The following is a 57,671-nucleotide window of genomic DNA, read 5'->3' on the forward strand; positions in this document are numbered from 1 at the left end:
TTTTAAATATGTACGCTCTGCAATGTAATAAAACAACACAAAGAAGACAAATGAAATAACTGCAAAGATTATTACATATAAAGGTCCCTTCCAATTTGCATTTTCTACTAATGCCACTGCTCCAAAATATGTAGTTGGAAAATAATTTGTCATTTGTACTAAAAGAGAAGATTGATTATTTACAAGATATTCCGCAGCCCCGTCTCCAGAAAACGCACTTTTATTTCTCCACTGCATAAATACGTTAATTCCTACAATAAATAATATACTTACGATTCCAATAAATATATTTCCTCGATCTTTATTTTTCGCTATATTTGTATACCTCATAATAATTGTCATCAGTAACGAAGCTAATACTAACGGCACGATTGGGAAGAGTAAGTAAATAAAAATCATATATATGTAATATGTAATAAATGCGCCACTTTTTAAACCGTATGTAATGAAGATTGGTAATAAAATAAATGAACTCATTACGTATTGTGTAATTAATACCGTTAAAAATTTTGCCGAAATAATTTGCGCTGGTTTTAATGGTAACGGAAGTAACATTTCAATGTCATTGCTGTAGTAAAATACAGTTAAAATGTTCGTAATACTCATTAAAAATACCCATATACTCGCAATCGCAAGTCCCATTGCGATAATCATTCCTGGATCTTGCCCTAAATGTATCATTCCCTCATACATTGCATGCGTGATAGAACCAAACAGTAAAAAGCCGACAAATAAAATAGCTGCAAATGAAAATACATACGCCCATCGCTTCTTCTTATCTGTTATAAAATCTGCATAATTTAATTTCAATAATACTTTCGTTAACGTCCAAATTTTACTCATTGCCCGTCATCTCCAAGAACATTTTTTCAAGTGATTCATTGGATTTAAAATGATCTCTCATTTCATCTAAATTCCCTTTGAACTGCAAATTCCCCTTATTAATAATCGCGACGCGGTCACATAATTTTTCTGCCACTTCTAATACGTGTGTAGAGAAAAATACAATCTTTCCTTTATCCGCATGCTCTCTCATCATTTCTTTTAAAATATATGCAGATTTCGGATCAAGTCCTGTTAATGGTTCATCTAAAATCCATACATCTGGCTCATGCACGAGCACACCAATAATAACGATTTTTTGTCTCATACCGTGCGAATAACTTTGAATTTGATCAGATAAAGCATTATAAAGATCAAACTTCTTTGCTAAAGATTCTATTCGTTCTTGTCTTACTTCTTTCGGCACTTCATACATATCTGCCATAAAGTTTAAATATTCAATTCCCTTTAATCGTAAAAACATATCTGGACTATCTGGGACATAACCAAACGTCCTTTTCGCTTCCATCGGATTTTTCATAATATCTATACCATTAATCGTAATCGTTCCTTTGTCCACCCCATGGATACCAGTAATCATCTTAATTGTCGTTGATTTACCGGCACCATTCGGTCCTAAAAATCCAAAGATTTCTCCGCTAGACACAGATAAACTTAAATCTTTTACTGCATAGGTAGAACCATTATAACTTTTTGACACATTCGTAATTTCAATCATTCCATCCAATCCTTTCCTTAATTACCAAATAACTATATTAACATTATAGCATACTTATATTTTTAGATTTTTGTATTTTTCAGTTTTTAACCTTTAAAATAAATATACAGACCTAACCCAACGATTAAAACGACAGCTAGTATAATATAAATCATCGTAAGTCTTCTAATATTCCCCTTTGTAGATTTACTATAATTTGCATCACCCTTTCGCCCAATTAACACCGTCGCGACTACAGTAATCACTACAAGTAATACAACGATCATAATCCAATTTAGCATACCTTCCTCCCCCTCCTTACAACCATTTTACAATATTATCCTCTTTATTTCGCAGCCTATTTCCTCTTTTTACTATTATTATGAAGCAAACTGGAAAACTATTATTACCATTCCTATTCATATGTGATATATTTATAACATAACGTGATTTATTTCTAACATGATAAGGAGGAACTATCATGAAAACAACTTGGATAAAATATTTAGGATTTCTTGGTTTCTTCGGTTTTCTTGGCTTTTTTTATGGAAAAGGATTGTTTACTATGTTTTGTTTCTTCTCCTTTTTCACCTCATATAGAACGGTTCAACACGATGAACTGTTTGAACAAATCGTTAATAAATCGTGCCGCAATGCCTTTATCGTTACGTTACTAACTACCGCTATCATTATGTTCATTGAAATGTTATTTCCAAACCCGGTGCTACAAGAAATTGATATCGCTCTTATTTTCGGCACACTTATTCTTACGTTCGGATTCTCTATGTTCTTTTACGATAAACCAGTTGATGAAATGGAAGATGCACCATGGCGTTCGTAACGAAAATAAAAGAATACCGCGCCAAATTGAACATGACGCAAGAAGATTTAGCGAAACAAGTTGGTGTACGTCGTGAAACAATTAGCCATCTCGAAAAAGGAAAATATAATCCTTCCTTGCAGCTTGCTCACGATATTGCGAGGGCACTTCATAGTACGATTGATGAGGTTTTTATTTTTGAGGATAAATAAAAAATACCGGCATTCTTTTCACAAAGAATACCGGTATTTTTCATTTATACAACTATCACCCATACAAAACCGCATGAAATACGCCTAACAGTAAGTATTGATCCTTTATATATTTTTCATCATATACATTCATCTCAATGTAATACATATCTTCCTCAAGACGAATATTCCAATCTGCGATTACATAGCCTTTTCGTAATAACTTTCCCATCCCAAAAGTAGTTTTATGAACAACATATTCTTCTTTCTTATATGTAAAGGTAAATAAGAAATTTGCATCCAATAACTTTCCGTCACATACAAGTATTTCATGCTCTGCATCATGATTATCTTTATATGTTACTAAAATTCTTCTTTGACGCTGCCTACTTACATCCTTTGCAATGACGCGAATATTGTCCTTACTATCCTTTATTTCATAAATGATATTACTACCGACTTTCGGAATGAAGTCTAGCACTCTCATCAACGTATTTTTATAATAGCCCCGTACTACGCCTACTCCTTCGCTTTCATTGTAAACCTCAATAGGCACCGTATCCGCTTTACTATCACATAGTCGTTTGTAAGAAAGCTGCATCATTCGCTCTCCTCTTAAGTACTGATCAAACGTCACAGGATATTCAATCGCGCGCAGTTCTTTATTTAGCTCATACAAATAGCGTTGAACACTCTCTATTAATGTTGTAGTAGCTATACGCTCTTGCAGTTCAAATTCTTGCCAGCTGGAAGAAACATTCCATTGATTATGATCCTCTTCATAGAAGAAACTAAGAATTACCTCTTCACGGTTAGCCGTTTCATATTTCATAGGCACGTTCTGCCCATGTTGAACTTGTTCCATCCACTGACCTAAATAAATGCCCAGCTCTGCAACCTTTATACATGATTTTTGAAAAAATACGCTGTCACTCGCGCAAATCGTTACATCTCCTTCGATAAAACCCTTTGAATAAGCATCATACCGTGACTCATCCTTCTGCGGGAGATTCTTGTCTAACTCAAATAAAAACGTTAACATCCTTTATTCACCTCTAGTTGTTACACTAATCATACATGACATCGCATCACTCTGAGAAACTATTTATATACGTATATTTAATTCACGCATTATAACACGTGAATGACCTTGTATAGTAGCGTTATTTTTTGTTCTATATCTTAGTATATGAACTTATATCATCGATTTTTCAAATATATCTATCACAACTCACAATATATCAACGATTTTTTCAATATATCTATCACAACTCACAATATATCAACGATTTTTTCAATATATCGATTTTTCGACAAATATCAGCACAATTAAAATGAAGCTACCTTTTCTTCCGCCATTTCTACAATTTCTAAAATTTGTAGCAGACTCTCCACTTCATAAGTCGGATTAACACTCGTCTTATTCTCTTTCAAACTCGGATTATACCAACACGTATCAATGCCGTAATCTTCTCCGCCTTTCATATCAGAAGTTAACGAATCTCCAACTATTAGTACACTTGATTTATCAGTAATCCCAAACTTTTCAAACGCATAATCAAAAATCTCACGCGCTGGTTTTTGATGACCAACTTCTTCAGAAATAATAATGTGATCAAAGAAATTACATAAAGGTGAATTTCCGATTCTTGATTGTTGCACCTTCGTATATCCATTCGTAATAATACCTAACTTGCAATCTTGTAGATTTTCACATAATTGCACTGCACCTTCTATAAGGTGTACCTCTTTTCCTAAGTTTTCAAGATATACATCACTAAATTGCTGCGCATCTACGTCTATATTATGAAGTGCAAATAATTGTCTAAATCGCTCTACGGCTAATTCACTTAGCGTAATCATTTTATTTTCTAAATCTCTCCATAATCCATTACTAATCTCTTTATAACTTGCAAGATGATCATTATACCCTGTAGGCATACCAAACTGTACAAACGCATTATGTAGTGCGTATCTTTCCGTTTCAGGGAAATCTAATAATGTATCATCTACGTCGAATAATATAACTTTGTATTTCATGATGTTCTCCTCAACTCCTATTTTAAAAGCTTCGTTCTCATTGCTTAAAATTTATTTAATTCTTTTAACTAAAGCACACTTTAATTCAATTTTTATATAACTAAAATTACACCTCTGCGTTTAATAACTTATAATCATTATTAAAGTAGGCATGTTAAATTACACCACTTTACCGTCACTTAACATAATAACACGATAGTAATATAAGTTTATATATTTCATTATGAGGCGCTTAACCTGCTCTTTATTGAATACACCATTATCTTCTATTTTCAACTACGCTATAAGTAAAAGGAGGCTAATCTGCTCAGCCTCCCGAATTCTTATTTATCCTCTAACAATAACACTTTCATTTCCTCTAACGACTCTTTCGTAAAGCCAAGTGCTTTTTCAGCATACGCTTCAACTGAACCATATTGCTTTTTCACTTCATCAATCGCAGCTTGTAAATACTCAGCACGAGCTTCGAACATCGCACCTAATATCGCTCTACTCTCATCGTTTTGTAGTTTTGCACCTAAAAAGGCCATCATTTTCTCGTTTAACTTTTCACGGAAACCGTTACTTAGTAAATAATCTTCCATTACTGTTTTCTCTGGTACACCTAGTAAAAGTAATAATAATGCTGATCCAAATCCAGTACGGTCTTTTCCAGCTGTACAGTGGTTTACTAACGGTAAGTTTTCCGGGTTTTGCGCTAAGTTTAAGAAGCTTACGAACGCCTCGTTACCACTTACGAAATCTTGATTCATTTTTACAAGGTATTCGCCTGGTTTCCCTAACATAGAAAGGTCACCAACTTGGAAAAACTCATTTATATTCAAGTCTTTCGCTAAATCTTGCATAACTGGTAAGCACACTTGACGAGCTCCTGTAATCTCAGGGTTTGGCTTATGCTTCACTTCGAAGTCTGTACGGTAATCACAAATTAACTTTAAGCCAGACTTTTGTAAATACTCAATATCCCACTCTGTTAATCCTGCTAACTCTTCAGAACGGTACAACTTGCCCCATTTTACTTTACGGCCTTCAATCGTTTCATACCCTCCCATATCACGGAAGTTAAACGCGCCTTGTAATGGCAGTCTACGCTCAGCTACTGTCACTGCTTGTCCATTACTACCTATTAGTCTAAAATATGGACGCTCATTTTCACTTAAATTTCCAATTGTATATGATGATTCTCCATTTACCGTTGCAAGTAACTCCCCATTTTCTTCAATATGATCTGGTGAAGTACTCCAATAAATGCGAACTTCTTCTATATTATCTTCCCACTTTATATGTAACGTATTCGTTTCATTTCTTTCTACAGTTGCTTGTAGCCAATGTCTTTGCTGCTCCATTCTTTCACCAACGCTTTCTTCGTATAGTCTAATCCTTCTCTATTTTATTATAGGAATATCTACTTTGTCGTTCTCATTTTTCTTTTTATCTTACAAAGAGGCAAAAAGTTCTTTTACTTGTTCAAAATTTGTACATGGATTCCCTCGAAATACGTATGCGATTTGTTCATTACCGAGATTTTCATATACAACTGTTCCGCGATCAGGGTGCGAATAAAACTCTAACCCGTTTATAATTTGTTTTGGGCCATAGTTCATTATCCATGAAGAAACAGGATAATACGCTTTGTTTTTATGTCTACAAACCCAAAGTGCATATAGTTTATTAACTTCGTCCCAGTATACATACTGCGTTTCGTCATTTCCAAAACCGACCGATTCAAGTTTCCAACTTACCTTTTCATGAATTGACAAATTTACATAGGATACGTCATCTGGAGCATTCCACTCACGACATCTTCCTATCTCACCCATTTCACCTCTCTTAGCTTGAAAGCTTAATAAGTAAAATGGTGTATGTAATATCGTTTTCGCAAACTCTGTATGTACCGGTTGTAATCCGAGTAGAAACCTTTCCATTTCGCCTAGGTTTACATATCCATGATCAACAGAAATTTCAACTTGTGTTTTCCATGTAGATGTAACGTAACTTTCTTTTCCTTTATAATTTACACCTTTTTAATACACAAGCTTTTTATATTGAAAACAATCCCCTTTTGCTTGAGAAATACAGGTATCTGGAAATACTGGCTCCATTATATCGAGAAAAAACTCCTTTACCCGAAACATTCCAGTTGGAGTATCAATCTGAAACCAAACAGTTTCCCACTTTTCACCTTCAAAACGTTCTGAAACTTTTTCAATTTCCCATCCTTCTAACAACACATTTGGATACAGTAAAACGAATGAATGCATGGATTGTTTTAACATATATACCCCTCCCACTAAATGAGTTCGAGAGAGTACATCATTCACCCTCCTAAAACTCCCTCACATACCGCTCAGTACAACTCAGCAACTGACATCCATTCTTTTCAAAAACATCCTTCATCCACTCATTTTTCATATTTGTCTCACCAATATAATAAGATGCACCTATTTCCTTTAAGACAAACAACGCACCTGCAAATAATGCAGCTTCATATCCCTTATTACGCATATTTGGAGTAACTGCGAAGTACATAAGTTTCCCTTCTTCTAACGTACCTCTTTCAATATGCGGAATTACAATTCCTATCGGCTTTTCATCGACATTCGCTGTTAAGCAATGTTCTTTCCATTGCTCACCAATTTCTTGTAGCATCATATGCACAAATTGATCATGAACGACTGGTTCTCCCGTCGCTTCATTCCACAGTGAATAAAAAGCCTCTTCCCCTACTTCTTCAATTAACTTAAAATCAACTTCACTTTCTATATCTTCTACTTCGTATATATCTTTAAATACAATCACGCTTTCCGTAACATATTCAAATGAATACGTTTCAAAACATTTTTTATACACATCATAATTTGGGCTTTTTGAAGAAATTTCAAAATGTAATTTTTCTAATCCATCTTTTTCAGCTTCGGCAACGCAATACTGCATCATTCCCTCTAATTGCTCTTCTGTAAAAACCTCTGCATTATTTTCTTTTATCATAATAGAAGAAGCACTTCTTCTTATTTTAAAATGTTTTTCTAACTGTTCTATCGTCGTCATATTCTTCCCTCATCTATATCATACTCGAATTTCTAATCGTTCTCCTTGCATGAGCAGGATTGTCCTTGAATATATAGAATACTAGAAAAGATCGCATCTTTAAAGTGCGGAGGAGGTTCTCCAGTGGATATTACAGCATTGCAACAACAATTAGAGCTTATACAACAAAATGACTATACGCAACTACAGCATATAGATGTAAATGAGTTAACTTTGAACATGCTTCAGTATATCGGAACGACTGATAGCTACGTTCGTTACCAACTTATATATAAATGTTTTGCGCATTTCATTCATCATGAATTCCTTATGGACGATCAGCTGAAATTACTTCTGCAAACTTGTTTAAGTGATGAGTATTTATATTGTGACATTTACTCCCCACATACAGATGGGGTTTTCACACGTTCTTACACTGTTTCGTTAATTGCGTTAATACTCCAATTCGCTAATTCGCACTACTTTTGTACAGAGGAGGATATCGAAGAAATAAAAAATAAACTCATTACATACACAAACTTAGAAACGGATTTTCGGGGCTATATCGAAAATAAAGGATGGGCTCATTGTCTTGCTCATGTATCTGATGCCTTTACTGAAATTGTTCATAATACGTATACAACTTTTGAATGGTACGAAGAATTAATTCATTGTTTATTAAATAAAATCTTTATTCCATCTGACCTTTTTCATAATAACGAAGATGAACGCATTGTTACGCCATTACTAGCAATGCTGTATCATGATTTTCCTCAAAACGAGTTAATTTCTATTATTCATAAAAAAATAAAAAGGCTTCCTCAAATTAGAAAACGCCTTTCGCTTAATGAGTATTGTATTTTATGTGCCAATATTAAAACCTTTTTACGCACATTATTTTTCAGAACAAAAGATGACCATAACTTAGCCTTTACAGCACGTAAAACAGAAAGAATGTTAAAAGAACTTCCTAACTATTATTAAATACAAGGAGCAATGACATGGGTTATATTGAAGATATGAGAAATCTAGTAGGAAATCATCCACTTATTTTAATAGGATCACACGCCATTATATTAAATGAAAAAGATGAAGTATTGCTGCAACTCCGTACAGATTTTAAACGCTGGGGCATTATTGGTGGTGCCCTAGAATATAACGAAACGTTAGAAGATGCTTTAAAACGAGAAGTGTTTGAAGAAACTGGACTTATTATTAAAAATCCAGAACTATTCCGTACATACTCAGGGCCAGACTTCTTTCAAATCTATCCAAACGGCGATCAAGTACACGGTGTACTCGTTGTTTATATTTGCCGAGAATTTCATGGTGAACTTGTATGCGATCAAAGTGAATCAAAAGAACTACGCTTCTTTTCACTTGATAAATTACCTAATAATCTTCCTCCTGTTATTGAGAGGATTATTACAGATTATCTAAAAAAATAAGGGAACGCTTAACGTTCCCTCTCAAATCCAATCTGCTTTTTAATTTCCGCTAAATTTACCTTCGCAATAGCACGTGCCCGCTCAGCACCTTTTTCTAACGCTTCATATAATAAATTTGGCTCATTCATATACATTGCGTATTTCTCCCGAGGTCCAGCTAACTCACGATCTACAACGCGAAATAACTCTTTTTTAACATCGCCCCATCCGATTCCAGTCTCATATTTTTCACGTAATGACTGTACTTCGTCTTCTGTCGCAAATTCTTTATAAATTGTAAATAAGGTCTCTAGTTCTTTCGGTTCATTTGGAAGTGAAGAATCTGTTTTGATTTTAAATATTAATTTTCGTAGTTTTTCTTGCTCTGCAAATAATGGGATCACATTTCCGTAACTTTTACTCATCTTCCTTCCGTCAAGACCAGGTAAAATAGCCCTTTCTTCTTGTATGACATACTCTGGAAGTGTAAATGTCATGCCAAATGTATGATTAAAATACGTCGCAATATCACGAGCAATTTCAATATGCTGAATTTGGTCTTTTCCAACTGGTACATGAGTAGCTTGAAATAATAATATGTCAGCTGCCATTAAAATCGGGTACGTGTATAACCCCATATTCACTCCCGCATCGACCTCTAACCCTGCTTCTTTATTTTGCTCCACCTTCGCTTTATACGCATGAGCACGGTTCATAAGACCTTTCGGAGTTAGGCAAGCTAAAATCCAAGCTAATTCTAGAATCTCCGGCACTTCTGTTTGTCGATAAAAAATTACATCTTCTCCAAGTCCAAGCGATAGCCAAGTAGCTGCTACCTCTTTCGTATAACTACTAAACTGACTCGGATCATGCACAGCATTTAATGCATGATAATCAGCTATAAAGTACAATGCTTTTCCTTCATTATTCTTTGACATTTGTAATGCAGGTTTAATCGCACCAATATAATTTCCTAAATGCGGATAACCTGTCGGCTTAATTCCTGTTAACATTATTTTGTCACTCATCCTAACTCCTCCTTTCTCAAAATAAAAAGAGCCCCTCATCCTTAAAAAAGGACGAGAGACTCCCGCGGTACCACCTTAATTAGCTATCATGAATAGCTCACTTCAACTTCTTAACGTGAAGCAACCGTCTTTACTTACTCATTTCAGTTAGAAGCTCCAGAGCCCATTCCACATTCATCCCTTACTGATTCCCACCATATCATACATCAGCTCTCTGAAAAGTTTCGAATATGTACTCTTCTCTTTCATTGCTTTTTCGTTATTTTTTACAGTTTATCACATTTCACTTCCAAACAAACCCGAATTTTCTATTTTATATAGCAGGAATTTCCACTTCAATTGTCTAATGATATATAGGTTTGCAGAAATATTCGAAACAACTTTGGAGGTTTTTTCATGGTAAAATATATATCCATTTTAGGTTCCACAGGATCCATCGGCACATCTGCATTAGATGTCGTTTCAGCTCATCCTGAACATTTCAAAATCGTCGGTTTAACCGCAAATTATAATATCGATCTTCTTGAGCAACAAATCAAAACGTTTCAACCTCGTATTGTAAGCGTTGCAACAAAAGACTTAGCAGACACGCTTCGTACGCGTATTTCAGCGAATACAAAAATCACATACGGAACTGATGGCTTAATTGCGGTAGCTACTCACCCTGATTCAAATCTTGTATTAAGTTCTGTTGTCGGAGTTTCCGGACTACTTCCAACGATTGAAGCATTAAAGGCGAAGAAAGATATTGCCATCGCTAATAAAGAAACGTTAGTTGCAGCTGGTCATATCGTAACTGAACTGGCCAAGCAAAACGGATGTCGTTTAATTCCAGTCGATAGCGAACATTCAGCTATTTTCCAATGTTTAAACGGCGAAAATAATAAAGAAATTGAGAAATTAATCGTTACAGCTTCTGGCGGTGCATTCCGTGATAAAACACGTGAAGAAATGAAAACTTTACAAGCAAAAGATGCTTTAAAGCACCCAAACTGGTTAATGGGGGCAAAACTAACGATTGATTCTGCCACATTAATGAATAAAGGATTCGAAGTAATGGAAGCAAGATGGCTATTTGATATTCCTTATGAAAAAATTGATGTAATGATTCATAAAGAAAGTATTATTCATTCTTTAGTAGAGTTTATTGATGGATCAGTTATTGCGCAGCTCGGTGCTCCTGATATGAGAATGCCAATTCAATATGCGTTTCACTACCCTACTCGGCTACCTTCTTCCTATGAAAAATTAAATTTATTAGAAATTGGTAGTTTACATTTTGAAAAACCAGATTTAGAGAAGTTCCCTTGTCTACAATACGCATATGAATGTGGCAAAATTGGTGGCACTACTCCTGCTGTATTAAACGCAGCAAATGAAATTGCAAATGCACTATTCTTAAAAAATGAAATTGCCTTTTTCGATATTGAAAAAACAATTTACAAAACAGTTGAAGCTCATCATAACGTAAAAGATCCTTCACTAGATGCTATATTAGAAGCGGATCAATGGGCGCGCCAATATGCAAATGAATTGTTAATAAAAAAGAGCTAAAACAGTTCCCACTGTTTTAGCTCTTTTTTTCACGTATTCAACTTAACAAATCGATATCCGTGCGTAACTAACACTTTTAATATTGCATACCCTGGAATTGCTAAAATAATCCCCATAATTCCAAATAAATTTCCGGCAGTTAAAATAATAAAAATGATAGTAATCGGGTGAATATCTAACTTTTTACCCATGACTTGCGGAGAAATAAATTTACCTTCTGCTAATTGTACGACCATCATTACGATAATTACCTTTAAAACCATTGCTGGCGAGTCAATAAATGCGATAATTAAAGCTGGTGTAATTGCAATGATTGGGCCTACGTACGGAACGATATTTACAATCATCGCTAAAATAGCGAGTAGTACCGCATATTTAATACCGATAATAAGGTAACCAATTAATAGCATAATACCGATAAATAAGCTAACGATAATTTGTCCTCTAATATACGAGCTAATCGCATAATGCATATCGTCTAGTATTCTCATCGCTGCTGGTCGTCTTTGTTCTGAAATAAACTTTAAAAAGTGATTCGGTAATTGCTCACCATCTTTTAAAAGATAGAACAATATAAACGGAACCATTACAAACGTTAAAACAACCTCTGTAACAGTACTCAAAAATCCAGTTACATTTCCTGTTACTGATGATAAAGATTTCGTAAAATCAACTGTGTAGTCTTTTACCATATTCGCAACATTAATATTTAAATTCTCCTGAATTTTACCGAGTAAATTACTTTCCCCGAATCTACGTGCTGCTTGTTCAATCTCATGACCAAAATAAGGTAAGTTATCAATTAATGCATCAATTTGATCTTTAATAATAGGGATAACCGTTACAACTAAAAATACAAATAATCCTAGTACGATTAAATATATGGAAGCTATCGATACAATTCTTGAAACACCTTTCTTTTCTAAAAGCGAAACGAATGGATGTAAAATATAGAATAGCACGCCTGCTAATAGTACTGGGAAGAAAATTGTTTTTAAAAATACGATAAACGGTGTAAAAACAAATGATATTTTTGTTAGCAATAAAATATTAATGAACAATAACGCAAATCCAAGTAATACCGCCAAATAATTTTGTTCTCTAAAAAACTTTCTTAACTTATCTCTTTTTCTTATATTTATTTTCTCCAATGAAACCACCTCTTCGAATGATGAAAAGCCCTTATTCAGGGCTCTTCATCATAATCTATATATCTATTTCTTTGCAGCTTTCACTACAAATGATACAATAAAAATTAACACGATTGCACCTAATAATGCTGGCACGACATGAATCCCACCAAATGATGGCCCAAAGGATCCAAATAATCTACCACCTAACGAAGCACCTAATAAACCTGCGATAATATTTCCGAACATACCACCTGGGAAATTTTTACCTGTTATAGAACTAGCAATTGCACCTATAATAGCACCAACTAAAAATGTGATAATCCATCCCATTTTTAGTCCTCCATTTCTATTATAGTTTGTATGATTCAATACAAACATATGTATTTATCATTGCTAATCATATTTCACTATAGAAATATATTTACTACTATTTTACATATGGAGATACATATATTATATGCAAAAAAGAAAAATATTGTCAAACTCACTCATAAAGCAATTATATTCATATACCATATTCAAAGGAGGCTTCATTATCTATGATTCTTAAGTTAAATTCCACTTCTATTAAAGTAGCAACATCCATTTTACAGGTTCAAATTCCAGCTTATAAAGTTGAAGCAGACTACTTAAATAGTACTGCGATACCTCGTTTATATGATACTGTAAACGATATTCAAAGTTGTGGTGAAACATTCTATGGATATTTTTCTGAAAATAAACTTGTCGGTTTTATTTCTTTTGTACAAGAAGAAAAACTAATCGATATCCACAGGTTAGTTGTATCGCCCGATTTTTTTCAAAAAGGAATCGCAACGAAACTCCTAATTCATATATTTAACATGTTTCCCTCTTCAATGACATACATTGTACAAACAGGTAAAGCGAATACCCCTGCTATTACTTTATATAAAAAACACGGATTCATTACAGTATCAGATACAATACTTCCTGACGGTATGATTCTTACGCAATTTAAAAAGACAGAATACACAAAATAATTTGACTTGTTCGCTCCTTTATGTTATTTTTTACTTTATAAAACCTTTTGCTGAGTCCAAATTTTGGAGCGGGGGAACCATTTTTGTAGCTATGCTACTTGGGGCGAATCTTTTTTAAGTAGGGAAACTCTCACTTCCCGAGTCCGACAGCTAACCTCGTAAGCGTAATGGGAGAGGAAGGTGCTTTTTGCCTATGTTACACATTTTGCCTCCTTAATTATAAATATGGGATCGATATCAAATAGTCACCTATATTTATAGAAAAGGAGAATGTATTATGTTACGTTTATCTGATCACGCAATAAAAATGATGGAGCAAAGACTCCGAATTGAAAAACAACGCACATATCAAGCAAATAAAGTTGTAGATAACTTACATCACAAATACTTCTTTCAGCATATTTTCCAACCGAAAAGATGAAGAAAATGTTTATTTAATATTAAAAAACACAAGGTGTGTCTTACAAAGACATTCCTTGTGTTTTTTATATTCTTTATAAAATTCTCACTACATTTAAACTTGCTGTAATCGCACCTGCTATAGTAGTCACATGACCTACACCTAACGGGCCATTTTGTAATATTAATGTTGAATTGGCACTCGTCACATTCACAAGAAGTGTATTTGAAATGGCTGGTTCGATTACTACAGTTGATGTCGTTACGTTTTGTATAAAACTCCCTGTTAGTTGCGTTCCATTTAATAGCAACCTAACAGATACTGTCTCATTCCCACCAGTCGCGTCCCCTTGGAAATAGTAGCTTACTAAATATATTCCTGGCGTCGCTACTGTGACTGTCGTAGCACTAGTTAAAGATACACCAGTTCCATATACAGTGGATCCAGAATTAATTGGGATGTTGGCATTTGCTGCAATTGTACTTGTTGATGTAGAAAAGAAATATCCGCCACCTGTCGATATAGCAGATGATCCTGTTGCTCCTGTCAAGCCAGTTGGACCCGTAGCACCTGTTGGGCCCGTTCCCCCCGTTACCCCTGTTGCTCCAGTCATTCCTTGTATGCCTTGTATTCCGGTCGGTCCAGTTGCACCAGTCACTCCCGTCTGGCCGGTTGCACCTGTTGGACCGGTTATCCCTTGGGGACCTTGGATTCCTTGTGGGCCTTGGGGACCCGTTTCTCCAGTCGGTCCGGTTGCTCCCGCCTGACCGGTTATCCCTTGGGGACCCTGGATTCCCTGGATTCCTTGAGGACCGGTTATTCCTTGTAGACCTTGAGGGCCGGTTGGACCTGTTGGGCCTTGGGGACCTTGCACTCCTTGTATCCCCTGAATTCCTTGGGGACCCGTTGGACCAATTGGACCTTGTATTCCCTGAATTCCTTGAGGACCCGTTGCACCCGCCTCGCCGGTTGGGCCTTGGGGACCTTGCACTCCTTGGATTCCTTGAGGACCGGTTGGGCCTATACTTCCTTGTGGTCCTTGAATACCTTGTATTCCTTGAGGACCGGTTGGACCTGTTATGCCACTCGGACCTTGCACGCCTTGCACTCCTTGAGGACCAGTTGGACCACTCGGACCTTGGATTCCTTGTAGACCCTGTAAACCAGTTGGACCTGTCGCTCCCCTTACTCCTTGCTCACCTTGTATACCTTGAACCCCTTGTGGGCCGGTTGGACCGATTGGCCCCTGTGCCCCTTGCACTCCTTGGGGACCAGTCGGACCGGTTGGACCGATTGAGCCTTGTATTCCTTGTAGACCTTGCGGACCGGTTGGGCCGGTTACTCCTTGTATCCCTTGTGGACCTTGAATGCCTTGGTCACCCGTTGGACCAGTTGCCCCCATCGGTCCCTGTACCCCTTGCAAACCTGTTAAACCAGTTGCTCCTGTTGGACCCTGTATCCCTTGCACTCCTTGGATTCCAGTTGCTCCTGTTGCTCCGGTCGCCCCTGTAGCCCCTGTTGCTCCGGTCGGACCGGTTGGACCCCCTGGTGATCCTGCTGGACCGGTTGGACCGGTTGGACCTCCTGGTGGACCGGTTGGACCGGTTGCTCCGGTCGGGCCAGTTGCAGAACCTGTCGGACCAGTTATCCCAGTTGCTCCTGTGGGGCCGGTTGGACCTGGATCACCTTGTAAACCGGTTGGACCGGTCGGACCAATTACACCTTGCACTCCTTGTATCCCTTGTATTCCTGTTGGACCTACCTGCCCCATTTCTCCCTGGGGACCTTGTAAACCTTGAACACCAGTCTCCCCTTGTGGCCCCATTGGCCCTTGCTCCCCTTGAATTCCTTGAGAACCAGTTGGCCCTGTAGTCCTTGTATTCCTGTTACACCTTGTAAACCACTACCTCCTAAATTACCTTGAACACCTTGTATACCAGTATTTCCAGTTGGACCGGTTGGACCATTTTCTCCTTGCACCCCTTGTATACCTTGTATTCCTGTCGGGCCGATTGGACCGATTGGACCTTGTACGCCTTGTATCCCTTGTATTCCTGTTGGACCGGTTGGACCGATTGGACCAGGAATTCCTTGTATACCTTGAATACCAGTTGGACCAGTCGGACCTCTTTCGCCTTGTATTCCTTGAACACCTTGTATTCCCTGTGGGCCTCGTTCTCCCATAGGTCCTTGATTACCTTGAGAACCTTGTGGTCCAGTTAAACCAGTTGGGCCGGTTGGACCATTTTCTCCTTGCACCCCTTGTATTCCTTGTATTCCTTGAGGCCCGGTTGGACCGATTGGACCTTGTACGCCTTGTATTCCTTGAGGGCCAGTTGGTCCACCTAAAGAACCTGTCGGACCGGTTGGTCCAGTAGGCCCCGTAATACCTGGCGGCGGAAAAGGAATAGGTGCTTGAAACTTACTACACTTATCTTGATTCTTCACAAGCATCTCCTCCCGTTTGTAACGCATCAAACTATTTTCAATATATTTAAACTGGCTGTTATTACTCCCGCTAATGTCGTTACATGCCCAATAGCTAATGGACCATTTTGTAATGACAAAGTGGAATTTAGAGAAGTAACTTCGATTACCATCGTATTGGAAATCGCTGGTTCTAATATAAAATTACCTTTTGTAACATAAAAAATAAAACTCCCTGCGACTTGCGTTCCGTTTAACACAAGACTTACTGAAATTGTTTCATTCCCAAAAATTGCATCACCTTGAAAATAATAACTTATCAAATATATCCCTGGCGTACTTAACGTTATAGTTGTCGCATTTGTTAAACTAACTCCTGATCCAAAAATTGTAGATCCAGAATTAATTGGTATTAACGCATTCGCTGCAATTGTACTCGTTGAAGTAGAAAAGAAATAACCGCCCCCGCTAGGTAAGCCAGTCGCTCCTGTCGCTCCCGCTATTCCCAAGAAACCTATTGAACCTGCACTACCAGTTGCTCCTGTCGGTCCCACCACGCCACTCGGGCCCTGACTACCTTGTGCTCCAACTGGGCCTATACTACCACTAGCACCTATCACCCCACTTACTCCACTTGGGCCTTGCAATCCTTGAACCCCTTGTATACCTTGTATTCCTTGCGGACCCGTTGCACCTGTATTGCCGGTCGTTCCCGTTATTCCTTGTATTCCCGTAATCCCTTGAAAACCTTGCAAACCTTGTGGTCCAGTTGCCCCGGTTGCTCCAGTAGCTCCAGTTTCACCCATTGCACCAGTAATTCCAACATTCCCTTGTGGGCCTTGAGGTCCTTGACTACCTGGCGCTCCTTGGACTCCTTGAGGGCCTGTTATACCGACTTCCCCTGTATTTCCTTGGGGACCTCTAATTCCTTGCGCACCTGTTGGACCGATAATTCCTTGCTCTCCTTGTATTCCTTGCACTCCTTGCGCTCCTGTTGGACCCATTATTCCTTGTAATCCTTGAGGACCTTGCAAGCCAATAGCTCCAGTCGGTCCTATTATTCCTTGCACTCCTTGAGGACCTTGTACACCTTGTGTGCCTGTCAATCCGGTAGCCCCTTGTATCCCTTGAACACCTTGAGGACCTTGTATTCCAGCTGCTCCTGTTTCTCCTTGTATTCCTTGCACTCCTTGTATACCTTGTGCTCCAGCAGGACCGGTTGCTCCTCGGATTCCTTGTGCACCTTGAGCTCCTTCTGCTCCTGTAACACCAGCTGGACCGGCTATCCCTTGTATTCCCACCATTCCTTGTGCTCCTGTTGGGCCTATTACACCTTGAATACCTTGAATACCTTTAGAGCCTTCTGCACCTGTTGGACCAGTTACTCCACGCGTACCTTGTATTCCTTGAGAACCTTCTGCACCCGTTGGACCTGTTATTCCTTGGTTACCTTGAGGACCTTGTGCCCCTTGTACTCCAACTGCTCCAACTACACCTTGTGAACCTTGTGCTCCCCTTACACCTTGAGGACCAGTTGGACCTGTTATACCTTGCACTCCTTGCGCTCCAATTGGTCCTATCCCTCCGCTTACGCCTGTTGAACCAGTCGCACCCGTCGGACCGGTTGGACCTCCTGGTGGACCGGGTGGGCCAGCTGGTCCAGTCACCCCACTAGATGGACCAATTGGACCTGTTGTTCCCGTCGGACCGCCCGGCGGTCCTTCTGAGCCTTGAATACCAATGCTACCCGTCGCTCCAGTTATACCTCTTATTCCTTTTATCCCTTGAAAACCTGTTGCTCCCGTTATACCTTGTATTCCTTGCACACCTTGTGGTCCTTGTAAACCTATTGCACCTGTTATCCCCTTTATTCCACTTATACCTTGGGCACCTTGCATTCCAGTAGAACCAGTTGGACCCACTTCACCTTGTATTCCTTGTGCTCCTTGCGGGCCTTCCTCCCCAGTAATTCCTTGTATCCCTTGGAAGCCGTCTTCTCCTTGTATACCAGTAGCCCCTTGCTCTCCTTGTATTCCTTGAACACCTTGAGGACCTTGTGAACCAGTTACACCCGAGAGTCCAGTTATGCCTCTCTCTCCTTGCATTCCTTGTGCTCCTGTTTGTCCTCGCTCACCTATTTCCCCTTGTATTCCCTGTATGCCTTGTATACCTTGACTACCAGCAGGACCCGTAGCTCCTTGTATTCCTTCTAACCCTTGTACTCCAATATCACCAATTAGACCTTGGTTACCGATTAATCCTTGAGCACCTTGGAGACCAGTCGGGCCAGTTATACCTTGCTCTCCTGTACCACCAATAGCTCCTTGTATTCCTTGTGCTCCTGTTGTCCCTCGGGGACCTTGTATTCCCCTGATACCTTGAGGACCTTGGGGCCCAGTTGCTCCCGTCGGTCCAGTCACCCCTGTAGGACCAACAGGACCTTCATGCCCTCCAGTTGGACCGATTGGACCACTATTACCTGTCGGACCAGTTGCTCCTATAAGCGGAAGAGGCAGTGCCACTCCGAATTTTTTGCAATTTCTATGATGACGCACAACAATCCCCCTTCCCTAAAATCATTACACCTTTTATATGAAATGCATTTTTATAAGAAAAGTACACCTTTGACCTCATTTTTTTAAAATAAAGAAGCCTATCATTTCATCTTGGTATTATCCCCTATAGGTAGACAGTAAAAAAAGAGTCCATCTGATATGATGGACTCAATACTGTTTTATCTGGAGGAGATTTTTTTATGGCAAGAAAGGGACAATCATTTCAAAAATATACAGAAGAACTAAAGCGAGAAGCAGTTCGTCTTCGATTAGAAGAGAGAAAATCATTGCGAGAAATTCGTGAACAACTCGGTGTGAAGAGAGATGCTCAGATTATTGAGTGGGTAAAACGTGCGCAACAGGGGGAGTCCTTTGATGATCAACGTGGCGTCTGGAATCGAAAGAATTTTAATAGTCTAGAAGAAGAAAATGCTTATTTGGAGGCACAGGTTGAGTATTTAAAAAAGCGCAATCCAAATCTAAACGGGAAGGAATGGTCCTAAAGAAAGAACGATTTTCTCTTATCGATTCATTACGCCAAGCCTAGCCACTTCGATGGCTGTTTCAAATCGCGGAAGTTTCTAAGGCTGGCTACTATAAATGGCGGAAATATCATAACGTACAGCGTTTACGTCAGAAAAGGGATAGGTGGCATAAAGAACATATTTTATCTATTCATCGTCAGCACCCTTATTATGGGTATAAACGCATGACTCGTGCTTTAGCTCGAGAAGGAGTGGTAATGAATCATAAACTTGTTCGTCGTCTCATGAGAGAGCTGGATATTCAATCTATCATTCGAAAAAAATGTCCGTTTTATGGAAGAAAAACATCTGTGATATTTAAAAATCATTTGAAGAAACTGTTTTGATAATGCGTGTATCGAATCATTCTTCTCACATTTAAAAACAGAGAAGTTGTATTTAGTGCGCCCAAAAACATATGAAATGGTCTATCGAGCAATTCAAGAATATATTCAATTCTATAATACAGAAAGGTTCCAAGAAAAACTTCACGGCCTTTCCCCGATAGAATATTGGGAAAAGGCCGTGGCATAATACTCTTTTTATTACTGTCTACTTGACAGGGAGATGACCAACAGTCGAATCTTTTTATTTTTCATATTCAAGGTGATTATGTCTTTTACAACCAAATAAATAGCAAGCCCCTATATAATCAGTTTCAAACTCTAATCCTGGAACGTATCCAGATTTGATACGTTCTACCAATGTTTTATAACAATTATTCTCTTCTGTATATTCCTCAATTAACTCTTTCTTATCATTTTCTGTCCAGTTTTCTTCTACTTCTTCATTCTGAACATCTTCTATTTCTGCTGTTTTCGCTTCGATAGATTCCCGTATAACTTCATTTATACGGGAGAAATTATTCGTTTTATATAGAGCATACACAAATCTACCAATCCAATTAGGACTTTTCCAGCATTCTTTATATCCCTTTTCGAACCATTCAATTGCTTCTTTATAGCAATTCAACTCAACATATAAATCTGCTACCTTAATTTCCCCTAAAAAATTATCAGATTCCCTGTTAAAAGTATCTAACTTCTCTTTTGCTTCTGTCATTCGTTCTAAATCAATTAAACATTTTACATAGCTATACATGATATAGTCCGAATCCCCTGCAACTCGCAAGAAAAATTCTGAAGCTTTTTCCAGCTCTCCAAGGTTATAATGTGCTACAGCTACATTATGATATGCTTCATCTGATGGTTGAATCGAAATAGACTTTTGTAATGCTTCTTTCGCTTCTGTCCATTTTTCTTGTTTCATGTAAATGTCCCCTAAGATGTTATAAGGAAAGTATGAAGAAGGATTCAACTTAACAACTTCTCTTATTAATTCAAGAGCTTTATCATCATTCTCTTCCTCATAAAAGTACATCCAAGCCAGATTATTGAGAGATTGTACGTCTCTAGATTCATGTACTGCTTGTTGAAACAGTTCCATTGCTTCCTCATATTTATTTTGTTCAAACATTTCAATTGCCTTCTCATTAATGTTCAAATAAATACCTCCGAAGTAAATGAATTCATCTATTCCCTATCATTATAGTAAAATGTAAAAATTATAATTTCTATAAAAAAATTTCTTTCTCTCGTCTACATTTCGATTGAAATAGAAGCTAAAACACACGAATTTACAACAATCAGTAAATTTTTCAATCTCCCTTAAATTGGATATACACCCTGTTTTAATTTACATATTATGGTACAATTAAAAGGGTACTAACTAAACATTTACGCTCCACACTAGTAATCTAGCAATACCAAAATCAAAATTCACATGGAATTGAGGGATGTTATGAAACAGAAATTAGCTGTTCTTCTATTCACCGGAATCATATTATCCGGATGTTCAGCTATTCCAGGAAATTCTTTAGAAACTGGAAACGGCAGTATGGAATTATTAACACCAACCATTACAACAAAAGATAATGAATTAGAAATTAAGACCGAGGGCATTGATGAAAATAAAGTGACCTTTATTTATGTTGCTAATAAAAAAGTGTTGGAACAAAAGCTAAAGAATGGTGAATCCTACAAGCTTAACATTAAAGATATCGAACATGCTCATAGGACAGACTACAAACCAAAAGTTCAACTTTTGCAAACGAAAGATGATGATGATGGTGGAGAAATAGTAACCTTCAAACAAGTTAGATATACAGTTAAAAACTGATTTTAAAGTTGTTTCATTATAAATGTAACGAACGAAAATATACTTTTAACAGTAGATACATGTAAGGGGTGCTAACATGAAAAAACGATGGATTTCTTGGTGGATTGGTAACATATTTTGGATTATCGTTTTTGGAATATGGGCCACTATCATTTGGCTACGAGATTTTGATGGTGCTGGTGTTATTCAAACACCTGAAATTAAATCAATATCACTTATCGTTTTATTAATTACGTTTATCATACCGGTATTTTTTCAAATTATATGGCTAATCATTAATTTGAGAATGAGTAAAAAAAATAATTATACGATTTAGTTTTTTTGAATTAACAGATGAATATTTTTCATAAAAAAGAGAGGAATCTACATCAAAATAGATTCCTCCCTTTTACATTTGGACTTTTACATTTGGACTTATACTGCGCTTTTACTGCAGCACTACTCCTCTTTTTTACGATGCATGTTCATCTTTCTTCTTCATTAACGCTCTTTTCTTCATCGCTTTCGTTAAATATCCACCTTTAAACGAACGAATTTCATACGAAGACATAAACGCTTTCGGTGCAATTTCATTAATAATTTCTAAAAGCTCTTTCTCTCTAGAACGCTTTGCGACGATATCTAAGCGATAACGTATAGAATTAATACCTTCGCCTTCAAATACTGTAACGCCAAATCCAGAGTGACGTAACTCATCTACTAATTCATTACAACGGTCTAGTAAACTAACTTGATACGTAATATAACCAATTGCTAATTTATTCTCTATATAACCGCCTAATAACAGTCCCGCACTAAAGCCAATGACATAGGCAACGATGTTCATCCAATTTGATAAATCTTGAAACACAATACCTAAACTGACAATGTAAATAGCTCCTTCTAACAATCCAACACCAGCAGCGGATCTTGTTTGATTCTTTACAAGCAAAATCGTACGAATTGTTAAAATTGGAACGTAAATAATTTGTAGCACAAAAATAAGTAGCGCTTGTAACATTGGTATCCACCTCTTTCAAAAAGTCTTTTGTCATAATAACATACATAACCTTTAGAAATCGATGGGTTTTTTAAAATTTTTTTATTATTTTTCATACTATTGAAAAACGCAAAAAAGAAGCGTATCATATTTGTCGTTAATTTGATTACTTGTATCATATCGCTAAACTAAAAAAGGAACCAAATTAGGTCCCTTTCATCATAGCTCTATGTTTTTCGAAGCATGTTCCCTTTGCTTCTCTTCTTCTTTCACTAACTGCATATTTGCATACGCTAAATTTGCAATCATTAAAAAGTGACCACCTAAAATACCTGTACCGAATGCCCAAATTTCCATTTCATGCTCAATTTCATACATGATTATAGCTCCTAAAATAGCAGCTGCAAATCGGTTTAAAACTCCTAATCCAGGAGACTTTTCCTTCATTACGATACTTTTTCCGAGTTTCTCCACTCTGCGAGCTAATAACCAAAGACAATAGGCGCTTACTGCTAATCCAATACCAAACCCTGTCACTTGTTTTCCAAACGGAGTAATCGTCCACATAAGTAGTAAACCACTAAAGATCACATACAATTGTAATCGATATACACGTAAGGCTTCTTGAATCAAAATATCCGCTCCTAAGTTCTCATTTTTTGTACTTTAGAAGAAAAGCAGCAACTTACACAGTTGCTGCTTTCTCTTCTTCTTGTTCTTGTTCCATCTTACGAATTTCAACACGTTTAATTTGGTAAGCGTCTTTTTCTAACACTTTAAATTCATAACCTTCTGCCTCAACGTGTTGTCCTTCTTCGATTTCATGATTTTGCATCATAATCCATCCACCGATTGTATCCACATCATCTTCTTCGATGTGTAATCCAAATAAATCTTTCACTTCTGAGATAAGCACTTTTCCATCAACAATGATATGTTGCTCGTTCACATGTTGAATTGGTGGTGCTTCATCTTCATCATATTCGTCACGAATTTCGCCGACGATTTCCTCCAAGATATCTTCAAGCGTTACAATTCCGGCTGTTCCTCCGTACTCATCATATAAAACAGCCATCGGAATTCGCTTCTTCTGCATTTGAAGTAATAAATCGTGAATTGGAGTCGTTTCCATCACTTCAATAATCGGACGCATATACGAGCGAATAGATGATAAATCTTTTTGATCCTCGGTCATATATCGAATAAAGAAATCTTTTACGTTGACCATACCGATAATATCATCTTTATCCTCTCCAAAAATCGGATAACGTGTGTATCTCTCATTTTGGATCACTTTCATGTGTTCTTCTACTGAATCTTCCAGGTAGAAACCAACGATTTCTGTTCGCGGTACCATAATCTCTTTTGCAATACGATTATCAAATTCAAAAATGTTATTTACATACTTGTATTCGGCTTGATTAATTTCGCCACTTTCATAGCTATCTGAAAGAATAAGGCGTAATTCTTCTTCGGTATGAGCTACTTCATGTTCAGAAGCCGGTTTTAAACCGAATAAACCAGTTATCACACGAGCTGAACCATTCAATACCCAAATAAATGGATACATTACTTTATAGAACATCATTAGTGGAGCTGCAAATAATAATGTTACTTTTTCAGCCTTTTGAATTGCCATCGTTTTCGGAGCCAATTCCCCTACTACAACGTGTAAATACGTCATTAACATAAAAGCAAGACCAAATGTTAATACTGATGAAATAGAAGGATTTAAGTTCCATTTCTCAAATAATGGGTGTAATAACTTTTCAATTGTCGGTTCACCTAACCAACCTAATCCCATAGCTGTCACTGTAATACCTAATTGACAAGCAGATAAATATTCATCTAAATTTGTTGTTACCTTTTTCGCTGCTAAAGCACCGCGTTTTCCTTCTGCAACAAGCTGATCAATACGACTTGAACGTACTTTTACAATCGCAAACTCAGCTGCTACGAAAAATCCAGTAAATGCGATTAAAATCGCAACCATGACTAAATTAAATATTTCCAATGAATCCCCTTAGTTAAAAAACTAAGGTGTCCACCTCCTGTATACTATAATGTTTTCTTATTTGTTTCTTAGAAAACATAGCCCTATACAAAAATTAAAGAGGTCAGATTTCACTTTTTCTATAATAATAGAGCAAGTGTCTGTATTAAAGCTGTCGTTTGACCAGATAAAGATTTCGATATTTTTTCACGTTGTGAATCAGTCAATCCATCTAAAAGCGGCTTTAACTCTGTTAACTCTGCTTCTAATCGATGAATATGGTCTGTCACTTCATTCACTTGTTTCGAAACGTGTTCATTGATACCGAGCAGCTTCTTCTTCTCCTCGATTTTCTCTTTAATCTCACAAAGCGGCATATGCATTTCTTTGCACTTCTCAATAAATTGTAATGTCTCAAATGCTGTTTCGTCGTAATAGCGATAATTAGATTGAGATCGCTCCGCTTTTAAGATACCTAGATTCGTATAATAATCAATCGTTCGTTTCGACACGTGAGCCATGAGAGCCAACTGTCCGATTCGATACACCTTCCCAACGATCTTCCCCCCTTGTTTATATTACTTACATGATACAATACATAAACTGTACAGTCAAACGTGACGGTTTATTATTCACAATTTATACCAAATTCCAAGCTCCACCCTACTATTATCCAATACAAATCACTCATACAATAAAATTACTAAACTATTACCTAATCACTACATTGTCTGTACCTTTTAACCTTTCTTATTTAAAAGCATATTCTACTAATAATGATTGCTTGTATAGGAGGAAATTAACATGAAAAAGACAATCATTTCTCATTTTTATAATGAAGAATACCTACTCCCATGGTGGCTTATGCATCACACGAAAATATTCGATCACGGCATTTTAATTAATAGAGGGTCTACAGATCGTTCCGTAGAGATTTGTAAACTATTAGCACCCCACTGGGAAGTACGAAATTCTAGATTTCTTGAGTTTGATCCAACTAATACTGATATTGAAGTGATGGAAATTGAAAGAGAAGTTTCAGGTTGGAAAATCGTTTTAAATACTACTGAATTCTTTTGTTGTAATAATACTGAAGATTTTTTTTCATCTCTTCATACACTAGGCCAAAACATGTATGCGATTAGAATGATTTTAATGATAGATAATCACAATTATAATTATTCAAAGCCTAGATATTCTATCCCCTTAGTAGAACAGCGATACCACGGTGTCTTCCCTTACAACCCACAACTCGGATGTGCTTGGAGATTTATTCACAATCATCTAGATGGTGCATATTTACCTGGTAGACATCATTCGCGGCACGGATATATAATTTATGACTATCCTTCATTTATTTTAAAATTTTATTTTAGCCCTTGGAATGAACAGTCAAAGGCAAGAAAATTACAAATTACACCTACCCTTTCAAAAAGGGGTGTTCAAATGGGGCTTCAAACACATTACGGTCAATCTCCTGAAGTACTGGACATACGTTTTTTAGAGCTTAGTAACCTAACACAAGACCTCCGTCATAACCCTGAATACCAAGAATTATTCCCAAAATTCAAACCGTAATATTTTCTGCATCGTCATCGCCTCAAACATTTTCATTCGCTTAATCAAAAACAATCTCATTTGCATAAAACATGAATACTGTATAAATAATAAATTTTTATTTTAGGAGGAAAAAATGAAAGCTGTTATTCTTGCTGGTGGGTACGGTACAAGAATTGGGGAAGAAACACATTTAAAACCGAAACCTATGATTGAAATTGGAACAAAACCCATTCTATGGCACATTATGAGTTTGTATAGTCATTACGGGATTACTGAGTTTATTATTTGCTTAGGCTATAAAGGATATGCAATTAAAGAGTTCTTTCTAAATTACAACTTACACATGTCTGATTTCACAATACAGTTAAACGATAATACAATTACTAGCCATTCTCATCGTGTAGAACCGTGGAAAGTTACACTAATCGATACTGGTGTAAATACCGAAACGGGTGGCCGAGTGAAAAAGATTCAAAATTATGTCGGAGACGAACCTTTCTGCCTCACTTATGGTGATGGATTAAGTAATGTAAATATAAAAGAACTTATTACATTCCATAAAAAACATGGAAAAATGGCTACTGTTACTGCCGTACAACCTCCTGGTAGATTTGGTTCTCTCATATTAGATAAACAGTCTGTAACATCTTTTCAAGAAAAGCCATTAGGTGATGGCGGATGGGTTAACGGTGGATTTTTCGTTTTAAATCCTGAAGTTTTCAATTACATTAGTGGAGATAAGTCTGTTTTTGAAACAGACACTTTAGTTCAGTTAGTAAACAAAAACGAATTGGCCGCATATCAACATTCTGGTTTTTGGCATCCAATGGATACATTGCGGGATAAAAATAAATTAGTCGAGCTATGGGAAAGTAATAACGCTCCATGGAAGGTTTGGTAATATGGCTTCATCATCTTTTTGGAATAAGAAAAAAGTATTTATTACGGGACATACTGGATTTAAAGGCTCCTGGCTCACCCTTTTCTTAAGTTCTTTAGGGGCAGAAATAGTGGGCTTTTCTTCTCATCCCCCATCCATTCCTAATCTTTTTGAACAAGGTAACGTAGCAAAAGAGTGTATGACAATTCATGGCGATATTACTGATTACGACTCTTTATTCCACGCCCTAAAACAACATAATCCCGACATAATATTTCATTTAGCAGCTCAGCCAATCGTCACCACTTCATACAAAAATCCTATCGATACATTCAAAACGAATGTTTTAGGTACTGTCCACGTGCTAGAAGCAGCAAAGTCCGTCGAAAGCGTACGTGCCATTATTAATGTGACAAGCGATAAATGTTATGAGAATGACGGTAGTGGCGACCGAGCGTTCGTGGAAAATGACCGACTAGGAGGTTTCGACCCTTATAGCGCTAGCAAAGCTTGCGCTGAAATAGTGGCAACATCCTATCAAAAATCATTCTTCCGCACTAATACCCAGAAACTCGCCTCAGTCAGAGCTGGTAACGTCATCGGCGGTGGTGATTGGGCAGAAGATCGATTATTCCCTGATATCATTCGGGCATATTTGCACAATCATACTTTGTGTATTCGAAACAAATATGCCGTCCGTCCGTGGCAACATGTTTTAGATCCTCTACATGGCTATATCCTTCTAGCTGAGAAACTTTGGAATGATGCTAAATATGCAGAAGCATGGAATTTCGGACCGATTAATGAACCTAGCAGAACCGTAAATGATGTCATTCAATCCGTAACGAAATTATGGAATAAACGACTCACCATCCATTCTCCCTCTACGAAAACTCCTTATGAATCACCAATTTTAACACTCAACAGTACAAAAGCAGTAAACAAACTCGGCTGGACCCCTAAGTTATCAACAGATGATTCTATTGCTTGGACTGTTGATTGGTACAAAAAATATGCATCCGGTGAAAATATAGAATCTTTCACGCGACAACAAATCGATGCATTCAAAAATTTATAAGGGGACTATAAAATGGAACAGAAAAAATGCCGTTTTTGCCACTCATTACTAACCAACACTTTTTTAGATTTGGGCGTTTCTCCTCTTGCTAATTCATTTGTAGCTCCTGAAAATTCAAATAAAATGGAACCATTTTATCCGCTGCACACATTTGTTTGTCACTCTTGTTTACTCGTGCAGCTAGATGAATTTGAATCTCCGCACAATATTTTTCATGACTACTTATACTTCAGCTCTTACTCCTCAAGCTGGCTGCTACATGCTAAAAAATATGTAGAAATGGCGATTAAGCGTTTCAACTTAACAAAACATTCAAAAGTGATTGAAATTGCAAGTAACGATGGGTACTTATTACAATACTTTCAAAAAGAAAATATCGAGACATTGGGAATTGAACCCGCAAAAAACGTAGCAGAAATTGCTATCCAAAAAGGAATTCCTACTGAAGTAAATTTTTTCAGTAATGACTTAGCAAAAAAATTGCCACAAGCTGATTTAATCGTCGCAAATAACGTATTAGCACACGTTCCGAACTTGCATGATTTTGTCGCTGGTTTAAAAACACTATTAAAACGTGATGGCACGATAACAATTGAATTCCCACACTTATTAAACCTCATATCCTTTAAACAGTTCGATACTATCTACCATGAGCACTTTTCCTACTTCTCACTTATAAGCCTTCAAAAAGTTTTAAGTTATCATCATTTACAAATTGTTGATGTAGAAGAACTTTCAACGCATGGTGGTTCCTTACGGATTTTTGTAAACCATCTAAGTGCCCAATCAACTATCCATTCCAATGTTACAAAATTAATTCAAAAAGAAGTCGACCACGGGTTAGATACTTTAGATTGCTATCTCCTTTTTTCTAAACGCATCGAACAATTGAAAATAAATATTTTAAAGTTTTTTATTGAAGCGAAAGCTTTAAACAAACAAATTATCGGTTACGGTGCTCCAGCTAAAGGAAACACCCTTTTGAATTATTGCGGGATAGGTAAAGAATTTCTAGCTTATACAGTAGATAAAAATCCTCACAAACAAAATCTCCTTTTACCAGGAACTCGTATTCCAATAAAATCTCCAGCAGAAATTAAACGTACAAAACCAGATTACATTCTTATACTTCCTTGGAATTTGAAAGACGAAATTATGAAAGAATGCTCTTTCATTCGTGAATGGGGCGGTAAATTTTTAGTGACGGTTCCAGAAATTGAGGTGATCGAGCCATGAAGAAAGTTGTTGTAACAGGTGGTAGTGGCTGGATAGGTAAATATGTTGTACATTCACTTATACAAAAGGGATACGAAGTGCACGCCATGTATAATAAAAATAACCCCTCTCACCTCCCTTGCCATTGGCATAAAGTAAACTTGCTTCGCGATGACGAAGTAAAACAATTCATTTACGACGTTCAGCCTAGCCATCTCATTCACCTTGCTTGGGAAGCAGTGCCACCAGCATGCTATGTATCTATTAATAATTACTATTGGCTAAAGTCTAGTATTTCATTGATTCAACACTTTACAACATGCGGTGGAAAGCGTGTTGTCGTTGCAGGTACTGGCGCAGAGTACGAATGGTTTAACGGCGTATTATTTGAAGATTCACCGCTCCTTTCCTATAAAACCCCGTATTCTTTATGTAAAAATGCACTGCACTCCTGGCTAGAAACGTATGCACAACAAACAGGCCTCAGCATGTGTTGGGGCCGCATTTTTCATATGTATGGACCTCACGAACAAGGTAATCGGCTCGTTTCTAACATTATCACTTCCTTATTAAAAAACGAGGAAGCACTATGTACACATGGAAAACAATCGAGAGATTTCCTCCATGTGAGTGACGTCGCTGACGCTCTCGTAACAATATTAGAACACAGCGTTACAGGCACCATCAATATCGCTTCTGGTCAATCTGTACAAATTAAAGAGTTAGCTTCTATCATTGCTAAAAAGATAGGAAAAGAACATTTAATTAAACTAGGTGCAATCCCTTTCTCTAAAGATGAACCTTTATTTGTCGGGGTTAATGTAGAACGTTTAAAAACTGAAGTAAACTGGAAACCAACATACGATCTAAATACAGGAATTGAAGAAACAATTTTATGGTGGAAATCATTTATACAAAAACATAACGATATGCATCATTAAAACGTAAATCCTTCGTTCCTCTCGCTAATTCCTTATACCATCCTTCTAATCTTTCCGGCGTAACAATATGATGCGTCCCCATTCCCCCATGCTTACTAGCTTCAGAAAGAGTCGGACCAATTTGTAACTTTCTCTTTCTCATCGCATCGTTCCACGGACTAAACCCAAACCATAATATACAGGCAAGAGGTGGATAAATCATCGATTCATGCGCAGATAAATGTCTTCCAACCGTATAACTTCCATGCTCATGATTATGAATAAATCTACCTCTTCTCCATAACGGCCAATCTTCTGGTAAATAACCATGAAACCGCTGTTTCATTAAAGGTATTCCAAAGTTAAGGTCCGGATAGTTGTAGTTAGGATCATCAACCATAATAAGCCCGTCCAGCCAATACATCCTCCCCCCCAATTCATTTAGCGATTTCCAAAACTGATTTTTATCTTGCACGCAAAGAAACTCAGTCGTATTTAAAATCATTTTCCATCCTTGTACTTCTTGTTCTATCCTCATCACTTCATGATCTGTCGCATATGCATCAAACTCTGGATTTACAGAATCTCGCACCTCCCAATGCGGTGCGAATTTTTTACAAATCTCAACCGAACGATCCTTAGAACCTTTATTAATTAAAATGCCATGATCAAACAGTTTCGTATGATGTATAAGCCACCACGGCAATAAATACTCTTCGTTATAAAAATGAGAAATAACAGTTGTAGTTATAACAATCTCCTCCTCTTTCTCTATTAATCTACTGTTTCATCCTACTCTTAATATACTTATCTGCTATGTCATTGGTTTCTCTTATTTTAAAAATATGTTTTTCTACCATATACTACACTTTCTTAGACAGCCACTATTTCCTAAAGAAACATCCCAATAAACTGAAAATTAAGTTATAATATCATTATAAAATATGAAGGAGGAATGCACCCATGTACTACAACACTTCATTCGAAAACGATCAACCTGTAGGCCGTCTATAAACTAAGGCGGGCTTGTAACACATACACTATGCCTCGTCTTAGGGAACTCATATTACCCTAAAAATAGACGGAGGTACTTCAAATGAAACAAACAATTTTAGGAGCTATATGCTTATCACTAGCAGCAAGTATATGGGGCGGTATGTATGTTGTTAGCAAATACGTACTCGATTTTATCCCACCACTAACACTCGTTTGGCTACGCTTTATTATCGCTTTTGTTGTTTTGTATGGCATTTTAAAACTAGCTGAGAAAAAGCAAAAGAAAAAAGTAACCATTCGCAAAAAAGATTGGCTCCTATTCGCTTGGATTGGATTTATCGGATATTTTATTTCAATCACATGTCAATTTATCGGAACAAAATTATCCGACGCTCATACAGGCTCATTAGTAACATCAGCTACACCTGCATTTATGGCTATATTTGCAGCGCTCATTTTGAAAGAAAAACTAACCGCTCGTAGACTTTTATCTACTATCATAGCGACAATCGGTGTCATTATCGTAATCGGGTGGGATATTGAAATTGGCTCCTATTTTATCGGAACAATCATTTTAGTTGGAGCCGCTATTACGTGGGCTTTACTATCTATTTATGTAAAAATCGCTTCAATCCAATTTTCATCCTTAGTTATTACAACGTATGCCATATTCTTTTCACTCTTTTTTATTACACCTTTTATGATAGGGGAACTACAAACATCCTCTATCGGAACAGTAAATACGTACGTCATATTAGGCGTATTATACTTAGGAATCGTCTCAACAGCAGGTGCCTTTTTCCTTTGGAATAAAGGATTAGACTTAATGGATGCAAGCATCGGTTCCTTATTTTTCTTCTTCCAACCTATCGTTGGATCATTACTTGGTTGGCTCTTATTAAATGAGACATTAAATAGTAACTTTTTCATTGGTGGTATGCTCATTATATGTAGCGTTTTCATTACTACTTTTGAAAAGAAATAACAAAACAGGCAGAGATTCTTAGTCTCTGCCTGTTCGCATAATTGGATCTTGGTCGTGAAAACCAATACAAATCGGTATATTACTTTGCACTTCACTACGTACACTTATAAAACTACACAGCGTTTTAGCAATTAAATATAAAGTTATACTGATTGCTTTTTCACTTGTATCAAAGCCATTTTCATTATACATATCTGCTAATTCTACAGCCCCCGGCCCCTCAATATTATATGTCCATTCAGATGCCCAATCGTCATCCTCTTCTTCCATTGGAAAATACTCCTCACAAATATAAAACTGACTATCCCATTCGTTATCAAGGTCATACTCAAAATAAATCGCTTTTGCTTCTTCGTTAGTAGCCATTTCTACAGCTGCATCCAAACCTACTCGAATACTTTCCTTATATGACTCTAAATCAATTGCTTTAATTCGTTCTGCATATTCTGTAGATGCCAACATGCAACAAATATCATAATACTTCGCTTCTATTTGCTCTACTGCTAACGAAAAGACATCCTCTTGCATCTCTTCTAAATACTGAAATATATCCACACTAAACACTCCTCACTCTTTACGCACTCCAATGCGATGGACGGGACAACAATTTCGGCAATTTCGTATGCTTATCCCCTTTCGCCGCATTAATTTGAACTTGCGTAAGAAAAATACAATTTGTAAAGTCTGCTCCGCGAATATCTGCATCTCGTAAATCTGCTCCAATGAGATCTGCCCCTCGTAAGTCTGCTCCATTTAAGTTTGCCGCAATTAAGTAAGCTCCTCTTAAATTTGCACCTTGTAAATCTTTCTTTTTCAGATTTGCTCCCATAAGGTCTGCTCCGCGGTGAATGATTCGTTTCTTACGCGCAGTATTCATTTCCTTCCATACTAATTCGCTCGTTTCTAAAAGAAGAATGTTCACCTCTGCCCTATGCATTGGAACATTTATTTTCATTAACTCACCTGGATTTAAATTCGAAAGTCGCTCTGTCTCCTCAATTGCGGTCTCCAGCTCTTTATGAATTGGCTGTGTTGCCTTTAAAAGAATCGCTTCATTCAAATACCAAAGCATTTCATGAAGTTGATGCATAACCGGAAAAGCATCGTACATTTTTCTTGCATGCTTTGCATCTTTCCTCCAATCAATCCCTTTAAACGTACCCTGAGAAATCTTCTGCCCAGCACCGAAACACTCAAATACTGTACAACCTTTATAACCTTTTCCTCTAAGATTTTTATGTATACTACATTTAAAATCTGATTGTAAGTTGGAACATGGTTTACCACCATCTTTATTCACTGCAAAATCTACCGATGCTGCGAACGGTAATGCAACGCAACATAGACCGAAGCATTTTTCGCAGTTTGCTTTTAAATGATCATTATGATTAGTCAAAATCTATACCCCCTGTTGTCTTTTGACTATTTCATAATATTCCAACTGTAATAAATAATCAATTTTAAAATAAACCGGCATCTTTCGTTTCAATTCATAACTTTATCATTCGATTTCCTTTCAATTGAAAAGGACTATTTCTATTCAATGAATTATAATTAAATTATAAATTTTCTAACTAAAAGGAGACTTATTATGGCACTAGAAATGAAAACAAACTGTCAAATTTGTGATCAATCGCTCGAACAAGATTCTGAAGCATACATTTGTGTATATGAATGTACATTTTGCGCACCATGTACAGAAGAAAGACAAAACGTTTGTCCAAACTGCGGCGGCGAATTAGTACGTAGGCCGAAAAAGAAACAATAAAAAGCAAAGCGATATCGCTTTGCTTTTTATTGTTTTCTGAGTATATGAAATTATATCGAACACAACTTAAACATTTAAAAATTTCACACAAACAGGCTCTGGCACAGCAACATCAGATTGTAAAAGTGTTAACTTTCCTGTAGATTCATCTCTTGAAAATAGCACAAGATTATGTGACTTTTCATTTGTAGCAACAAGGAACTTTTCAGTAGGATCTAATACAAAGTCTCTTGGCCAATTTCCTTCTGTAGATGTGTGTTCAACAAATGTAAGCTGACCTGAATTTTGATCTACGCTATAAACAGCGATACTATTATGACCACGATTACCTGCATATACAAAACGGCCGTCAGAAGAAATATGAATCGCACTTCCTTGACTATTTTCATCAAATTGTTCTGGAAGAGTAGAAATATACTGTAATTCTGTAAAGGAGCCTTCTTCCGAGTTATATGTTAGCGCAATAACCTCTGAACTAAGCTCCGTCATTACATAAGCGTATTTTCCATTTGGATGAAAAGCAATGTGTCTTGGTCCACTTCCCGGATTCACAGACAGGCTATTCACTTCTATTAATGTACTATCTTTTATTTCATACGTAATTAATTTATCTATCCCTAAATCAACACCTATCACATATTTTTCATCAGGAGTGTACCCCGCGTAATGTGCATGTGGTTTTTCTTGTCTTTCTTTATTCGGACCTGAACCTTCATGTGCCATAATAGATGCAGCAGGATTTACAGTTCCATTTTCTTCATTTACTTCAAAAGACTCAATCGTTCCTTTATGGTAATTTGCTGTAACTACTGTATGATTTCCACTATCAACACTAATATGACAAGGAGAAGCCCCTTCTACTACTTGTCTATTTTTCGCTTTTAGTTCTCCAGTATGACTATCAATGGAATAAGCAGCTACACCGCCAGATTCGCCTTCCTTAACAACGGAATAGAGATATTCATTATTTCGGTTAATCGTTACATATGTAGGGTTATCCAACTTAGCGGCAAGTGTTACATTACCAATTTTTTTTGCTTCCGTGTCTAAAATAAACTTATATATTCCTTCACTATTTTCTTTCGTGTATGTTCCAACATATCCGATAAACTCTTTGTTATCCTTCATTTTCATAACCCTCTCTCCCTATATTTTTCATTCATCATACTTCTTAAAATATTTTATGTTGAAAGAGTATCCTAAAAAATCGGAGTACCTCTTTATACGTTACCATATTTTCTTGGTAAATAGCTTTTAAACCCACTTTTTTTGATACGCTGCTATACTTTCATATTCTTCTTCCAATTGACGGGACAAACGGATATAGATTGGCGTTAAATCTTTATATTTTTCCACACTTTCCATGTTTGGCTCATGATGAAAATCTGCACCTACCATTTCAGAAACTACATGTAACGTATCTACTTCACCTAAACTATATAAACCGAGGATGGCAGCTCCTAAGCAAGAGCTTTCGAAACTTTCAGGAACATATACGTCTTGATGGAAAATATCCGCCATCATCTGTCTCCAAAGTTCCGACCTTGCAAAACCGCCTGTCGCTTGAATTTTTTTCGGTTCGCCAATGAGTTCTTTTAAAGCGAGAAGAACTGTATATAAGTTATAAATTACTCCTTCTAAAACAGCACGTATCAGATGTTCTTTCTTATGATGCAATCCGAGTCCAAAGAAAGATCCTCGCGCATTTGCATTCCATAAAGGAGCTCTTTCCCCCGCTAAATACGGGTGAAATAATAAACCGTCAGATCCCGGATTCACTTTTGCTGCTATTTCAGTAAGCACCTCATATGGATCTTTTCCTAAGCGCTTTGCAAGTTCAATCTCTGAAGTGCCCAATTGGTCACGAGCCCACCTGAAAATCATACCGCCGTTATTAACTGGTCCACCGATTACCCAATGGTCTTCAGTTAATGCATAACAAAAAATTCTACCTTTTGGATCTGTTACAGGACGATTTGTTACAGCACGTATCGCACCGCTTGTACCAATTGTAACAGCCACAACGCCAGGATCTATTGCATTTACACCTAAATTAGATAGTACTCCATCACTCGCTCCTACTACAAAAGGCGTAGAAACAAGTACATTCATCTCTTTGGCAAACTCTTCATCTAATCCTGTTAAACTGTGCGTTGTTGGAACAAGCTTTGAAAGCTTTTCATCTGTAATTCCTGCTACATGTAAAGCCTCTTCATCCCACTTTAAAGATTTTAAATTGAACATTCCTGTCGCTGATGCTATAGAATAATCAACTACATACTCTTTATATAACTTGTAAAAAACATATTCTTTAATAGAAATGAATTTATAACTTTTTGCGAATAACTCTGCCTGCTCATTCTGTAGCCAAACTAATTTCGAAAGTGGTGACATCGGATGAATTGGTGTCCCAGTACGAAGGTAAATTTCATGACCATTCATATCATTCTTTATTTTCTCTGCCCAGTTTGCACTTCTATTATCTGCCCAAGTGATACATCTCGTTAACGGCTTTCCCTTTTCATCTACAGCAATGATACTATGCATTGCCGAACTAAAAGAGACACAAAGAATATCATTCGGCTGTACACTACTTATTCGTACAGTTTCTTTAATCGTATTTATTACTGCACGAAAAATTTCTTCTGGGTCTTGTTCTGCTGTTTCAGGTGTAGGAGAATATAAAGGATATTCAATTCCATGACTAGCAATAACAGATCCATCAGTAGAAAATAGAACTGATTTTGTACTAGTTGTCCCAATGTCTACACCAATCATATATTTTGAGCTCACCATTTCTTCCTCCTAACAAAAAATTGCTACAGTATCCCACCATAAAAATACATTCCTTTTATCTATTAATAACGTTGTATGCCACAATTATCTAAATAGAAACATCTTTATCTTAAACAAACATATCGAGTAGTAAAACGCCTCCAAAAGCGATAAATGAAAGTAACGTTTCTAATACTGTCCATGTTTTAAATGTTTCTTTCACTGTTAAACCTAGGTATTCTTTTACCATCCAAAAACCAGCATCGTTTACGTGTGAAAACATTAATGCTCCTGCACCTGTTGCAATAACGAGTAACTCTAAGTTCACACCTGTCGTATTTTCAACGATTGGCGAAACGATACCCGCTGCTGTTGTTAAAGCGACTGTCGCTGAACCTGTCGCAATTCGAATTAACCCAGCTACTATAAATGCTAATACAATTGGAGATAGAGCTAAATGCTCAGACATTTGAGCAATAGCATTCCCTACCCCACTATCGATGAGAATTTGCTTAAATCCCCCGCCGGCACCAATAATCGCAACAATTGAACCGATTGGTAATAAGCTATCTTCTGTTATCTTCTTAATAGCTTTTTTATCGATACCTTGACGAAATCCAAGAAAATAGAACGCCGCAAAACATGCAATCAATAGTGCAATTATAGGACTACCGATTAATGTGACAATCTTCATCAAAGTATTAGAAAGAGGCACATAAGGAGCTGCTGCAGCTAAAACCATTAACATAACAGGTAACAATATAACTAAAAATGAAACTCCTATTCCTGGTAATTTCGTTGATTTTGTATTTACACGAATCAATTCTGGCTCATTTTCAGGAATTACACGTTTGTGAATCCACTTAGCGAATATAGGACCTGCAATAATCGCTGCAAAAAATGTAATAATGAGTGAATACATTAGTACCTTTCCAAGATTCGCTTTATAAATACCAATTGCAACTATGGCCCCTGGATGCGGAGGAACAAGACCGTGTACGACAGATAGCCCAGCAATTGCTGGTAATGCTATCAATAAAATATTTTGTTTCGTTGTTTTATGAATTGAAATTACTAACGGCAGTAATATTAAAATGCCTACTTCAAAAAACACCGGGATTCCAATAATAAAACCTGCAATTAACATAGCCCATGGTAAGTTTTTTATCCCAAAGGATTTAATAAAGAACTCTGCCACTTGCATTCCAGCACCTGACTCTGCCATCATTTTCCCTAAAATTGTACCCAATACTAAAATACCTACTAAATGCCCGAGAACACTTCCGACTCCCGTTTCATAAGCACTCACTATTTTATCCATTGGCATTCCAGACATAATTGCTAAAAACAAACTTGCAATCGTTAAACTAATAAACGCATGCCATCTCCACCACGATACCCCTAAAATAACAATTACAATTGATAATAATGTAATAATTAAAAGGTACATATTCATACGCAATTTCACCCCTTTATGTAAACCCTTTCAAAATTACTATACAATTAAGAGCACCTATATAGTTCTTTCATGAGTAAGAATTTATATATCGATATACAAATCATCTTCACAAAATAATAATTTATACAAAAAGAATCTCCCTTATCAGAGATACATGTTAACTACTCTCTCTGATAAGGGGATTTCTCTTTCATAATTATAATGTTATTTTATACATGCTTCATACGAGCATATTTTCCTTCTTCAAAAGTGAATGACACTTTCTTCTCTTGCTGTTTTCACGTAGTAAGACTACAAACTCAGGATCCAGTTTAAACGATGAAGTTACTTAAGATTTGTCCTCTCATGAAAAACAATTTTCGGAAAGCACCTTCGCTTTCATACATTATAATTTAGGCGCTTTCGCCCAATCAGCAGCAAATTTCTCAATACCTTGGTCTGTTAATGGGTGCATAGCAAGTTGTTCAATTACTTTATAAGGAATTGTTGCAATGTGAGCACCTGCCATCGCTACACGAGTTACATGATCTGGATGTCTAACAGAAGCCGCAATAATTTGTGTATCTAGTTGATGAACATCGAATAATTCAGCAATTTTAGCAACTAATAATACGCCATCTTCAGAAATATCATCTAAGCGTCCTAAAAATGGAGAAACGTACGTTGCACCTGCTCGAGCAGCTAAAAGTGCTTGGTTCACCGTGAAAATAAGTGTAACATTCGTTTTCACACCTTTTTCAGTAAGGTAGCGACAAGCTTCTAATCCAGCTAACGTCATCGGAAGTTTAACTGTAACTTTTTCATCGCCACCGTTAATTTTAATCAGTTCTTCTGCTTGGGCGATCATCTCTTCAGCTGTAACAGCATCTGGCGTTACTTCTGCCGAAACAGATTCAACTTTAGGAACTGCCTGACAAATTTCTGCAATACGGTCTTCAAATTTAATGCCCTCTTTTGCTACTAAAGAAGGATTCGTTGTAACACCAGCTAAAACTCCAAGTTTATATGCTTTTTTTATATCCTCAAGATTTGCAGTATCAATAAAAAATTTCATGATTAATTCCCTCCAGTTTTTAAACGTTGATGAGTTACATGTTTAATATGCTTATCCCGTAAAAGCCCGATTGGTGTGGAATGAAGCCCCTACTTATTACAGTTTCACTTTATTTCTTTTCTACTGCATGTCCACCAAATTCATTGCGCAGAGCTGCTACAACTTTTCCTGTAAATGTATCATTGTCTAATGAGCGGTAGCGCATTAATAGAGACATTGCGATAACAGGAGTTGCTGTTTGAAGGTCTAATGCTGTTTCTACTGTCCATTTTCCTTCACCAGAAGAATGCATAACACCCTTAATCTCATCCAGTTTTGCATCTTTAGAAAATGCATTTTCTGTTAATTCCATTAACCAAGAACGAATGACTGAACCGTTGTTCCATACTCTTGATACTTTTTCATAATCGTAGTCAAATTCACTTTTCTCTAGAATCTCAAATCCTTCACCAATAGCAGCCATCATACCGTATTCAATTCCGTTATGAACCATTTTTAAGAAGTGACCACTACCAGCTTTTCCAGCATATAAGAATCCATTTTCTACAGCAGTATCGCGGAAGATAGGTTCAACGATGTCCCAAGCTTCTTGATCTCCTCCGATCATGTAACAAGCACCATTACGAGCTCCTTCCATTCCACCAGAAGTTCCTGCATCCATAAAGTGAATGCCATCTTTCTTTAATTGCTCATATCGGCGGATAGACTCTTTATAATGTGAATTACCAGCTTCAATTAAAATATCTCCTTTTGATAAAAGTGGTGTAACCTCATCAATAACAGAATCAACAACAGCGTGTGGTACCATTACCCAAAGAATTCTTGGTGATTGTAATGACTGAACAAGTTCACTTAAACTAGATGTACCTGTTGCCCCGTACTCTTTCATTTCTTCTACTGCGCTCGTATTTAAATCAAATGCTACTACTTCATGTTTATGATCCATTAAATTTTTCCCTAAATTTAATCCCATTTTACCTAACCCAATTAATCCTACTTGCATAATATAATTCCTCCTCAAATCATCTTTTATTAAAAATCCATATCACTACAATCTGGAATACCTTTCAGCACTGAAATGTTAATATGTACAGAAAGGTATTCACAGTCATAGCTTAAGAATTCAACACATTTTTTGTAATTTGAACAACATTTTCTGTCGTAAATTCAAATAGATTCATGACTTCAGCTCCAGTACCTGAAGCTCCAAATGTTTCAATTGATAGTACTTTTCCTTCTTGTCCTACATAACGTTCCCAACCGAGAGATACACCCATTTCAAGAGATACTCGTTTCGTTATAGAAGACGGAAGAACGGATTCTTTATATGCGTTCGATTGGTAATCGAATAGCTCCCAGCTCGGCATTGCAACGATGCGAACAGAAACTTGATCTTCTTCTAATTTTGCTTTCGCACTAGCAGCTAAGGGTACTTCAGAACCTGTCGCAATTAAAATTACATCCGGATTTTCATTCGTTTGTGTTAATACGTAAGCTCCTTTAGAGAGATTCTCTATGTTCGCTTTCGTTTCATTAAACACCGGTAAATTTTGACGGCTCAGTACTAAAACGACCGGACCATCCGTTTGCTGTAAAGCATACGCCCAAGCACTTGCTGTTTCATTTGCATCTGACGGACGGATAACTGTTAGACCAGGAATTGCTCGAAGAGCTGCCAATTGTTCAATTGGTTCATGCGTTGGACCATCTTCTCCTACAGCAATCGAATCATGTGTAAATACGTAAGTAACAGGTAACTTTTGCAGTGCAGCCAGTCGAATGGACGGACGAAGATAATCATTAAATACAAAGAATGTACTTACGAAAGGTTTTACTCCTCCATGAAGCGCCAATCCATTCGCTGCAGCGCCCATTGCATGTTCACGTACACCGAAGTATATATTTCGTCCAGCATACGATTCTACTGCATATACTGCTTCACCTTTTATATCTGTCATCGTAGAATGAGAAAGATCCGCACTTCCACCGAAAATAGAAGGAATCGATTTCACATAATGATTAATAGCTTCCCCACTTGCAACACGAGTAGAAATTGTTTTTTCAGTATCAAAGGATAGAATGTCTTTCGCTTCAATTAAAACCTCACCTGTAATCGCTTTTTCTAATTCATCTGCCAGTGTAGGATTCGCTTCTCTGTATAAGTTGAACTGCTCATTCCAGTCATTGTCTTTTTCAATACCTTTTTGTTTTAGTTCATTAAAATGAGTTTTTACTTCTTCAGGTACAAAGAAATCTTCCTTATAACCCCAACCATACACTTGTTTTGTCGCTGTTGCCTCTTCTACTCCAAGCGGATTACCATGTGCTTTGTTCGTTCCAGCAACTTTTGGACTTCCATAACCTATAATGGTTCTAATTTCTATAAGAGTAGGTTGATCCTTATTTTCTTTCGCTAATGTAATAGCTTTTGTAATAGCATCGACATCGTTTCCATCTTCAACTCTTACATATTGCCAATGTACAGATTCTACCCTTTTCTGAATATCTTCAGAGAAAGCAATGCCTAATTCACCATCAAGTGAAATTTCATTTGAATCATACAGTACAATTAACTTGCCAAGTTTCATATGTCCTGCCATTGACATCGCTTCATAAGCGACACCCTCCATTAAGTCACCATCTCCGACTAAAGCATACGTATTGTGATCTATAATAGAGTGACCACCCTTATTAAACTTTGCTGCTAAATGAGCTTCTGCCATTGCCATTCCGACAGCATTAGCAATCCCTTGTCCTAACGGGCCTGTAGTCGCTTCAACTCCAGGAGTATGACCAAACTCAGGATGTCCTGGTGTTTTACTATTTAACTTTCTGAAGTTTTTCAAGTCATCAATTGAAACATCATATCCAGCTAAATGAAGTAGACTATATAACAGACTAGATCCATGTCCCGCCGATAAAACGAAACGATCACGGTTAAACCATTCTGGGTGATTAGGATTGTAATTTAAATGATTCGCCCATAATGCATAAGCCATTGGTGCTGCTCCCATCGGAAGACCTGGATGACCTGAGTTTGCCGCATTAATAGCATCAATCGATAACGTACGAAGTGTATTCACTGCTAATTGATTTATGTTTTGTGTCATAGTAATCGTCCCCCTAAATGCTTTCATTAAAGAAAGTACTTATTTTTCCGTCTCTTGATCTAACCACCATTTAAATCCACTTTCTTGCAACAGTTCATTAGACGCTTCTGGACCATATGAACCAGACTCATATTCATAAAGCGGTAATAAGTTTTCCTCGAACGCTTCAAGAATTGGTTGTACCCATTCCCATGACAATTCAACTTCTCTCCAATGTGCAAAGAATGTAGCGTCTCCACTCACAGCATCATGAATGAGTCTTTCATACGCTTCAGGTACTCCCACATCCGCTTGCTCACAAGTAAAGTTAATACGCATCGGTTCAATTTCTCCATTTTTCAATGGATTTTTACTGTTTAACTGTAATGAAACGTTCTCACCTGGACTAATTTCAATTATTAACAAGTTAGGTGCTGCATTTGGATTACTATCTTGATATTGCTGTTTTAACGTATTTTTAAATTCAATTACAATACGAGTAGACTTTTCTTTCATTCGTTTGCCTGTTCGTATATAGAAGGGAACGCCAGTCCAAAATGGATTATCGATCCACAGGCGAGCAGCAACAAATGTGTCTATGTTAGAAGAAGGATTTACTCCTGGCTCCTCTTTGTATGCTACAACTTGCCCGCCTTTTATCTCACCTACAGCGTATTGTCCGCGAATGATATGGCTTTGAACGTCTTCTTTTTTCACTTTACGAAGCGTTTCCATTACCTTTCGCTTTTCCTCTCGAATTTCACATGCATTAACCTTTTCCGGCAGATTCATAGCAGTCATCATTAATATTTGTAACATATGATTTTGAACCATATCTCGAATGGCCCCTGCCTGGTCATAATATCCTGCCCTTTCTTCAACCCCAACTGTTTCACTCGCTGTGATTTGTACATTCGCTATATGTTCTTTATTCCAAATTGATTGGAGAACAGGATTTGCAAATTCTAATGCTTCAAGATTTTGAATCATCGGTTTACCTAAATAATGATCGATACGGTATATCTCGTCTTCTTCAAACGTGCGACTAAGCTTATCGTTAAGCTCACGAGCAGATGTAAGGTCGTGCCCGAATGGTTTCTCAATCATCAGACGTTTCCATCCATCCGTTTTATCAAGTCCGCTTTCCTTAATATTTAAAGCAATGGTCTCGAAAAATTCAGGAGCAACGGAAAGATAAAACATTCTATTTCCTTTTATATGTAATTCTTCTTCCCTTTCACGAACGACTTGTAATAACCTCTCATAGTCTTCCGGCTTACTCACATCTAATGGACAATAGCGAAAATTATCTAAAAAACCTTCCAGTTCTGGAGTACCTTCTTCTCTATGACGGGAAAACGTCTCTATTGATTCTTTTATTCTTCCTTGAAAATCTACATGAGATACTTGACGTCTCCCAAGCCCGATAACGGATATTTGCTTTGGAAGTTTTTGATCTCTATATAAGTTATATAGTGCGGGGTAAATTTTGCGTTTCGCTAAGTCCCCTGTCGCTCCAAATAAAACAAAGGTCATTGATTCCAATTTTAGTCCCCCTCTTGTTGTATAATCCTTGTCAATATTTTAAAAATGAATTGTACAGAAGCTCATGTTTTATAAAAACAAAGAGTTATCAAATTCCAATTCTTTTTATGCCTTTCGCTTTTTAATTGTCCCCAATATTAATAGTGGCAATTCAAAGCATTTCTACCACAACTTACTTATTTATAGAATTTAACGGAATATTTTATATCTAATTACTTTTAGTAATTAGATAATCTTATGTCTAATATATTAACCACATAAATTATTATCGTCAATAAAAATGTCTTGAATTACATACGATTTATTTCGTAATACTTTTCTAAGTGTATTCCTAGTTACCATTCATTTTCAAAGATAATGATCGATACGATAAATATCAGTTTAATCAAAACATTCAATTAATTTTTGTTAAACTCACGAGCAGACGTTACATTATAATCAAAAGGCTTCTCTATAATAAGACGATTTAATCCTTTTGTAGCCCACAATCCACTTTCCTTAATATTTAAAGCAATGACATCAAATACTTCTGGTATAACAGATAGGTAAAACATACGGTTTTCAGGAATATTTAATTCTGTTTCACGCCTCTTTACAAGACTCAACAAATCTTGATAGTCCTCTACATTCGCTGTATTTAATTGACAATAACGAAATGTGCTAATAAATCCTTCTACTCCTGATTCGTCATCAGTAGATCTTCTAGAAAATGTAGCAATGGATTGTTCTACCTTTGTTTGAAATTCCACATCTGACATTCCCCCTCTACCAATACCGATAATTGAAATAGATTGCGGTATATGTTGATTACTAATTAGTTTGTATAAAGCATGGTAAATTTTGCGTTTCGCTAAATCCTCTGTCGCTCCGAATAAAGTGAAACTTTAATTAGCCCTTACCAATCTGGCTTTTACAAGCAGCCCAACTCCCACCTAACTTCTTTGCTTTCGCTGAATTTTGAGGCGGGGGTCTTACTGCCCGGCAAATAGCGGCATAACATTCAAAAAAACCTTGCAGAAAAATTCTACAAGGTTTTTGTCTATACATACAAATTAATCACTATATTAAAATAAAAGAGTTTATAATTCATCACAATACTATTAAATATAAGCTGCTTTAAAGGCTTGTTGGACAGCTTGTACTTCTAATGAATCTTTACCATATAAGTTCGTTGCTACACGAATACAAGCTTCTTTTAATTCTTTAAAGTCAGAAGTCATATTTAATTCATCCGTATTTGCATAATAGAAAATATCAAACATTTTATCTTCTCCAATGCCATGTACGTTTACTCCATTATGGTTTCCACCACTAGCAATCAAGTAAGCTACTTTATTAATAATGCTAGAGTTCGTGTGTACACCACCATGATCGTGGTCAGCATCAATAGGTAAGTTATTATAATGTCTATAGTCCTCCGGATATCTAGAAGAGATAGATGATGGGTTTTTCATATCTCTAAAAATACGACCTGATTGTTCTCCCATTGTCCAATTGAACTTTCCGTTATTGGCATACTTTTCAACTGCTACTCCTAAAATATCAGATAGAGCCTCATTAATTGCACCAGCTTCTCCTGCGTACTCAAGTCCAGACTCATTTCTTGTAACCGCGTGTGTAAATTCATGTCCTGCCACATCAAATGCTCTAACAATTGGATCTCCGTATACTAGCATAGCTCCATTACTAAATGCATTAAACCACTGCTTAGGATTTCCTTTATTCGTACCATTTGTATTCCAGCCATGAACGACAGAAATTACTTTTTGTCCGTTATTATCAAAGCTGTTACGCCCATATTTTTCTTGATAAAAATCATATACTTTCGTTGCTAAATAATGGGCACTAACTGCTTTAGGATCAGTAAAATTTGTAGAATTACTTGTTACTAAATCATCGAGATAACCCCATACATTTCTTCTATAATTATTATAATCTTTATAATTAGCAGTGTATGTTTCAATTCCCTTACCACGAGAATAATCTGCAAGCATGTACGTTCCATCACTTCGCTGCGTAATTCCAAACGTACGATTAATACCTAAGTCATCTTTTCCTGTACCTGTTAATTTTGAAGGATCTTGTGATTTATTTGCTGTCGCAGATTGGACAATACTACTATCTACTTGTATACCCAATTTTTGAACGAGTTCTTTTAATAGATTACCACCAAAAGCATCAATTAATACTGTACCCGATACATATTCAGGTGTAGATGCACTAAAAGTAATTTGATATGCGTTTGTAGCTTTACTTGTATTTTCATCTACATATACTACTTGTTTAATTTCTGGTTCTTCAACAAATGTGAGATTATTCCCATAAATGTTAAAGAGCTGTTTCTTTGCATCTTCTTCTGATAGAGTAATAGGTTGTTTCAAATCTTCCTGTTGTTGTAGATCTTGGGCGCTATCCCCCGAAACACTCGTAAGTACACCATCATCATTAATATGTGCTGTTAATTGATATCCGTATACATCACGTCCTTCATATGTTTGTTGAAGACGTACCAATGTAGTACCATCATAAGATTTACGACTTTGCGTAACATTATAATTAACTTTGGATTCAGTATTAACTTGCTTTGATGATAATGCTTGTTCTGTTTTTCCTTTTAGCGCATCCTTTGCTACATTTTCTGCCGAATTTTGAGAAGGTGCTGTTAAATTACCTGTTCGGAACGTATCTTCCTTTGTTTCCACTTTTAAATCTTCTGTTTCCGCATGTACTCCTCCATAAGGCATAATCGCCGATAACACCACTCCTGTAGTTAAACCTACCTTTACGAAATTATTCATATTTTTACTCCTTTATAATCGTATTATCAAATTTAAAAAATGTATTTTAGAATTTTAAGCATAGATAAAAAATTTTAACTATAGCCAATCGTTTTTACATACCTCTACATATATAGGTTAATAGATTGGTTTGCTACTTTTTTAGATTCAATTCATTTCTCAAAAATTACTCATTATATAAGCTATCTTTATATTTATTCATATACGTTATTTTTTGTGGTTCTGATAACATATTTATTGCCATCCACACATTCTTTTTCATTTCTAATTTTTGCATTGGTATCTCTTTTAAAAACTGATTACCTATAATCGCTTCCATTTCTTCATCAATTCTTTGTATAAGATTTTCTTCTGGATTATTTTGCAAAGAAGTATTTTTCAATCCCCATTTTGTTATTATAAATTCATTCGTTTTATTCATAGGATTAATAATAGTAGCTTTACTAGTTAATCGTTTTTTTATTTCATCATGATAGATTTTAATTCTATATCCCTCTTTTAGTGGAATGATATCTTTTACAATTATTACATTTGTTCCTTCCATTTCCTTCGTATAAATTTTTTCACCTTTTTCATTAAAGACCTCTATCGATGCATATTTTTCACCTGCATAATAGCTATGAGGCGTTTTAGTAGTAACCGTAAAAACAGCTCGCTTTTGCTCTAAATCCGTATTTAATTCAGCAAATTGGTCATCTCCTAACCCTAGGAATTGGATCGTTTGATTTACCAACTTGCCCACTTTCATTTCGTTAACATCAATAGTTAGACTATTATCTTTTTCTTTTACATAGGCATAATACGAACTGAAATGATACATAACATCTGTTTTTCCACCTGAAATCTCAACTGTATAAACCCCATTTGGTACATCTTGTAAATTGATATCTGTTGTTTCGATTGTTTTCTCTTGAATAACTATATTCCCTTCTTTTAATTTAATTTTTCCTCCTTTCAATGTATCTATTTCATTTGTATTTAAATGGATATGCAAATTCCCTTTTAGCCCAAGTGAAGCAATTTGCTGATTTGTAACTATTTCAAAGTTAGAGTTTATAAGAATCTCAGAATCAACTAGTGCTCTTGCTTTAGCTAATTGTGATTCAGGCACTATATAAGCTAAAGAAGTAACAGCCGGAAAACCTTTCGCCCTATTCATCTCTATTTGTTTATGATTAAGCTTAAAGCCCCATCTTTCAAATACAGGTGTAAAATCAACTCCTCCATTCTCACTATAATACTCATTCATCAAATCTGGTAAAGAATGGTCATCTTTTTTGAAAGCAGCATTGCTAGCTAGTTTTCGATAACCTTGATACATTTTTGCAAAAGCTTCATCGCCAGCTTTTTGTTTCGCCATCGTTAAAAGAATAAGTTTTTGTCGTAAATCTAAATCATCATAATTTTTATTTTCTTTCATTAAAGCATTATATAAATTCCGTTCTACCTGTTCCTTTTTCCCGAAATTAAACAACCAACCAACTTGATCTGCTTTTTTGCCGTATTTACTATATTGATATTGAACACCAAATAGATTATTAGAAACTTCTCCTGTAAATATTCCTTGATTATCAAAACCAGCTTGGTATCCATGAGCGATTTCATGTAAAGTTCCCCAACTCAGTTTATCTAACCACATTTTTGTACTATCTGAACTATTCGCTGTCCAATTTGTGCCATAATAAGCACCGCCAGCACCAGATATATCTGCTTTTAAAAAATAACGATTTTGACTTTTTTTATTTTCAAACGCTGAACCATCTAAACCAATAATTGAATCATACATCGCAAAAATATCTTCATAATACGCAATTAACTCATCCAACGATTGAAAATCTTTTAAAGATCTTACTAACTCTTTATCTTTTTTAGGTACAAATAATTGAAAACTCTCCCCTTGAATTAACGCATACTCTCCATCAAATTGATCCCATGTACTAAAAAATTGAGATACACTTTCTTGTTGTTTATAAATGGGAAGAGGCTTAGTAGCACTTTCATTCCCTACTTGGTACTCAAGTACAGCATGCTCTTCACCATACGGAGTATCTATGAAAGGAACTAAAGGCGTATCACCTTGAATGGTAACCCATTCATTTCCTACTTGTATGGATTTTTCATTTTTTGAGTCATTAGACAATAAACGTAATGTTAATTTGTCTTTAAAATTAGGATTCGTTTGTCTTACCTTTAGTGGTGTATTTCTCTGCAAAATAAGCCCTAAATCTTGTCGATCGTGATATTTCCCCTTACTTATGCCCGCCTGAAATATCCAAGTAGGCTCTTCTAAACTAGTAATTTCTTTTACATTTGTCCGTTCATCAGCATGTAAGTGTATATTTCCTATGAGGAAAAACATTGTATACATTATGCCTATAACAAGTAACCTTTTCATTTACATATCTCCTTCTCTATTTTTTATATACAAAATACAATAAAACCCTCCTTCTTCACTTATAACTGTCGTCAATAAGTTACTTATCAGTGTAATTATTATAGTTACATTAACTCGTGATTATCAATCATTAAACGTATGTAATTTTGCATATATGAATATTTTGTGATAAGTTCCAAAATATCGTATAATTATCAATATTTTTTCAGACATTATTCAATAAAAAAACACGAAGACTCTTAAGTCTTCATGTTTTTTATACATGTTATTACACTTGTAATTGAATTAATTACTAAAATCTTTTTAATCGTAAAAAATCAATTATTTTTAGGCTAATAGCCATACGTAAACTTTTATGATTTACTCATCCTTTTTGTTCTGTAATATTAAATTTTGAAACCAATTCCGTTAATTCTTCCACCTTTTCTTTCATTTTGTTGGATTGGATTGATATTTGTTCAATTGATACGGCCTGTGATTGAATTGAATTTACTGTTTGAAGAGTCTCCTTTTTCACATCCGTAGCAGTTTCAGAAACTAGCGAAAGAGAAGCATTTACTTCTTCTGTACCAGCAGACATCTCTTCTGTCGCTGCGGATACTTCTTGAATTTGACCTGTAATCTTAAGCAGCTTCTTTTCCTTCTACTGCCTTTTGTTGTCCTTTTTGCATGACATTAACTGTATCTTGGGTATCTTTTTGAATCGATTTTATTAAATGATTAACTTCTTTTGCAGATTCTTTAGATTGCTCAGCCAAGTCTCGAACTTCTGCGGCAACCACTGCAAATCCTTTCCCATTCTCTCCAGCACGTGCCACTTCAATAGCGGCATTTAAGGCAAGAAGGTTCGTTTGTTCGGCAATATTAGTAATTGCAGCGAGAGCTGTATCAATCTGTTGTGTACGTGTAACAAGTTTATTTATTACTTTTGATGTTTCCTCGACAACATCATGCACACTATTCATTTGAAGAATAGAGTGATTTATCACTTCACTACCGATATTTATTCGTTCTGTAGTCGTTACTGCTACCTCAGCGACTACTGCTGAAGATTCAGCTACAGTTTGCACCCCGGTTGTAATTTCTTCCATTGAGGATGGGCTCTCCTGAATACTAGTTACCTGTCCTTCTATTTTTGTTTTTACTTCTAGAACAGTCTGTACAACCTCATTTGAAATACTAGACGCTCGATTTGTATCTTGTACTACGCCCTCCGTAGGAAAAATAACCTCTTGTGTTGTCATCTTAACATTCTCAATTAATTGTTGAAGGTTATCTAACATACTATTAAAAGACTGAACAATATGCCCTAATTCATTATTTGCTTTATAAGGAGTACGTGTTGTTAAATCTCCAGCTGCTACTTTCTCCATATCATTTTGTAGTAATGCAAGTGGTTTTCGGATAGTTAATTTAATAATATATCCAATTAATATAATTATTAAAATTGCTAAAATCGAAATACTAACAAACATTATCATTGTATTTTGAGCACTATTATTATTTTCCTTCTGTAAAAGCTCTGCATTATTACTATTATATAAAATCAATTCACAAATTGATTTTATTGATTTTTGCATATTAGGTTCAATCTCTTTTAGGTAATATGCATATACTTCTTCATTATTAGATTTTCCTAATTCTTGTGCTTTCTTCATTTGAGTCCTTAATTCATTAAATGTTTCATGAAACGTGTTATATAATTCTTTTTCTTTAGTAGAAATAAGTTTAGCCTCAAACTGCTTTAAAAGATGATCATTTTCTTTACGAATTCCATCCATTTCTCTTATTAATTCGTTCATTCTTTTTTCATCTTTTGATAACATTATTTCCATAAAGTTCATATTAACGTGATAAAAATTAGATTCTACAATCCCAATCCACTCAATTGGTAGTAAATTATCCTCATACATATTAGAGGAAGTACTTTTCCCTCTTTCTAATCCCCAAAACCCTATTAGGGATAATACTATACATGCAATACTTGATATCGTTATTAATATGTTTAGTTTTGTACCAACCTTACTGTTTCTTAATAATTCCAATTTCATATTTTTTCATTCTAATATATAGTTTAAATAATGTATTTTATAATAAGAATCCAAAAATTCATGATTATGAGCACACCCCATTAAATCTTGAACTTCTCATCCAAAATATCCACAAATATTGTGGCACCAGGGGAACCTATCATTGATATATAAATTATACTTCCATACAAGACTAGCTTAAAAATATTTTTCTTATTGCTCATTTTTCTATTTCCTCTCTATTAGAAGTACTTCTAGCACATCACACTAATAAAAACGATAGTATTAAAAAAATAAGGAAAGACATAACACCTATGTCTTTCCTCTAAAATTGTAACACTCAATATGCTCTTGGCTCTATTTGATTTTCCAGTTAAATCCTCGCATTTCTTTCTTTATAATATTTCCTAACTCCGTCCAACTTGTAATTCGCGGGATATTGAGATGTTGATTGTAAGAAGTATTTTTTGCATACACATTTATCGGTTTTCCTATTAACGTTTCTAAGACTGCCGGCTTATCATCAAAGAAATAGTTTAATTTTATTTCTTGTATGAAGTGTATTTTTTCTTCATCCTTCATTCCATAGAAAAAGCGATCTTCATGTACCGGAAAACCTTTTTCTATTAACCATTTTTTTGTTTGCTCTCCATGCTCTTTAGGTCGCGCTGTTATATAGTATATTTCATGTCCCTGTCTTTCTAATTCTTGCAATGTCTCTACTGCATATGGAAACGGTGAACAAGAAGTATAATAAATCTCATCCAGCAAACTATTCCACATATGACTACCTTCCTCCGAAGTCATGCCAAATGCTTCATGAATTTCAATTGTTTTTAAAGAATGAAATACATCCAATCCTACTTTTTTGTTTAATTTTTTATTATATAAATGAAAAGCATGCTGCCTTAAATCAATTAACGTATCATCGATATCAAATCCAAACTTCACTCTTCATCGCTCCTTTCTGCAATCCATTTATCGGAAAATATAAGTAGTTTTTATTCTCCTTATTTCTCACCTTTCTGATATTCTGGGTAACCAATAAATCTATAATCTTTTCCAACCTGGGTAAATGATATATCCTTAAATTCAATTGCATCTTGCATTTTAGTAATACCAGCCCCCTCTACAAAGCTAGGCGCCATTCTACCCCCAATCATTTTAGGTGCAATATATAAAATCAGTTTATCTATTAATTTATTTTCAATAAACGAAGCATTTACCTCTCCACCACCTTCAATAAGCAGGGAGGAAACTCCTTTTTCCCCTAAAACATCAAGCATTTCATATAAGTTTATATGCTTTTCTCCGCTAGTAACAAATACTTTGACTCCTGCATTTTCTAATGCTTTCTTTTTTTCCGCTGCATGATTACTTGTTGTAAATATCCAGGTAGGAGCTTCTCCATCTGTAATAACGTTAGCTTCCATTGGTATGCGTAATGTTGAGTCCAATATTACTCGAATTGGATTTCGCCCATTTGGAATACGCGTTGTCAATGATGGATTATCCTCTTGTACAGTATTTGCTCCTACTAAAATGGCTGCATTTTCATTTCGTATTTGGTGTACTTCCTGTCTCGCTTCTGTAGATGTGATCCACTTACTATCCGATAAAGAAGTAGCAATTTTCCCATCTAATGTAACTCCTGATTTAATCGTTACAAATGGGCGCTTTGTCAAAATATATTTATTAAAGACTTCATTCATCTTTTTAGATTCTTCTTCACACACTCCTACAAGTACTTCAATACCTGCATCTTGTAGAATTTTAATTCCACGTCCAGAAACAAGCGGGTTTGGATCAAGTGTAGCAACTACTACCTTCTTAATTCCTGCTTGTACAATTGCTTCTGCACAAGGCCCTGTTCTTCCATGATGAGAACAAGGTTCAAGAGTTACATAGATTGTACCACCACGCGCCTGTTCTTCCGCCATACGTATCGCATGTATTTCAGCATGTGGTTCTCCAGCCTTCATATGTGCTCCGACCCCTACAATTCGGTTATCATTTACAATTACAGATCCAACCAATGGATTTGGAGTCGTTTGTCCCTTCATAGCCTTGGCATTTTCTAGTGCTAGCTTCATATACAATTCATGCTCAAGCATGTAAGTGGTCCCCCTTCAAAATGTCCAGAACGCTGAATCTTCGTTTGCAAATATTTCTCATTAAACTCTGAGACATCACCCCATAACGGTTCACGACTCGTAACATTTAATCCAGCTTTTTGTAACGCTTCTAATTTTTTCGGATTATTTGTAATAAGTTTTACAGGTTTTGAGCGTAGCGCTTTTAATACTTCAATTGTATCATCATAGTTTCGAACATCATCTTCAAAACCTAGGTTCAGATTAGCTTCTACTGTATCTAACCCATTTTCTTGCAAGAGGTACGTCATAGCTTTACTAAACAAGCCAATTCCTCTTCCTTCATGATTCGCTAAGTAAAATAATGCGCCTGAACCATGTTCTGTAATCATTTGTAAAGACTGCTTTAATTGGAATCCACAGTCACAACGTTTACTACCAAAGATATCACCGGTGTGACAAATACTATGCATACGAATTAGGGCATCTTCAGAATTCTCAAAATCACCATATACAAGCACACTAGATTGCTGCATATCAGCTAAATTAATAGATGAAAGTTTTTCAATAACCCCTTCTACACTATTTGTACCCTCACTACATTGTAACCAAGAATACCATTGAAAAACTTTAGTCTCCCCATATAAATTAATTGGCAATTTGATAGGGCCTACTAAATAAATATCCTTTCCATCTTGATGTATAAATTGAATTTTATCTTCTAACATATGAATTGTATCTGTTGTAACCATTAGGTACCTCCTAGTATAGAGAATCTCTAAAATTCTCTTCCATTGTTATATTTTTTATTGTTTAACTTACACAACGTAAGTGTTTTTACAGATGCTATTCTTTTTTCTCTCAGCTTATATGCAATATGTATCATTACAACTTTGGCCATTTAAAGAAAAGAGTTTTAGTTACATAAAACAACTTAGTTACTTTATGTAAGTGAGTATACATTCGTAATTAATTTACGTCAAGTAATTAATTATAAAAACATTTGTTACTAATAGTAAGATGTTATATAATTTATTTTAGGAGGTGAAGGAAAATGAATGATTCTACATTATGCCCTCGCTTTGAAAAAGGAATGAAATTTTTTAGTCAACGATGGACAGCACTAATTATTTACCAACTTTTTTCTGGATCTCAGCGCTTTTGTACGCTTGAATCTTCTCTTCCTGTTAGCGGAAGATTACTTTCAGAAAGATTGAAAGAATTAGAACTAGAAGGAATTGTCGAACGTAAAGTCTTTCCTGAGACACCAGTTCGTATAGAATATTCTTTAACTCAAAAAGGATTTGCTTTAGAAGCTATTATTCGCGGAATAGAAGAATGGTCACAGGAATGGATAGAACTTGAGGAATAACATAAAAGCTTTTTCGTATATAGTTTTAAGTGTCAAATTACAGATACCTATTATTAAAACGCTAATTTTTCAAGCATTTATGAAAAGCTAGCGTTTTTTAATAAATAAAATGTAAGAAATAAAGCAAGGTGATCAAAACGATCACCTTGTTACCTTACAGATTAAAATAGTGTTTTAAAATCTTTTATTCATACATACTCGATTAATAAAAAAACGAATAAGTTTTTTTATTACTAAACAGTTTTATTTTTACAATACAGTTAGCTTCTCCTGCTATTTGCGGACAGTAAGACCACCACTGATTAAATTTCTATTTTATTACATTCGAATATTACTTATGAAATTTCACACGCTCTTCAAGTGGTTGGAATTCTTTTTCACCTGGTGCAGCTGTTGGATTACCAAATGGCATTTGTGCAATTAGTTTCCAATTAGCAGGGACATTCCATTCTTGTTTTACCTCATCGTCAATTAATGGATTATAATGTTGTAAAGATGCCCCTAATCCCTCTGCTTCTAAACCTGTCCACACGACTAATTGGTGCATACCTGATGCTTGGTGTGACCAAATTGGGAAGTTTTCAGCATATGCAACAAATTTTTCTTGAAGCGATTTAACGATAGCCTCATCTTCAAAGAATAGTACTGTTCCATAACCAGCTTTAAAAGAATCCATTTTTTGTTGCGTTCCTGAGAATTCTCCATCTCCAACTACTTTTCTTAATGTTTCAGTTGTAATATCCCATAATTTATCATGAGCTTCACCAAATAATACAACTAATCGCGCAGTTTGAGAATTGAAAGCTGATGGAGTATATTTCACAGCAAACTCCACAATTTCTTTAATTTTTTCATCCGATACTTGTACCTCTTTGTTAATTCCATAGTAAGTACGTCTTTCTTTCAGTGCAGTATAGAAATCTTTTGTCATAATTCCATTCCTCCTAAGTTTTAATATTCTTCAAAAGGATACATCTCAAAGATAATATGCGTTTAAATGAGTTCATTTTTGAATCATTGAACTTCCTATCACCCATTGCCAGTCATTCTAAATCTAAACACACTGCTTCCTTCAGTTTCCCTAAAAAAAGCCTTATAACATCATTCATAAAATCTAATCATCATTCGGTATTATTTTACCCATTCTCTATTCATGTATCCTGCTTGTTTCATATTTACACAAACATGAAAATAAGCTTAAATTGATAGTTAAAAAGCCAGGTAGCATGAATAATGCATTACCTGGCTTTTTACATTTTAAATTTAACTAAATATTACTAACGAACTGTAGTAGAAACCATACTGGTCACTTATTTAATAATTAACATCTCATAAGAATTTACATATTAGTAATTGCTTATAATACTCCATTATCTAATATGAAAGTATAAAAATACTTTCATTACTGATTCAACTGATTTTTCACCGCTCTTATAACCAATTCATGATCTTCTTCTGGTGGTAATCCTGAAACTGTTATCATTCCAATAACCCCTACGTTTTTTATTCTGATAGGAAAGCATCCACCAAACGCAGCATATTCCGAAGTATCTAAAAGATATTTTTCATTATATGAAATTCCAGTTATTTCACTTTGTATCTGCATATAATACGAGCTACGATCATGTAGGGAAACGACTCGTTTTTTACGCTCAATCCATTTCGTATTTTCCTCATTTGTCCCTGTCATCTTGAAATGAAATAATTGCACACCATTTTTCGTTATATCAACAGCAATCAATTTCCCCTCTTTCTTCGCTGTTTCAACGATAAATAAACCTATTTGCAAGGCATCTTCATTTGTAAAAGAGGAAAATTGAAGTGTTTCCTCCTCTTTTAAAATTTGTTTACTTATTTCATTCAAATTTGAAGTACTCATATCTTTAACCTCCATAATTGTTTTATGCCACACCGACATTTTTTCGAAATTATTAGGCCATATAGTACAACCTTTCAATCAATTTGATTCTAAATAAACTACTGTAACATCTTTGGTAACTAGTAGTACCGTAAAGCTTGTTTTCTTCTTACTGGTGCTATTATGAATGACATTCAAAGTTATAAAAAGTACTATTCTACTTATCCCTATCTTACAGAGACTATTATGAAATATATTTAACATCTTAAAAATGTATGTACTAAAGAATAATATTTTTAATCACTAACTTTTTTGATCAATCGTTATAATCCAATTTCATCAAAATTTTTATCAATTATTACACTATCCAACAATAGGAGGAAACAAAGATGGATGAAAATATATCCAAAAGCTGAAAAGCAGTTGAGTCCCTTGAGAGAATAGTTATAATTCACTACATATAGAAATAAACATACAAAAAACGCCATCCTTTCCTATAATTCTAAAGAAAGAATAGCGTATTCTTTTCAAAAATGATTTCTTTTATTGAGAAAATTTGATTCTATATTATACATAAAAGGGCAACCAGTGCTAAAACAGCTGGAAGTCCTTGTTTCACAATAATTGATTTATTAGATGTGAAACCTCCGAAAATAGCTGCTATCACCACACAAATCACGAAAAATAATTGGACCATATAACCAATTGGATTGAGCCCAAGTACAAGTCCCCAAATGAGACCAGCCGCTAAAAATCCATTATATAAACCTTGGTTTGCAAACATAATGGCTACGTTTCGATCTCCTTCTAAATGCTTCGGTAATTTGAAAGCACGTTTTGCTACTTTTGAATCAATAAAAAACATTTCAAGGATCATGATAAACAAATGTTCTAATGCTACGATCCCGACTAAAATAGCTGCGATTATTTCCACACTATTCTGCCCCCTACACTCTCTATTCTTTAATATTCTCCACATTTTTT

Annotated in this window: 52 protein-coding genes, 5 pseudogenes, 1 riboswitch and 1 other annotated feature (1 of these 59 only partly in view); of the genes and pseudogenes, 18 read left to right on the forward strand and 39 right to left on the reverse strand. The window is 35.9% G+C overall.

Features of this window, described 5'->3' with window-relative positions; translation table 11 throughout:
- The 3 genes from MR143_RS23770 to MR143_RS23780 all read right to left on the reverse strand — a co-directional run.
- Positions 1–843 carry the 5' portion of a putative ABC transporter permease subunit gene (locus tag MR143_RS23770; RefSeq protein ID WP_000036868.1) on the reverse strand. Its footprint begins 816 nt before the window's first position, so only the first 843 of its 1,659 coding nucleotides appear in the window; its start codon is at positions 841–843; its stop codon lies off the left edge, out of view.
- Complete coding sequence (locus tag MR143_RS23775) at positions 836–1,561, reverse strand: ABC transporter ATP-binding protein (protein ID WP_199717846.1); 726 nt, start codon at positions 1,559–1,561, stop codon at positions 836–838. The genes MR143_RS23770 and MR143_RS23775 overlap by 8 nt, the downstream gene beginning before the upstream one ends.
- Positions 1,562–1,647: 86 nt before the next feature.
- Positions 1,648–1,842, reverse strand: a complete 195-nt coding sequence (locus tag MR143_RS23780) for a hypothetical protein (RefSeq protein ID WP_000935864.1) — start codon at positions 1,840–1,842, stop codon at positions 1,648–1,650.
- A gap of 179 nt (positions 1,843–2,021) precedes the next feature.
- On the opposite strand from MR143_RS23780, the gene MR143_RS23785 reads away from it, so the two are divergent.
- Both MR143_RS23785 and MR143_RS23790 read left to right on the forward strand, forming a co-directional pair.
- The gene (locus MR143_RS23785) at positions 2,022–2,381 is read left to right on the forward strand and encodes a DUF3796 domain-containing protein (protein ID WP_074593369.1); all 360 of its coding nucleotides are present in this window, start codon (positions 2,022–2,024) and stop codon (positions 2,379–2,381) included.
- Positions 2,369–2,572, forward strand: a complete 204-nt coding sequence (locus MR143_RS23790) for a helix-turn-helix transcriptional regulator (RefSeq protein ID WP_000896296.1) — start codon at positions 2,369–2,371, stop codon at positions 2,570–2,572. The genes MR143_RS23785 and MR143_RS23790 overlap by 13 nt, the downstream gene beginning before the upstream one ends.
- 55 nt (positions 2,573–2,627) lie before the next feature.
- Here MR143_RS23790 and MR143_RS23795 read toward each other — a convergent pair whose 3' ends face one another.
- The 5 genes and pseudogenes from MR143_RS23795 to MR143_RS23815 form a co-directional block, all read right to left on the reverse strand.
- Positions 2,628–3,593: a tubby C-terminal domain-like protein gene (locus MR143_RS23795; protein ID WP_000955115.1), complete on the reverse strand. Its 966-nt coding sequence runs from the start codon at positions 3,591–3,593 to the stop codon at positions 2,628–2,630.
- A gap of 287 nt (positions 3,594–3,880) precedes the next feature.
- Positions 3,881–4,591, reverse strand: a complete 711-nt coding sequence (locus tag MR143_RS23800) for a YjjG family noncanonical pyrimidine nucleotidase (protein ID WP_000875942.1) — start codon at positions 4,589–4,591, stop codon at positions 3,881–3,883.
- Between the two features lie 323 nt (positions 4,592–4,914).
- On the reverse strand, positions 4,915–5,937 hold the full coding sequence (locus MR143_RS23805) for a tyrosine-protein phosphatase (RefSeq protein WP_000437789.1): 1,023 nt from the start codon (positions 5,935–5,937) through the stop codon (positions 4,915–4,917).
- 90 nt (positions 5,938–6,027) lie between these two features.
- Positions 6,028–6,867, reverse strand: a pseudogene (locus tag MR143_RS23810) (hypothetical protein).
- A 49-nt stretch (positions 6,868–6,916) separates the two neighbouring features.
- Positions 6,917–7,639 carry a GNAT family N-acetyltransferase gene (locus MR143_RS23815; protein WP_000207423.1) on the reverse strand — a complete coding sequence of 241 codons (723 nt, stop codon included), beginning with the start codon at positions 7,637–7,639 and terminating at the stop codon, positions 6,917–6,919.
- Between the two features lie 123 nt (positions 7,640–7,762).
- Here MR143_RS23815 and MR143_RS23820 point away from each other — a divergent pair, with 123 nt between their 5' ends.
- Both MR143_RS23820 and MR143_RS23825 read left to right on the forward strand, forming a co-directional pair.
- On the forward strand, positions 7,763–8,602 hold the full coding sequence (locus MR143_RS23820) for a DUF2785 domain-containing protein (protein ID WP_000355454.1): 840 nt from the start codon (positions 7,763–7,765) through the stop codon (positions 8,600–8,602).
- Between the two features lie 17 nt (positions 8,603–8,619).
- The gene (locus MR143_RS23825; protein ID WP_000540455.1) at positions 8,620–9,066 is read left to right on the forward strand and encodes an NUDIX hydrolase; all 447 of its coding nucleotides are present in this window, start codon (positions 8,620–8,622) and stop codon (positions 9,064–9,066) included.
- 8 nt (positions 9,067–9,074) lie between these two features.
- On the opposite strand, the gene MR143_RS23830 is transcribed toward MR143_RS23825, so the two are convergent.
- Positions 9,075–10,112 carry a tryptophan--tRNA ligase gene (locus MR143_RS23830; protein ID WP_157407011.1) on the reverse strand — a complete coding sequence of 346 codons (1,038 nt, stop codon included), beginning with the start codon at positions 10,110–10,112 and terminating at the stop codon, positions 9,075–9,077.
- Positions 10,113–10,117: 5 nt separating this feature from the next.
- Positions 10,118–10,331 (reverse strand) — a binding site (T-box leader).
- A gap of 138 nt (positions 10,332–10,469) precedes the next feature.
- On the opposite strand from MR143_RS23830, the gene MR143_RS23835 reads away from it, so the two are divergent.
- Positions 10,470–11,627, forward strand: coding sequence for a 1-deoxy-D-xylulose-5-phosphate reductoisomerase (locus MR143_RS23835; protein ID WP_000241796.1), 1,158 nt, complete (start codon positions 10,470–10,472; stop codon positions 11,625–11,627).
- A gap of 29 nt (positions 11,628–11,656) precedes the next feature.
- Here MR143_RS23835 and MR143_RS23840 read toward each other — a convergent pair whose 3' ends face one another.
- On the reverse strand, positions 11,657–12,778 hold the full coding sequence (locus MR143_RS23840) for an AI-2E family transporter (protein WP_000411482.1): 1,122 nt from the start codon (positions 12,776–12,778) through the stop codon (positions 11,657–11,659).
- 63 nt (positions 12,779–12,841) lie between these two features.
- The gene (locus tag MR143_RS23845) at positions 12,842–13,090 is read right to left on the reverse strand and encodes a GlsB/YeaQ/YmgE family stress response membrane protein (RefSeq protein WP_000539714.1); all 249 of its coding nucleotides are present in this window, start codon (positions 13,088–13,090) and stop codon (positions 12,842–12,844) included.
- Between the two features lie 209 nt (positions 13,091–13,299).
- Between MR143_RS23845 and MR143_RS23850 the strand changes: the two genes are divergently transcribed.
- Together MR143_RS23850 and MR143_RS23855 are read left to right on the forward strand one after the other, a co-directional pair.
- Positions 13,300–13,761: a GNAT family N-acetyltransferase gene (locus MR143_RS23850; RefSeq protein WP_000601237.1), complete on the forward strand. Its 462-nt coding sequence runs from the start codon at positions 13,300–13,302 to the stop codon at positions 13,759–13,761.
- Positions 13,762–13,799: 38 nt separating this feature from the next.
- Positions 13,800–13,942: riboswitch (cyclic di-AMP (ydaO/yuaA leader) on the forward strand.
- Positions 13,943–14,038: 96 nt separating this feature from the next.
- Positions 14,039–14,182: a hypothetical protein gene (locus tag MR143_RS23855; RefSeq protein WP_000945243.1), complete on the forward strand. Its 144-nt coding sequence runs from the start codon at positions 14,039–14,041 to the stop codon at positions 14,180–14,182.
- A 73-nt stretch (positions 14,183–14,255) separates the two neighbouring features.
- On the opposite strand, the pseudogene MR143_RS23860 reads toward MR143_RS23855, so the two are convergent.
- Positions 14,256–16,615, reverse strand: a pseudogene (locus MR143_RS23860) (BC_3345 family exosporium-associated protein).
- A 20-nt stretch (positions 16,616–16,635) separates the two neighbouring features.
- The gene (locus MR143_RS23865) at positions 16,636–19,143 is read right to left on the reverse strand and encodes a collagen-like protein (protein ID WP_242280998.1); all 2,508 of its coding nucleotides are present in this window, start codon (positions 19,141–19,143) and stop codon (positions 16,636–16,638) included.
- Between the two features lie 200 nt (positions 19,144–19,343).
- On the opposite strand from MR143_RS23865, the pseudogene MR143_RS23870 reads away from it, so the two are divergent.
- Positions 19,344–20,201: pseudogene (locus MR143_RS23870) on the forward strand (IS3 family transposase).
- Positions 20,202–20,255: 54 nt separating this feature from the next.
- Here MR143_RS23870 and MR143_RS23875 read toward each other — a convergent pair.
- On the reverse strand, positions 20,256–21,170 hold the full coding sequence (locus MR143_RS23875) for a tetratricopeptide repeat protein (RefSeq protein ID WP_001024460.1): 915 nt from the start codon (positions 21,168–21,170) through the stop codon (positions 20,256–20,258).
- 279 nt (positions 21,171–21,449) lie between these two features.
- On the opposite strand from MR143_RS23875, the gene MR143_RS23880 reads away from it, so the two are divergent.
- Both MR143_RS23880 and MR143_RS23885 read left to right on the forward strand, forming a co-directional pair.
- Positions 21,450–21,845 carry a hypothetical protein gene (locus MR143_RS23880; RefSeq protein ID WP_074593361.1) on the forward strand — a complete coding sequence of 132 codons (396 nt, stop codon included), beginning with the start codon at positions 21,450–21,452 and terminating at the stop codon, positions 21,843–21,845.
- 76 nt (positions 21,846–21,921) lie between these two features.
- The gene (locus MR143_RS23885) at positions 21,922–22,161 is read left to right on the forward strand and encodes a DUF3923 family protein (RefSeq protein WP_000747686.1); all 240 of its coding nucleotides are present in this window, start codon (positions 21,922–21,924) and stop codon (positions 22,159–22,161) included.
- Positions 22,162–22,296: 135 nt separating this feature from the next.
- On the opposite strand, the gene MR143_RS23890 is transcribed toward MR143_RS23885, so the two are convergent.
- The 4 genes from MR143_RS23890 to MR143_RS23905 form a co-directional block, all read right to left on the reverse strand.
- On the reverse strand, positions 22,297–22,845 hold the full coding sequence (locus tag MR143_RS23890) for a DUF2179 domain-containing protein (protein WP_000938438.1): 549 nt from the start codon (positions 22,843–22,845) through the stop codon (positions 22,297–22,299).
- Between the two features lie 198 nt (positions 22,846–23,043).
- Complete coding sequence (locus tag MR143_RS23895; RefSeq protein ID WP_000613879.1) at positions 23,044–23,457, reverse strand: ATP synthase subunit I; 414 nt, start codon at positions 23,455–23,457, stop codon at positions 23,044–23,046.
- Positions 23,458–23,509: 52 nt separating this feature from the next.
- Complete coding sequence (locus MR143_RS23900) at positions 23,510–24,838, reverse strand: hemolysin family protein (protein WP_000402275.1); 1,329 nt, start codon at positions 24,836–24,838, stop codon at positions 23,510–23,512.
- A gap of 119 nt (positions 24,839–24,957) precedes the next feature.
- On the reverse strand, positions 24,958–25,365 hold the full coding sequence (locus MR143_RS23905) for a MerR family transcriptional regulator (protein WP_000285637.1): 408 nt from the start codon (positions 25,363–25,365) through the stop codon (positions 24,958–24,960).
- A 256-nt stretch (positions 25,366–25,621) separates the two neighbouring features.
- On the opposite strand from MR143_RS23905, the gene MR143_RS23910 reads away from it, so the two are divergent.
- From MR143_RS23910 to MR143_RS23930, 5 genes are all read left to right on the forward strand, one after another.
- Positions 25,622–26,395 (forward strand): glycosyltransferase family 2 protein, encoded by a 774-nt coding sequence (locus MR143_RS23910; RefSeq protein ID WP_000750968.1) that lies wholly within the window; start codon positions 25,622–25,624, stop codon positions 26,393–26,395.
- Between the two features lie 115 nt (positions 26,396–26,510).
- Positions 26,511–27,278: a glucose-1-phosphate cytidylyltransferase gene (gene rfbF, locus MR143_RS23915; protein WP_000648807.1), complete on the forward strand. Its 768-nt coding sequence runs from the start codon at positions 26,511–26,513 to the stop codon at positions 27,276–27,278.
- A gap of 1 nt (position 27,279) precedes the next feature.
- Positions 27,280–28,335 (forward strand): CDP-glucose 4,6-dehydratase, encoded by a 1,056-nt coding sequence (rfbG, locus tag MR143_RS23920; protein WP_000168648.1) that lies wholly within the window; start codon positions 27,280–27,282, stop codon positions 28,333–28,335.
- Positions 28,336–28,347: 12 nt separating this feature from the next.
- Positions 28,348–29,571: a class I SAM-dependent methyltransferase gene (locus tag MR143_RS23925; RefSeq protein ID WP_000435763.1), complete on the forward strand. Its 1,224-nt coding sequence runs from the start codon at positions 28,348–28,350 to the stop codon at positions 29,569–29,571.
- Positions 29,568–30,491 carry an NAD-dependent epimerase/dehydratase family protein gene (locus MR143_RS23930; RefSeq protein ID WP_000758366.1) on the forward strand — a complete coding sequence of 308 codons (924 nt, stop codon included), beginning with the start codon at positions 29,568–29,570 and terminating at the stop codon, positions 30,489–30,491. The genes MR143_RS23925 and MR143_RS23930 overlap by 4 nt, the downstream gene beginning before the upstream one ends.
- Here MR143_RS23930 and MR143_RS23935 read toward each other — a convergent pair.
- On the reverse strand, positions 30,460–31,245 hold the full coding sequence (locus MR143_RS23935; protein ID WP_071732485.1) for a glycosyltransferase family 2 protein: 786 nt from the start codon (positions 31,243–31,245) through the stop codon (positions 30,460–30,462). The genes MR143_RS23930 and MR143_RS23935 overlap by 32 nt on opposite strands.
- Before the next feature lie 321 nt (positions 31,246–31,566).
- On the opposite strand from MR143_RS23935, the gene MR143_RS23940 reads away from it, so the two are divergent.
- Positions 31,567–32,451: a DMT family transporter gene (locus tag MR143_RS23940; RefSeq protein WP_000814728.1), complete on the forward strand. Its 885-nt coding sequence runs from the start codon at positions 31,567–31,569 to the stop codon at positions 32,449–32,451.
- An 18-nt stretch (positions 32,452–32,469) separates the two neighbouring features.
- On the opposite strand, the gene MR143_RS23945 is transcribed toward MR143_RS23940, so the two are convergent.
- Together MR143_RS23945 and MR143_RS23950 are read right to left on the reverse strand one after the other, a co-directional pair.
- Positions 32,470–33,006: a hypothetical protein gene (locus tag MR143_RS23945; RefSeq protein WP_000350937.1), complete on the reverse strand. Its 537-nt coding sequence runs from the start codon at positions 33,004–33,006 to the stop codon at positions 32,470–32,472.
- 19 nt (positions 33,007–33,025) lie between these two features.
- Positions 33,026–33,847 carry a pentapeptide repeat-containing protein gene (locus MR143_RS23950; protein WP_000181433.1) on the reverse strand — a complete coding sequence of 274 codons (822 nt, stop codon included), beginning with the start codon at positions 33,845–33,847 and terminating at the stop codon, positions 33,026–33,028.
- 195 nt (positions 33,848–34,042) lie between these two features.
- Here MR143_RS23950 and MR143_RS23955 point away from each other — a divergent pair, with 195 nt between their 5' ends.
- Positions 34,043–34,219, forward strand: coding sequence for a DUF1272 domain-containing protein (locus MR143_RS23955; RefSeq protein ID WP_001162791.1), 177 nt, complete (start codon positions 34,043–34,045; stop codon positions 34,217–34,219).
- Positions 34,220–34,285: 66 nt separating this feature from the next.
- Here the strand turns inward: MR143_RS23955 and MR143_RS23960 are convergent, their stop codons facing one another.
- The 15 genes and pseudogenes from MR143_RS23960 to MR143_RS24025 all read right to left on the reverse strand — a co-directional run bounded on the left by MR143_RS23960 (position 34,286) and on the right by MR143_RS24025 (position 54,209).
- Positions 34,286–35,353 carry a lactonase family protein gene (locus MR143_RS23960; RefSeq protein WP_000782215.1) on the reverse strand — a complete coding sequence of 356 codons (1,068 nt, stop codon included), beginning with the start codon at positions 35,351–35,353 and terminating at the stop codon, positions 34,286–34,288.
- Between the two features lie 120 nt (positions 35,354–35,473).
- Entirely contained in the window at positions 35,474–37,015 is a 1,542-nt protein-coding gene (gene gntK, locus MR143_RS23965) for a gluconokinase (protein WP_002181319.1), read from the reverse strand.
- Positions 37,016–37,124: 109 nt separating this feature from the next.
- Positions 37,125–38,450, reverse strand: a complete 1,326-nt coding sequence (gntP, locus tag MR143_RS23970) for a gluconate permease GntP (RefSeq protein ID WP_001057598.1) — start codon at positions 38,448–38,450, stop codon at positions 37,125–37,127.
- Between the two features lie 388 nt (positions 38,451–38,838).
- Positions 38,839–39,507: a fructose-6-phosphate aldolase gene (gene fsa, locus MR143_RS23975; RefSeq protein WP_000667679.1), complete on the reverse strand. Its 669-nt coding sequence runs from the start codon at positions 39,505–39,507 to the stop codon at positions 38,839–38,841.
- Between the two features lie 109 nt (positions 39,508–39,616).
- Positions 39,617–40,510 (reverse strand): phosphogluconate dehydrogenase (NAD(+)-dependent, decarboxylating), encoded by an 894-nt coding sequence (gene gnd, locus MR143_RS23980; protein ID WP_001195925.1) that lies wholly within the window; start codon positions 40,508–40,510, stop codon positions 39,617–39,619.
- Positions 40,511–40,622: 112 nt separating this feature from the next.
- Positions 40,623–42,617, reverse strand: a complete 1,995-nt coding sequence (gene tkt / locus MR143_RS23985; protein ID WP_000193053.1) for a transketolase — start codon at positions 42,615–42,617, stop codon at positions 40,623–40,625.
- Between the two features lie 39 nt (positions 42,618–42,656).
- The gene (zwf, locus tag MR143_RS23990) at positions 42,657–44,141 is read right to left on the reverse strand and encodes a glucose-6-phosphate dehydrogenase (protein WP_000445369.1); all 1,485 of its coding nucleotides are present in this window, start codon (positions 44,139–44,141) and stop codon (positions 42,657–42,659) included.
- Between the two features lie 381 nt (positions 44,142–44,522).
- Positions 44,523–44,980 (reverse strand): annotated as a pseudogene (locus MR143_RS23995) (glucose-6-phosphate dehydrogenase).
- A 261-nt stretch (positions 44,981–45,241) separates the two neighbouring features.
- Positions 45,242–46,939: a M4 family metallopeptidase gene (locus tag MR143_RS24000; RefSeq protein ID WP_001058950.1), complete on the reverse strand. Its 1,698-nt coding sequence runs from the start codon at positions 46,937–46,939 to the stop codon at positions 45,242–45,244.
- 166 nt (positions 46,940–47,105) lie between these two features.
- Positions 47,106–49,334, reverse strand: a complete 2,229-nt coding sequence (locus MR143_RS24005) for a putative mucin/carbohydrate-binding domain-containing protein (RefSeq protein ID WP_000826240.1) — start codon at positions 49,332–49,334, stop codon at positions 47,106–47,108.
- A 364-nt stretch (positions 49,335–49,698) separates the two neighbouring features.
- A complete protein-coding gene (locus MR143_RS33525; protein ID WP_002164104.1) occupies positions 49,699–49,914 on the reverse strand; it encodes a hypothetical protein in 216 nt (71 codons plus the stop codon).
- 43 nt (positions 49,915–49,957) lie between these two features.
- Positions 49,958–51,385 (reverse strand): methyl-accepting chemotaxis protein, encoded by a 1,428-nt coding sequence (locus tag MR143_RS24010; protein ID WP_002164105.1) that lies wholly within the window; start codon positions 51,383–51,385, stop codon positions 49,958–49,960.
- 336 nt (positions 51,386–51,721) lie between these two features.
- Positions 51,722–52,315 carry a 5' nucleotidase, NT5C type gene (locus MR143_RS24015; RefSeq protein WP_000668228.1) on the reverse strand — a complete coding sequence of 198 codons (594 nt, stop codon included), beginning with the start codon at positions 52,313–52,315 and terminating at the stop codon, positions 51,722–51,724.
- 59 nt (positions 52,316–52,374) lie between these two features.
- Positions 52,375–53,478: a bifunctional diaminohydroxyphosphoribosylaminopyrimidine deaminase/5-amino-6-(5-phosphoribosylamino)uracil reductase RibD gene (ribD, locus tag MR143_RS24020; RefSeq protein ID WP_046945744.1), complete on the reverse strand. Its 1,104-nt coding sequence runs from the start codon at positions 53,476–53,478 to the stop codon at positions 52,375–52,377.
- Positions 53,471–54,209, reverse strand: a pseudogene (locus MR143_RS24025) (GTP cyclohydrolase II). The gene ribD and the pseudogene MR143_RS24025 overlap by 8 nt, the downstream one beginning before the upstream one ends.
- 302 nt (positions 54,210–54,511) lie before the next feature.
- Here MR143_RS24025 and MR143_RS24030 point away from each other — a divergent pair.
- Positions 54,512–54,829, forward strand: coding sequence for a winged helix-turn-helix transcriptional regulator (locus MR143_RS24030; RefSeq protein ID WP_001000104.1), 318 nt, complete (start codon positions 54,512–54,514; stop codon positions 54,827–54,829).
- Positions 54,830–55,160: 331 nt separating this feature from the next.
- Here MR143_RS24030 and MR143_RS24035 read toward each other — a convergent pair whose 3' ends face one another.
- The 3 genes from MR143_RS24035 to MR143_RS24045 form a co-directional block, all read right to left on the reverse strand.
- Positions 55,161–55,760 carry a nitroreductase family protein gene (locus tag MR143_RS24035; protein ID WP_000158943.1) on the reverse strand — a complete coding sequence of 200 codons (600 nt, stop codon included), beginning with the start codon at positions 55,758–55,760 and terminating at the stop codon, positions 55,161–55,163.
- Between the two features lie 471 nt (positions 55,761–56,231).
- The gene (locus MR143_RS24040; RefSeq protein WP_116777641.1) at positions 56,232–56,747 is read right to left on the reverse strand and encodes a heme-degrading domain-containing protein; all 516 of its coding nucleotides are present in this window, start codon (positions 56,745–56,747) and stop codon (positions 56,232–56,234) included.
- A 502-nt stretch (positions 56,748–57,249) separates the two neighbouring features.
- Entirely contained in the window at positions 57,250–57,621 is a 372-nt protein-coding gene (locus MR143_RS24045) for a DUF1304 domain-containing protein (protein ID WP_000402471.1), read from the reverse strand.
- Positions 57,622–57,671: the final 50 nt, after the last annotated feature.

The organism is Bacillus cereus group sp. BfR-BA-01347, from assembly GCF_022663835.1.
GTDB classification, from domain to species: domain Bacteria; phylum Bacillota; class Bacilli; order Bacillales; family Bacillaceae_G; genus Bacillus_A; species Bacillus_A thuringiensis_K.

Bases quoted from the DNA above. Each gene is read 5' to 3' on its own strand.
- MR143_RS23775 (WP_199717846.1), bottom strand. From the start codon at position 1,561: ATGATTGAAATTACGAATGTGTCAAAAAGTTATAATGGTTCTACCTAT.
- MR143_RS33525 (WP_002164104.1), bottom strand. From the start codon at position 49,914: ATGTCTGCTGGTACAGAAGAAGTAAATGCTTCTCTTTCGCTAGTTTCT.
- MR143_RS24030 (WP_001000104.1), top strand. From the start codon at position 54,512: ATGAATGATTCTACATTATGCCCTCGCTTTGAAAAAGGAATGAAATTT.
- MR143_RS23815 (WP_000207423.1), bottom strand. From the start codon at position 7,639: ATGACGACGATAGAACAGTTAGAAAAACATTTTAAAATAAGAAGAAGT.
- MR143_RS23910 (WP_000750968.1), top strand. From the start codon at position 25,622: ATGAAAAAGACAATCATTTCTCATTTTTATAATGAAGAATACCTACTC.
- MR143_RS23925 (WP_000435763.1), top strand. From the start codon at position 28,348: ATGGAACAGAAAAAATGCCGTTTTTGCCACTCATTACTAACCAACACT.
- MR143_RS24040 (WP_116777641.1), bottom strand. From the start codon at position 56,747: ATGTCGGTGTGGCATAAAACAATTATGGAGGTTAAAGATATGAGTACT.
- MR143_RS23890 (WP_000938438.1), bottom strand. From the start codon at position 22,845: ATGTTACAAGCGCTACTTATTTTTGTGCTACAAATTATTTACGTTCCA.
- MR143_RS23795 (WP_000955115.1), bottom strand. From the start codon at position 3,593: ATGTTAACGTTTTTATTTGAGTTAGACAAGAATCTCCCGCAGAAGGAT.
- MR143_RS23940 (WP_000814728.1), top strand. From the start codon at position 31,567: ATGAAACAAACAATTTTAGGAGCTATATGCTTATCACTAGCAGCAAGT.
- MR143_RS24005 (WP_000826240.1), bottom strand. From the start codon at position 49,334: ATGAAAAGGTTACTTGTTATAGGCATAATGTATACAATGTTTTTCCTC.
- rfbF (WP_000648807.1), top strand. From the start codon at position 26,511: ATGAAAGCTGTTATTCTTGCTGGTGGGTACGGTACAAGAATTGGGGAA.
- gntP (WP_001057598.1), bottom strand. From the start codon at position 38,450: ATGAATATGTACCTTTTAATTATTACATTATTATCAATTGTAATTGTT.
- ribD (WP_046945744.1), bottom strand. From the start codon at position 53,478: ATGCTTGAGCATGAATTGTATATGAAGCTAGCACTAGAAAATGCCAAG.
- MR143_RS23825 (WP_000540455.1), top strand. From the start codon at position 8,620: ATGGGTTATATTGAAGATATGAGAAATCTAGTAGGAAATCATCCACTT.
- MR143_RS23855 (WP_000945243.1), top strand. From the start codon at position 14,039: ATGTTACGTTTATCTGATCACGCAATAAAAATGATGGAGCAAAGACTC.
- MR143_RS23805 (WP_000437789.1), bottom strand. From the start codon at position 5,937: ATGGAGCAGCAAAGACATTGGCTACAAGCAACTGTAGAAAGAAATGAA.
- MR143_RS23780 (WP_000935864.1), bottom strand. From the start codon at position 1,842: ATGCTAAATTGGATTATGATCGTTGTATTACTTGTAGTGATTACTGTA.
- MR143_RS23955 (WP_001162791.1), top strand. From the start codon at position 34,043: ATGGCACTAGAAATGAAAACAAACTGTCAAATTTGTGATCAATCGCTC.
- MR143_RS23785 (WP_074593369.1), top strand. From the start codon at position 2,022: ATGAAAACAACTTGGATAAAATATTTAGGATTTCTTGGTTTCTTCGGT.
- MR143_RS23835 (WP_000241796.1), top strand. From the start codon at position 10,470: ATGGTAAAATATATATCCATTTTAGGTTCCACAGGATCCATCGGCACA.
- gntK (WP_002181319.1), bottom strand. From the start codon at position 37,015: ATGGTGAGCTCAAAATATATGATTGGTGTAGACATTGGGACAACTAGT.
- MR143_RS24000 (WP_001058950.1), bottom strand. From the start codon at position 46,939: ATGAATAATTTCGTAAAGGTAGGTTTAACTACAGGAGTGGTGTTATCG.
- MR143_RS23880 (WP_074593361.1), top strand. From the start codon at position 21,450: ATGGAATTGAGGGATGTTATGAAACAGAAATTAGCTGTTCTTCTATTC.
- MR143_RS23850 (WP_000601237.1), top strand. From the start codon at position 13,300: ATGATTCTTAAGTTAAATTCCACTTCTATTAAAGTAGCAACATCCATT.
- MR143_RS24010 (WP_002164105.1), bottom strand. From the start codon at position 51,385: ATGAAATTGGAATTATTAAGAAACAGTAAGGTTGGTACAAAACTAAAC.
- fsa (WP_000667679.1), bottom strand. From the start codon at position 39,507: ATGAAATTTTTTATTGATACTGCAAATCTTGAGGATATAAAAAAAGCA.
- MR143_RS23960 (WP_000782215.1), bottom strand. From the start codon at position 35,353: ATGAAAATGAAGGATAACAAAGAGTTTATCGGATATGTTGGAACATAC.
- rfbG (WP_000168648.1), top strand. From the start codon at position 27,280: ATGGCTTCATCATCTTTTTGGAATAAGAAAAAAGTATTTATTACGGGA.
- MR143_RS23800 (WP_000875942.1), bottom strand. From the start codon at position 4,591: ATGAAATACAAAGTTATATTATTCGACGTAGATGATACATTATTAGAT.
- MR143_RS23845 (WP_000539714.1), bottom strand. From the start codon at position 13,090: ATGGGATGGATTATCACATTTTTAGTTGGTGCTATTATAGGTGCAATT.
- MR143_RS23830 (WP_157407011.1), bottom strand. From the start codon at position 10,112: ATGAGGGGCTCTTTTTATTTTGAGAAAGGAGGAGTTAGGATGAGTGAC.
- MR143_RS23930 (WP_000758366.1), top strand. From the start codon at position 29,568: ATGAAGAAAGTTGTTGTAACAGGTGGTAGTGGCTGGATAGGTAAATAT.
- gnd (WP_001195925.1), bottom strand. From the start codon at position 40,510: ATGCAAGTAGGATTAATTGGGTTAGGTAAAATGGGATTAAATTTAGGG.
- tkt (WP_000193053.1), bottom strand. From the start codon at position 42,617: ATGACACAAAACATAAATCAATTAGCAGTGAATACACTTCGTACGTTA.
- MR143_RS23790 (WP_000896296.1), top strand. From the start codon at position 2,369: ATGGCGTTCGTAACGAAAATAAAAGAATACCGCGCCAAATTGAACATG.
- MR143_RS24035 (WP_000158943.1), bottom strand. From the start codon at position 55,760: ATGACAAAAGATTTCTATACTGCACTGAAAGAAAGACGTACTTACTAT.
- MR143_RS23885 (WP_000747686.1), top strand. From the start codon at position 21,922: ATGAAAAAACGATGGATTTCTTGGTGGATTGGTAACATATTTTGGATT.